Origin of the sequence: Streptomyces sp. NPDC052107 (assembly GCF_040680215.1) — a bacterium.
Classification (GTDB): Bacteria; Actinomycetota; Actinomycetes; order Streptomycetales; family Streptomycetaceae; genus Streptomyces.
This window is the reverse complement of record NZ_JBFAWG010000011.1, coordinates 1-56,717: the sequence shown is the minus strand read 5'-3', so window position 1 is coordinate 56,717 and position 56,717 is coordinate 1. Positions and strand designations below refer to the sequence as shown.

The following is a 56,717-nucleotide window of genomic DNA, read 5'->3' as shown; positions in this document are numbered from 1 at the left end:
CGAGCATCGTCTCCTTGGTGAGCACGCCCGCGGCGGCGGCGAGGCCCGCGCCGAAGTGGTGCCAGAGGTGGCGGCTGGGCGAGGCGGCGAGGCAGAAGGCCAGCAGCAGCCACATCACGGCGATGTTGTCGAGGAAGATCTCCCGGCTCAGGACGACCGCGAGCGGGGAGAGCCCGAACAGGGCCATGCCGAGTCCGGCGGCCCAGCGGGGCAGGGAGAGCCGGCGGCCGAGGACGTAGACGAGGACCGCGCTGACGCCGCTGACCAGCAGCATGGTGGACCGCATGGTGCCGACGGTCATCGAGCCGGGGCTGATCGCCGCGGGGAGCCGGGTGAGCAGGGCTATCTGGATCCAGCCGAGCGGCGGGTGGTCGTACCAGTAGGTGTAGTGGGCGAGGCCCCGGCCCTGCTGGACGGCCCAGGCCTGGGCGAGGTAGGTGCCCTCGTCGTCGCTGAGGGTCGGGTAGTCGGCTATGTTCCAGCCCTGGACGACGAGGATCGCGGTGAGCAGGGCACCGCAGAGCAGCAGGTCGGGGCGGGAGGAGCGGAGTCGTACCGGCGGCCGGGTGCGGCCGGTCGAGGGCGTTTCGGGCGCAGGCGGGCGCTGCGCGGGGACCTTCGCTGCGGTCACCGCGGGAAGTGTGGAGGTCACGCAGGAACGTCCTCTCGGATGGGCTCGGCGGCGGTGAGGTGCGCGCCGACGTGCGTGGTCAACTCCCAGTCGTTACGGCCGCGTTGCTCGCGCCAGACGGCACGGATCGCGGCTCCGGCGAGGAGGACCTGGTAGAAGGGCCCGCCCACGATGAGCTTCACGTAGTGCACGAGGCGGACCTTCAGGCCGTACTGCCGGCCGAAGTCGTGCAGACCGACCACCTCGAAGACGAAGGTGACGGCCGCGGTGACCAGCGGCAGGAAGGTGAGGAAGGCGATCCCGACGGGCACGTCGAGGAAGAGCGCGACGGCCGCGTTGAGCGGGATGATCACGCCGGAGAAGGCCTGCATGAACGGGGTCATCAGGGTGTACCGGGCGAGCAACCGCTGCCCGAGTCCCGGGAGTTGCTTCCAGTCCCTCTTCCGGTACACCTGCAGGAATCCCTGGTTCCAGCGGGTGCGCTGCTTGAGCAGGGACATGAGGGAACCCGGGGTCTCCTCCCTGGTCACCATGTCGGAGTCGTAGGCGACGACGACCTTCTTGCCGACGCTGGACAGCCGGACGCCCAGGTCGCAGTCCTCGGCGAGGCAGTCGGGGTCCCAGCCGTCCGCTTCCCTGAGGACGCCGGTCCGCACGAAGACGGTGTTGCCGCCGAGCGGGATGAACCCCTTCTGCGCGTGCAGGTGCAGCCGGGAGCGGAACCAGAAGAAGTACTCCAGGCAGTTGCGCAGGCTGTACCAGCTGGAGTGGAAGTTGATGAGCTGGACCCCGCCCTGGACGACGTCCGCCCCGGTGGTGCGGAATGCGTGGTCGACGTGGGCGAGCAGCTCCGGGTGGACCTGGTCCTCGGCATCGAAGACCCCGACGACGTCACCGCGGCAGTGCGGCAGCGCCGTGTTCATGGCTTTCGGCTTGTTCTTCTTCTCATGGGTGTCGACGACGACGCGGACGCGCGCGTCCCGTGCGGCGGCCTGCTCGGCCACCTCCGTGGTCTCCGGGTCGTCGTGCCCGACGATCACGACGATCTCGAAGTCGGTGTGCGTGGATTCCAGCAGCCGCTGGATGGTGTGGTCCAGCACCGCCTGCTCGTGCCGGGCGGGCAACAGCAGGGAGAACGACAGGTGTTCGTCGCCGTCCGGCCTGCCGAACCGGGTGGAGGCCAGCACCTCGGGCGTACGCCACGCGTGCATCTGCCACCACAAAGTGAACGCCGCCATCCAGAACAGGGCCAGTGAAACGGCGGCGATGAAGACAGACGTGAGCAAAAGATCCCCCCAGATCCCCAATTACCCCCTGTGGGGGCGACGGTGAGTCACCACCCGTCGACCCGCAGTGGAGAGAGTAAGGGGGATCTGTGAAGTGTGGGAGCTCTTCCGATAAATAGCTTGTTTCGGAACGGTGGTGCGAGTAGTGGGATCTATCCGAACACGTGCTCCGTTTCGGACAGTTCATACTTCCGTCGCCCTTGGCTTCTGGACGCTCAGCGCCTGCTCAGGGACGCGCGGAGCCGTTCCGGATCGGTCGTCGGCGCGTCGCAGGTGAAGTTACGGCAGACGTACGCGGTCGGTTCGCCTTGCCGCAGGGGCCGGTCGGCGAGGAGCGGGAACTCGTCACTCTCCGCGGTGCCGACGGCGACGACGGCACCGGGAGCGGTGCCCAGAAGTGCCGTACGGTGCAGGGCGGCCGTCTTCTCGTCCGCGAGGCCGGGCCCCGGTCCTACGACGGCGACCTCCTTCGGCCCGTCGAGGAGGGCCTCGGCGACTGCGAGCCCCCAGCCGATGAACCGGGGCACGCGCGGCCCGAGGGTCTTCACGATCCCCAGCGCCCGCTCGGCGGCGGTCCGGTGGGGCTCGGAGCCGGTGTGCGCGGCATAGCCCAGCAGGGCACCGGCCGCCGCGGTCCAGCCCGACGGGGTGGCGTTGTCGGTGGGGTCCTGCGGCCGGCGGATCAGCCGCTCGGCGTCCGACGCGGTGTCGAACAGCGCGCCGGTCTCGGGGTCGGTGAAGCGGGCGAGCACATGGTCGAGGAGCAGACCGGCGAAATCCAGCCAGACGCCCTCACCCGTCACGGACGCGAGCGCGAGGAAGCCCTCGGCGACGTCGGCGTAGTCCTCCAGCACGCCCGCGTTGGGTCCGACGCGGCCGTCCTTGCTGGTGCGGGCGAGCCGGGCGTGCTCGTCGAGGTGCACCCGGACGAGCAGGTCGGCGGCGCCGAGGGCGGCCTCGACCAGGTCGGGCCGGTCGAAGTAGGCGCCGGTCTCGGCGAGCGCGGCGACGGTGAGGCCGTTCCAGGCGGCGACGACCTTGTCGTCCCGGCCGGGTGCGGGGCGTCCGGCGCGCTCGGCGAGGAGCCGTTCCCTGATGGAGGTGATCTTCTCGGCATCGAAGGCACTGTTGGTCTGCGGCAGTTGGAGGACGGACTGGCCGTGCTCGAAGGTGCCCTCGTCGGTCACGCCGAAGTACTGGGCGGCGAGGTCGCCGTCCGCGTCCCCGAGGACGGCGCGCAGCCGCTCGGACGTCCACACGTAGTACGCGCCCTCGACGTGCCGCCCGCTCCCGTCGTCGCTGTCGGCGTCGAGCGCCGACGCGAACCCGCCGTCGCTCGTGCGCAGTTCGCGCACGAGGAAGTCGGCGGTCTCCAGGGCGACGCGCCGGGCGAGGTCCGATCCCGTGGCCCGCCACAGATGCGCGTACACACGGCAGAGCAGCGCGTTGTCGTACAGCATCTTCTCGAAGTGCGGCACGACCCAGTCACGGTCGACGGAGTACCGGGCGAACCCGCCGCCGAGCTGGTCGTAGATGCCCCCGCGGGCCATCCGCTCACACGTGTCCTGCGCCATCTGCAGCGCGCCCTCGGCACCGGTCCGGGCGTGATGCCGCAGCAGGAACTCCAGCACCATGGACGGCGGGAACTTGGGCGCCCCGCCGAATCCGCCGCGCTGCGGGTCGTACTCACGGGTCAGCCCGAGCAGCGCCTGCGCGAGTTCCTGTGCCTCGGGCGCGCGGTCGCCCTGCCGGACGATCTCCCGCTGTGCGAGGTCGCGCACGATCTTCCCGGCGACCTCCGCGACCTCGTCCCGGCGGGTGCTCCAGGCCTGCTGCACACCCTCCAGCACCTGCCGGAAGGAGGGCATGCCGTGCCGGGGCGCGGGCGGGAAGTAGGTCCCGAAGTAGAAGGGCTCGGCGTCCGGGGTGAGGAAGACGGTCATGGGCCAGCCGCCCTGCCCGGTGGCGGCCTGTACGGCCTCCATGTAGACGGCGTCCACGTCGGGGCGTTCCTCGCGGTCCACCTTGACGCTGACGAAGTGCTCGTTGAGGTAGTCGGCGGTGGCCCGGTCCTCGAAGGACTCGTGAGCCATGACATGACACCAGTGACAGCTGCTGTATCCGACGCTCAGCAGAACGGGTCTGTTCGTCTTGCGGGCCTCGTCGAAGGCCTCGGCCGACCAGGGCCACCAGTCGACGGGGTTGTCGGAGTGCTGGAGGAGATACGGGGACGTCTCATGGGCCAGTCGGTTCACCGTTCCACTCTCCCACGGGACCGTTCGACTCTCCCACGGGCTCGGGGACGGCGTGGATGTCCGGCTCGTGGCTCTCCGGCTCGGGCACCGCGTAGAAACGCATGAGCATCGGGCGCGCCCCTTCGGGAGCCTCATCGCGGGGGCGGCCGTACCGGTCGAGCAGGGCGTGGTACTCCCGCATGAAGGCGAGCAGTTCCTCCCTGGTCAGCCAGGTGCCGTGGCGCTGGACCTGGGCCCAGCCCCCGGGGCCGCGGTACTGCTCGTGGGCGCGGCGGTACAGGGCGGTGTCGAACTCGATCTTCAGATGGGCGAGCTGGGCGGCGGCCGCGTACTCCTCGGGGGTCATCGTGGCGGGGTCGGGCGTGGTGTGCCGGAAGGGCAGTGCCCGCCACCATCTCTCCCGCCCGCCGGACTTTTCCGGGATCTCCTCGATGAGCCGCTGCTCGGCGAGTTTGCGCAGGTGGTAGCTGGTGGTGCCGGAGCTCTCGCCGAGTTCGCGGGCGAGAACGGTGGAGTTCGCCTCGCCGTGCCGGCCGAGGTACTCGAGGATCCGGCGGCGCAGCGGGTTGCCGAGGGACTTGTAGAGAGCGGTGCGCTCCAGGCTGGTCATCTCGGGCAGGCCGTCGGTCATGCGGTCACGGTAGCCCTGAGAACCCTGAGAAGTCCCCGATGTATGCCGAGATTTCTTTGCAGAATTTTCTCTGCGGTCTACGGTGGTGGAGGCGGTCGAAGGAACGACGAGAGGGGGCGGACGTGGGCGTGAGGGTGAGGGTGACCGAGACCGTGCGGAAGAAGTGGCCCTGGGTCCTGCTGGGGGCGGCGGCGGTCCTGCTGGTGCCGTGGATGGTGGTGCTGGCCTTGACCCTGCCGGACAGCACGGAGGTCGGCAACTGGCCCCTGGCCTGGATCGGCCTCGACGTCCTCATGGCCACGGGCTGCGCCACAACGGCCTTACTCGGCCTGCGCGGAGACCCGAGGGCGCGCCTGACGGCTTCGGCGACGGCGTCGGTGGCGGTGCTGGACGCCTGGTTCGACATAACGACGGCGGGCACGGGTGCCCCGCTGGCCGAGGCACTGCTGTGCGCGGTGGCGGAGGGGGCGCTGGCGGGGGCGTGCGGGTATCTGGCGGTGGGCAAGGAGTGGCGGACCGCCCGGCGCTGAAGGGCGGAGCCCTCCCTCGGAGCGAGCTCAGCCGATGAGCGTGCCCAGAACCCGCAGGGGGCTGATCCGTATCACCACGCGCGTCACCTCCGGTGGCAGCTCCAGGTACTCCTGGCCGGCGCCAGGACCTTCGTACTGCTCCGCCGGCCTGACGGCCGGCTAACGGCCGACGTCCTCGGTGACCGTCGCCGTGCCGCGCACCTCGACGTACCGCAGGGGGTCCGCCGGGTCGTACACGGTCAGGCTCACCCGCCCGTCCCGGCAGACGTTCCGCTCCTTCCGGCGGCCGGCGGCCGTCGCGACGTACGTACGGCATCGTTCGAGGCGACTGTCACGCCCGGACCCCAAGTCGGCCCGCGCCGCCGGTCGACCGAATCGGCCTCGGGTAGGCCGCCACTCCCTCGCACCGAACGGCCCACGCTCACAAGGGCGTTGCCGCACCTCCCCAACTCCCCACCGACAACCACCCCTCCCACTTCCGCGCCTCACGAAGGACACTCGTGGACAAGGAAGTTGTCACCGGAGGGGGACGGGACATGCGGGACGGCCATCGGGCGGAGGCCGAGCGGCTGCTGGTACGGGCCGTCGAGGAGGAGGTACGGCGCTCCGGCGGGCGGATCGACGGGCAACTGCTGCTGTCGCGGGCGCGCGGTGCGCTGGAGGCGATGGCGGGGGCGGCCGGCGAGGAGTACGAGGCCTACGTCCGCGCGCTGGAGGAGACCGAGGCGGGCCAGCTGACCTTCGGGCAGCGGTACGCCCGCCAGGGCGCCGGAACAGCCCTGCTGGTGGCGGCCGTTGCCGCGGTGGCCGCAGCCGCGGCCGACCTCTCCCTCGGCACCGGTACCGGTACGGCGGTCGGCGCGGGCGTCGCCGCGGGCGTGGTCGGTGCCGCCGCCTCCGTGGTGAAGGTGGCCGGCGCCCATCTGCCCGCCGCGCATCACCGGGCGGGCGCGGCCGGCCAGCCCGGCGGGCCCGAGCAGCTGCGGCTGCAGTGGCTGACGGCGCTCGAGGTGCGCGGCATCCGCCCGTTCCTCGACCAGCAGCGGGTGCTGACCGCCTCCACGGCCCCGAAGAAGAAGGGCGGCCCGGCGCTGCGCGGCGCGGACAAGAGCGCGGCGGCCCGCCGGCGTACGGTGCTGGAGCAGTCGTTCGGGCAACTCCCGGACGCCGACGGCCCGTTCGCGGGGCGCCGGGCGGAGCTGGCGCGGATCCGGCAGTGGGCACAGTCCGCCCGGGCGGCCACGGAGACCCGGCCCACGGTGGTCGTGCTGCACGGCGAGCCCGGCTCGGGCCGGACCACGCTCGCGGTGCGCGCGGCGCACGAGCTGCGGGACCACTTCCGGGGCGCGGTGGTCGTGGACCTGCGCGGCGGCCGGCGGGAGGAGGCGCCGCTCGCGACCCGGGACGCCCTGCTGCATCTGCTCAACCGGCTCGGCGCGCCCCGCGAGCAGCTGCTGTTCCGGGAGCGCTCCTCCCCCGACCAGCAGGTCAAGCGGCTCGGCGAGCTGTACCACCAGCATCTGTCCGGGCTGCCGGTGACGATCGTGCTGGACGACGCCTCGGACCCGGAGCAGGTGCGGGCGCTGGTCCCCGAGCGCTCCGACAGCCTGGTCCTGGTCACCGCCCGTACGGCCCTGGACCTGCCGGCGGACCTGCCGGCCTGGGTGCACGATCTGCCGGTCGAGGCACTGGACGCGGCGGGCGCCGAGGAACTGCTCGGCCTCGTCGCCGAGGACGCGTCGGGTCCGTACGACGCGGAGTCCGCCGACCGGATCCGGGACCTCGCCGGCGGGCTGCCGCTGGCGCTCAGGATCGCCGGCTCCGCGCTCGGCCCGCGCTCGCCCCGGCAGCTGGCCACGGACCTGGGCGCGTACGGCCCGGTGGAGCCGGTGGAGCGTGCCCTGTGGCTGCGCTACACCGACCAGCCGGAGCCAGCGCGCCGGCTGCTGCGCCGGCTCGCGCTCGCGGGCCGGAGCTCGCTGGGCGCCGCGGCGGCCGCCGCCCTGCTCGCCACGGACGAGGCCGAGGCCGCGCGGCATCTCGCCGACCTCGCCCGGGCCGGCCTCCTCGACCATGTGCGCGGCAGCCGCTACCGGCTGCACGACCTGGTGCGCGTCTTCGCTCAGGCCCGGCTGCTGGACGAGGAGGACCCGGCCGAGCGCGCCGCGGCGCAGGAACGGCTCATCGTGAACTACGCGGACCTGGCCGACTCGGTGCTGCGCCTGGTCGACGGGAACATGTCGACGCGCTCGCACCAGTTCGGCCCGCACGGCTTCACCTCGCTGGACGAGGCACTGCGCTGGCTGGACGACGAGTCCAGCTTCATCACCGCGGCCCTGCGCCACGCGGAGGGCGTGGACCAGAGAGCGGTGCAGAACCTGCTGGGCGCGCTCTGCGACTACTGCCTGCTGCGCGGCGACCTGTACCGGCTCGGGGAGATCAGCGAACTGGCGCAGGCCGTGGACCAGGGGCTGCTGGTGCGCTCGGTGCAGTGGCGCACCGGTATCGCGGCCCGGCAGCTGGGCGAGCTGGACAAGGCGCGCGCCACGCTGGCCTCGGTGGTGGACCTGTACCGGGAGGCGCACCATGACGCGGGGGCGGCCCGCGCCCTGGGCTCGCTCGGGATCACCCTGCATCACCAGGGCAATCTCACCGAGGCCGCGGCCAAGCTGCAGGAGGCGCTGGATCTGCAGGCGGCGCCGGAGCTGGCCACGGACCGGGCCTGGACGATGCACGCCCTGGCCGCCGTCCAGCGGGACCGGGCCCGGCTCGCGGAGGCGCTGGAGCTGCTGACCCGCTCCCTGGTGCTGCACCGCGAGGGCGGCTCGGTGCACGGCGAGGCCTGGGCGCACTTCCAGCTCGGCCAGCTGGCGCTGCGGATGGGGGACGTGCCGCGCGCGGAGTCGGAGCTGCGGGCGGCCCTGGAGCGGTACGGCCGTACGCAGGACGCACGCGGCGAGGCCTGGGCGCTGACCCAGCTGGCCCGGGCCCGTCTGGTGGCCGGCGACGCCTCACCGGCCGTGGACAGCCTCAGGCAGGCCGCCGCCCGGCACCGGGAGAACGAGGACGCGCGCGGCGAGGCGTGGACGCTGTACTACCTGGGCCAGGCGCTGGAGGAGGCCGGCGACCTTGATGTGGCGGTGCGCGACCTGGAACGGTCCCGCACGATGTTCTCCCGGATGCGGGACGTCTACGGCCTGGCCTGCGCCCGGCACCACTCGGCGCGGGTCACCCGCGACCAGCGGGCCGCGCAGACCGGCTCGCTGCGCAACTCCGGCTTCGCCCGGCAGCTCCTGGTGGACGCCCGCGCCGACTTCCAGCGGATCGGCGTGGCCCACGGCGAGGCGTGGACCTGCCTGGAGCTGGCGGTGGTCGACGCGGGCAACGCCCGTACTCAGGCCGCGCTCGCCCTGGCCGACGAGGCGCTGGATCTGTTCGCGTCCTACGGCGACCGGCGCGGCGAGGACTGGGCCAGGTTCCTGCGCTGCACCCTGCTGCCCTATGCGGCGCCCGGCGGGGTGGAGGTGGGCACGGCGGTCGCACAGGAGGAGCTGGCCCAGCTGGCTCGCGCGGGCCATCCCCTGCGGGACGAGAAGCTGGCCGACTACGTCCCGGCCTACGCCCTGCTGCTGGAACGCGGGGTCAGCCTGGAGGACGGCTGGCAGGCCTGGCGCCTGCGCATGACGCCGGACCGCCACGCCCGGGAGGTGATGGGGGTGGCGGTACCGGCGGGGCGCTGAGGTCCGGGTCAGCCCCGCCGCGCGGCGGAGTCGGCCTTCTGCTCGGCCTCCGGGTCCGGGGACTCCTTGAAGTCGACCTTGTTCATGTGCTTGCTCATCGACTTCATCAGGCCCCAGACCGCCAGGGCCATCACCGCGAAGACGATGAAGCCGAGGACGCCGGGGGTGACCTTGTTCTCGTCGACCTCCTTGGCGAGGGGGACGAGGTGCGTCACTGCCAGGCTCACGCTTGCGCTCATGTCAGGCATTGTCGCGGATGCCCGCGAAGAGGTCGTCCTCGGGGAGGGAGGTGTCCACGAGCGACTTCGCCAGCTCGTACTCCTCCGTCGGCCAGACCTCCTTCTGCAGCTCCATCGGCACCCGGAACCAGCCGCCGTCGGGGTCGATCTGCGTGGCGTGCGCGATCAGCGCCTTGTCGCGGATCTCGAAGAAGTCCGCGCACGGAATGTGTGTGGTCAGCGTGCGCTCGGTGCGCTCGATTTCGCTCCAGCGCTTGAGCCACTCCCCGTACGGCGACTCCAGGCCGCGGTCGAGCATCGCCTGGTGCAGCGCCTCGGTGCGGGGGCGGTTGAAGCCCTGGTTGTAGTACAGCTTCTGCGGCTGGTAGGCGGGGCCGTACTCGGCCTCCGGGTACTTCTCGGTGTCCGCCGCGCCCTCGAACGCCACCATGGAGATCTTGTGGGTCATGATGTGGTCGGGGTGCGGGTAGCCGCCGTTCTCGTCGTAGGTGGTGATCACCTGCGGGCGGAAGGCGCGGATCTTGCGCACCAGCTCGCCGGCCGCCTTGTCGACGTCCTCCAGGGCGAAGCAGCCCTCGGGCAGCGGCGGCAGCGGGTCGCCCTCGGGCAGCCCGGAGTCGACGAAGCCGAGCCACTCCTGCTTGACCCCGAGAATCTCGCGGGCCTCGTCCATCTCCTTCTTGCGTACCTCGTGGATGTGCTCCTCGATGTACGTGTCGCCCTGGAGCTTCGGATTGAGGATGGACCCGCGTTCTCCGCCGGTGCACGTCACCACCAGCACGTCCACCCCCTCGGACACGTACTTCGCCATGGTGGCCGCGCCCTTGCTCGACTCGTCGTCGGGGTGCGCGTGAACGGCCATCAGTCGCAACTGGTCAGTCAAGACTCAATCCTCGGTAAGTCGGCGCCCCCGTGGCTCCGGGCGCAGTCGGCGGCTTCTATAGTGACGGAATCGGGGGGCGAATAATTCCGCGGAGAGGACGATCATGAGTACGGCGAGCGCGCGGCTGCCCGAGGGCCGCTACGGCCGTTCCTCGGACGAGCGTGCGGACCGCAAGCTCAAGGTCGCCGGTGCGGTGCTCGGCGCGGCCCTGCTCGCACTGGTCGGTTACTTCGCCTACCACTATGTCGTGGAGAGCAAGATCAGCGCCCAGGTGATCGCCTTCGACGCGACGGACAACGCGGTCGAGGTGCATCTGGAGGTCCACAAGGACTCCGGCACCTCGGGCTACTGCACCCTGCGCTCCCAGGCGGCGGACGGCTCCGAGGTGGGCCGGGCCGACTTTCGCTTCACCGGGTCGGCCACGCGTATCGACAAGGTCGTCACGCTGCGTACGACGGCGAAGGGCACCACGGCCGAGCTGCTCGGCTGCCATACCAGCTGACCGGGGCCGGCCGGACACTTCCCGACTTCACCCGGAATACGTACACGCTGACCTGCGTTGATGTGATTCTGATGCCTTATGTCCTCCCCCTTCCGGCCTTGAATTGTTAGGCTCGTGGTTTCGCCCATCCAAGAGGGAACATTCTTCTGGGTAGGGCGATGCTTTGTATTCCCAGTACCGACGAGGAGCACCCTGTGACCCAGACCAGCGAGAACGTCACCTGGCTGACCCAGGAGGCGTACAACAAGCTCAAGGACGAGCTTGAGTACCTTACTGGTCCTGCGCGCACGGAGATCGCCGCCAAGATCGCGGCCGCGCGCGAGGAGGGCGACCTGCGTGAGAACGGCGGGTATCACGCGGCCAAAGAGGAGCAGGGCAAGCAGGAGCTGCGCGTGCGGCAGCTGACCCAGCTTCTCGAGAACGCCAAGGTGGGCGAGGCCCCGGCCTCCACCGACGGTGCCGTCGCGCCGGGCATGGTCGTCACGATCGCCTTCGACGGTGACGAGGACGACACGATGACGTTCCTGCTCGCCTCCCGCGAGTACGCGAGCGCCGACATCGAGACGTACTCGCCGCAGTCCCCGCTGGGCGCCGGCGTCATCGGCCACAAGGTCGGTGAGGACGCGGAGTACGAACTGCCGAACGGCAAGAAGGCCTCGGTGCGGATCCTGAAGGCCGAGCCGTACTCGGGCTGATCCACCCACCTCATGTGACCTCTAGCCCCCGGCGCCCGGCGGATCCCGCCCGGCACCGGGGGCTTTCCCATGCCCCAAGGCGCGCCCGAAGTCCTGCCCGGAGCCGTCAGGCGGTGGCCGAGCGGTACTTGCGGACCGCGAGGCTGCGGAAGACGGCGATGATCAGGACCGAGTAGATCAGCGACGCCCAGACCGGGTGCTCCATGGGCCAGGCGTGCGAGGTGGACCGGCCGGGGTTGGCGAAGAGCACGCGGCAGGCCTGCGCGGTGGCACTGAAGGGGTTCCACTCGGCTATGTGCCGCAGCCACGGCGTCATATGGGCCGGCTCCACGAAGGCGTTCGAGATGAACGTCACCGGGAACAGCCAGATCAGTCCGCTGGACGTGGCCGCCTCGGGGGTCCGCACGGACATGCCGATCAGGGCGCCGATCCAGGTGAACGCGTAGCCGAGCAGGAGCAGCAGACCGAAGGCGGCGAGCACCTTGCCGGCGTTCGTGTCGCCGTCGGACCCCACGCGCCAGCCGACCAGCAGGGCGACCACGGCGAGCACGACCAGGGTCACGGCCGTCTGCACCAGGTCGGCGAGAGTGCGCCCGGTCAGCACCGCGCCGCGTGCCATCGGCAGGGAGCGGAACCGGTCGATGAGCCCCTTGTGCATGTCGTCGGCGATTCCGGCGCCGGAACTTGCGGTGGCGAACGTGACGGTCTGCGCGAAGATGCCCGCCATGAGGAAGTTCTTGTAGTCGACGGCGCTGGTGCTGCCGCCGATCTGCATGGAACCGCCGAAGACGTAGGTGAACAGCACCACGAACATGATCGGCTGGATCAGCCCGTAGATGATCATCTCGGGGATCCGCGACATACGGATGAGGTTCCGCTTCGCCACGACCATCGAGTCGCGGAAGGAGCGGCTGATGGGGTTGCCGGGCGGGGCCACCCGCACGGCTTCGCTGACGGCGCTCATTTCACGGCCTCCTTGGCGGTCGCCTCGTCGTCCTGGGCGGGGATCTCGGCCACGTGTCCCGTCAGCGACAGGAAGACGTCGTCGAGGGTGGGGCGGCGCAGCCCGATGTCGTCGATCTCGATCCCGCGGGTGTCCAGCTCGCGGATGATCTCGGCGAGCAGCTTGGCGCCGCCGGTCACCGGGACCGTGAGCTTGCGGGTGTGCACCTCGACCGTGACCTCGCCCTTGCCGAAGCCGCGCAGCACCTCGGTGGCGCTCGTCATGTGGTCGCGCTCGTGCACCACGACCTCGACGCGCTCGCCGCCGGTGCGGGCCTTGAGCTGGTCGGAGGTGCCCTTGGCGATGACCCGGCCGTGGTCGACCACCGCGATGTCGTGGGCGAGGTGGTCGGCCTCCTCCAGGTACTGGGTGGTGAGCAGCAGGGTCGTACCGCCGGAGACGAGCTGTTTGATGACCTCCCACAGCTGCTGGCGGTTGCGCGGGTCCAGGCCGGTCGTCGGCTCGTCCATGAACATCACCGGCGGCGAGACCACGAGGGCCGCGGCGAGGTCGAGCCGGCGGCGCATGCCCCCGGAGTAGGTCTTGGCGGGGCGGTCGGCGGCGTCCGCGAGGTTGAACTGCTCCAGCAGCTCCGCCGCGCGTGCCTTCGCCGCCTTGCCCTTCATCTGGTAGAGCTGCCCGACCATCACCAGGTTCTCCCGGCCGGTCAGATACTCGTCGACCGCCGCGAACTGGCCGGACAGGCCGATGGAGCGGCGTACGGCGTCGGGGTCCTTCAGCACGTCCACGCCCGCGACGACCGCCTTGCCGCTGTCGGGGCGCAGCAAGGTCGTCAGGCAGCGGACGGTCGTCGTCTTGCCGGCGCCGTTCGGCCCCAGGAGGCCGAGGACCGTGCCCTCCGGCACGTCCAGGTCTACGCCGTCTAGGGCCCTTACGTCGCCGAAGGTCTTCACCAGGCCTTCGGCATGAATGGCGCCTGGCATGTCTGTCTCCACGTCGTCGGGGATCGTCGTCCGGGATTCTTCGGAAAGGCTGGGTTTGCGCGCCCCCGGTCCGCCCGCGGTTTCCTGCGGGCTGACGACCGGCGACGTCCACACCATAACGCGATGTATCGCGTCTCTCAATGAGCTGGATCGGAGTTTGACTCGAACGAGTGACCGATGGGGTCCAGACCCCCGGAAGCGGGAGCCGGGAGCCAGCAGCCGGGAGCGGGGACTCTCAGCCGATGACCGTGTAACCCGCGTCCCGCAGGGCCTGGCCGACCTCGGCGCAGTGCGCCGGGCCCTTCGTCTCGAGGTGCAGCTCCACCTCCGCCTCCGTGAGCCCGAGCCGGGGGTCGGTTCGTACGTGGCTCACGTCGAGGACATTAGCGTCGACCACTGACAACACCCCGAGGAGCGTGGCGAGGGCGCCCGGGCGGTCCGTCAGCCGGAGACGAACGGCCAGGTAGCGGCCCTGCGCGGCCATGCCGTGCCGCAGCACCCGCTGCATCAGCACCGGGTCCACGTTCCCGCCGGAGAGCACCGCGACGACCGGCCCCTCGAAGGTGTCCGGCGCGGCCAGCAGCGCGGCGACCGGACTCGCCCCGGCCGGCTCCACGACCAGCTTGGCCCGCTCCAGACACAGCAGCAGCGCGGCCGACAGCTGGTCCTCGCTGACCGTGCGCACCTCGTCGACCAGATCCCTGACGATCTCGAACGGCACCAGGCCCGGCCGCCCCACCTTGATGCCGTCGGCCATCGTCACCGGGTTCTCCACCGACACCGGACGCCCGGCGGCCAGCGACGGCGGGTAGGCCGCCGCGCCCTCCGCCTGCACGCCCACGATCCTGACGTCCTGCCTGATCGCCTTCGCCGCCACCGCGATCCCGGCCGCGAGACCGCCGCCGCCGATGCCGACGACGATCGTGCGCGCCTCCGGGCACTGCTCCAGGATCTCCAGGCCGACCGTGCCCTGACCGGCGATGATGTCCGGGTGGTCGAAGGGGTGGATGAACACCGCCCCCGTCTCGGCCGCGTACTCCTCGGCGGCGGCCAGCGTCTCGTCGACCACCTGGCCGTGCAGGCGCACCTCGGCGCCGTAGTCGCGCGTCGCGCTGATCTTGGGCAGCGGGGCGCCCTTCGGCATGAACACCGTGGAGTGCACCCCGAGCAGCGAGGACGCCAGCGCGACGCCCTGCGCGTGGTTCCCGGCGCTCGCGGCCACCACGCCGGCAGCCCGCTCCTCCGGCAGCAGCCCGGCGATGCGCACATAGGCGCCGCGCAGCTTGAACGAGCCGGTCCGCTGCAGGTTCTCGCACTTCAGATGCACTGGTGCGCCGACCAGTTGGGACAGGTGCCGGCTGCCCTCCATCGCGGTCACCCGCGCCACACCCGAGAGCATCTTCTGGGCGCCGCGCACATCGTCGAGGGTGACGGAACGCAAGGAGTCAGCCGTGCCGTAGCTCATGACTCCAGCATCGCAGTTCACGGTCGTACACGACGGTTGTGACCAAGCTCCGAGACCGGTTTGTGCAGCGCCGGTACGACCCGCCGCCGGGCCGCGTACCCTGTCCCCCAACCAAGCAGCCTTTCATGAAGCGAGCCTCCGGCCATGCCCACAACACCTGAAATGTCGATGGACATGACGACCGGCGGTGACACCGGTCTTCTCGACACCCTCCAGCACGAGGTGGCGGTGTTCGCCCGGCGTGCCGAACAGACGCGGCTCGGCGGGGTCGGGCAGGTGCGCAACTCCATGGACCGCGCGGCGTACCTGCTGCTCAACCGCCTCGACAAGGAAGGCCCGATGGGCGTCAAGTCGCTCGCCGCGAGCATGGGCATCGACTCCTCCACGGTCACCCGGCAGGTGGCTCCGCTGGTCGACACCGGGCTCGTCAAGCGCACCTCGCACCCCGAGGACGGGCGGGCGGTGGTCCTCCAGCTGTCCCCGCGCGGGGTCGCCCGGCTGGAGGAGGTGCGCTCCTCCCGGCGTCAGCTGATGGCCGAGCTGACGCAGGACTGGGCACCGCAGGAGCGCGAGCAGTTCTGCACGCTCCTGACCCGGTTCAACCACGCGCTGTCCGCGCGGATGACCGTGCAGGGCACCGCGCCGGCGGAACAGCCGCCGGCGTCCTGAGGTCGGCCGCCCAGCGCGGACACTCACGGCAGACATGCACCGGTCGGCGCCGGAGTCTTGACCCCGGCCCGCCGCTGGCCTCATATGAGACCGGGTCCTGCGTCGTACGCGGTTCACCTGTCCCGTACCGGACAGGGCCCCTCTAGGGGGAGGCGCGGTGCGTGATCGGCAGGCGTTCCGAGGAGCCCGCCGGGCCCGGGAGTTCGAGGCGTTCGTCGCGGGCGCGGCCGGACGTCTGCTGCATACCGCCACGCTGCTGACCGCGGAGGCGCCGAACGCCAACCCGCGCGCGAGGCGCCTGCTGACGCTCGCCCTCGCGCACACCTACGCCCGCTGGGACCGGCTGCACGGCGAGGACCCATACGACTGCGCCCGCCAGTACCTCGCCACCCGCTTCGCACGCGCGACCTGGCACCGGTACGGCGCCTTCGGCCGCACCCGCCCGGATCCGCGCAGCCCGCTCGCCGCGCTCACCCCGCAGGAGCGGCTGATCCTGGTACTGCGCCTCTACGAAGGCGTCGCCGAGGAACAGGCAGCGGCCCTCCTCGGCCTCCCACGGGACCGCGTCCACACCATCTGCGACCGCGGGACGGCCACACTGCTCCACCCGGCGAGCCGCCCCACACCACGAGCGACGGGCAGGGAGATGGCGCCTTCATGAAGGGGTGGGGAGTGGACGCCCTGGAGGGTGGTCAGGTTGTGGCGCGCGGGCGGCGCGCTGGGAGCGCGCGGGGTGGCGGGGGCACCGTGCGTGGGGAGGGCCCCAGTGGCGCTCGGATACCAGGAAGTCGGACCATCAGGAGGGCGGCGTGAACCGGCCCGAACGGGAGGCTGCCGCACGGCAGATCATGGAGCAGGCCCCGGCGCCGGTGCCGCCGGACCTGTGCGCGGAGGCGGTGCGCCGCGGCGAGCGCCTGCTGCGGCGCGGGCAGCTCGTCCGCCGGGTGCTGTGGCTGCTGGCCTGCGCCGCAGTCGTCGCGTTCAGCGTGTGGGCGGCCCGAGTGCACCCGTGGGCGGTGCCGCCCTCCCAGACGACTCCGTCGATCACCGGCTGGTGAGCCGGGAGCCGATGGCGGCGGTTGCTGGCACGGCCGCGAGTCGACAGGGGTGCTGATACGGCCGTGAACCCGGCGGAGGTACGGCACTCCCGGTCGGCCGAACCGCACAGCGGCGGGCACGCCATCCGCCCCCGGCGGCGCCGCCCACCGGCGACCGCCGCCAGACATCAGCGATCGGACACCGGACCCGCGGGGGGGTGGGGCCGCCTTCGGGTGCGCTTTGCCGCCCTGGGCGGGTGCGGGTCGTCGTAGGTTGTTCGCGCCCCTGCGGCAGGGCCGCATATGGATGCGGCCCCGCGCTCCTCAGGGAGTCACCACGCCCTTGGCTCCACCGCGGCCGTGGCCTCAGTCGCTGCCGCCCGCAACCGCCACCGGCGATCGGCGCCGGCCACCAGTAATCAGTGACCATTCACCGAACAACCGGCCACCGGCACCGTCCACCCACCGGCCAGCCACGGCGGGTCCGCAACCCGGACCCGCCGCAGGCACCCGTTGGCGTCAGCCCAGCGCCTGCTGGAGGTCGGCCAGCAGGTCGTCGACGTTTTCGATGCCCACGGAGAGGCGTACCAGGTCGCCGGGGACCTCCAGCGCGGAGCCGACCACGGAGGCGTGCGTCATGCGGCCGGGGTGCTCGATCAGGGACTCGACACCGCCGAGCGACTCGCCGAGCGTGAACACCTTGGCCCGGTTGCACACCTCGACCGCGGCCTCCTCGCCGCCCTCGACGCGGAAGGACACCATGCCGCCGAAGGTCTTCATCTGCTTCGCGGCGACCTCGTGGCCGGGGTGCTCGGGCAGGCCCGGGTAGAGCACGCTGGTCACGCGCGGGTGCCGGGTCAGCACGTCGGCGATCTTCTCGGCGTTCTCGCTGTGCCGGTCCATCCGCACCGCGAGGGTCTTTGTGCCACGCAGCACCAGCCAGGAGTCGAAGGGGCCGGCGACGGCGCCCATCGCGTTCTGGTGGTAGGCCAGTTCCTCGCCGAGGCCCTGGTCGGAGACGATCAGCGCGCCGCCGACCACGTCCGAGTGGCCGCCCATGTACTTGGTCAGGGAGTGCACGACGACGTCCGCACCCAGCGACAGCGGCTGCTGGAGGTACGGCGTGGCGAAGGTGTTGTCGACGACGAGCTTCGCACCCGCGTCGTGCGCGACCTGAGCGACGGCGGCGATGTCGGTGATGCCGAGCAGCGGGTTGGACGGGGTCTCCACCCAGACGGCCTTGGTCTTCGGGGTGATCGCGGCCCGTACGGCGGCCGGGTCGCTGGTGTCGGCGACGGACCACTCCACGCCCCAGCGGGTGACGACCTTGGCGAAGAGGCGGAAGGTGCCGCCGTAGGCGTCGTTCGGGATCACCACGTGGTCACCGGGGCTGAGCAGCGTGCGCAGCAGGGTGTCCTCGGCCGCCAGGCCGGACGCGAAGGCGAGGCCGCGTCGGCCGCCCTCCAGCGCGGCGAGGTTCTCCTCGAGGGCGGTGCGGGTGGGGTTGGCGCTGCGGCTGTACTCGTAGCCGCCGCGCAGCCCGCCGACGCCGTCCTGCTTGTAGGTCGAGACCTGGTAGATCGGCGGGACGACCGCGCCGGTGAGGGGATCCGCGGTGTTGCCCGCGTGGATCGCGAGGGTCTCGAAGTGCTGACTGATGTGCCTGTCGCTCATGTGCACCGAGCGTAGTGCGCTTGGCCGGATGCTGACGCCCGCCGGGCTCGGGCGGCATCGGACGAAGGGTTTTCCCTGCGTGAACGCCGTGCGGACACCGCCCCCGGAGTGTCCTGTCATGAACGGGACCGGAGTTTTCCACAGCTCCGCGGTGGGGTTGGCCAATTGTCGGCGGCGTCTGGTTCGCTTGAGGCATGTCGATTCTCTGGCTGCTCATGGCGCTGCTCATGCTGAGCTTCGTACTGCTGTCGGTCATGCGGCGCAGGCGCGGCGTGATCGAGCAGGTTCCCCCAGGACACCCGGACGCCGCCGACCCGGCGGCCTACGGCTTCGTGCGCCAGGAGGAGCTGGACCTGCGCATGCCCGGCCCGGACCAGGACCTGCTGGACGTCCTGGATCTGGTGCAGCGCACGCAGGACTATCGCGCGGCCTCCCAGTTGCTGGCCGGCACCGAGACCGAGGGTGAGCTGCGCTGGCAGCGGGTGCAGGCGTTCGCGGGCGCGGCCGCGCTGGAGCTGCAGCAGCGGCCCGGCGGGGTGCACGAGACGCCGGGCGGCCAGTGGCTGCGGGTGTGGCGAGCCGAGCAGCCCAAGGACGCGGGCTGCGCCGCCGTGTACGCGGAGTTCCTGGTGCAGCAGGCCTGGCGGACGTCGACGCCGGGCACGGACGACTTCCGGATCATCATGGAGGAGGCCCGGGACGCGTGCGGTCAGGCGGCCCTGCTCGCTCCCGGAGACCCGGTGCCGTACATCGTCGAGCTGTCCATCGCACGCGGACTCGCCTACCCGCAGGCCGAGTTCGACCGGCTGTGGCTGAAGATCCTCGACCGCGCCCCGCACCACATGGGCGCGCATCTGGCGGCGCTGCACTACTGGTGCGAGAAGTGGCACGGCTCACGCGAGCAGGCCTACTCCTTCGCCGAGGCCGCCGCGGCCCGCGCGCCCCAGGGCTCGCTGCTCGCCGCACTGCCCCTGTTCGCGGTCTTCGAGCACCTCCCCGAGGTGAACCTGGTGGCGGGCTTCTACCAGAGCGCGGTCGTCACCAAGGCCATGCACGGCGCCCTGCACGCGGTGCACTCGGCCCGCCCCGACGACCCGATGCTCGCGCACGTCCGCCATCTGCTGATCTTCTTCCTGGTCCGCGCCGAGCGCTGGCAGGAGGCCATGTACCAGCTGATACAGGTCGACGGGCACGTCGGCGCACTGCCCTGGACGCTGTCCGCCGACCCGGCCGCCGAGTTCGCCCTCTACCGCGCCCTGGCGGTGGCCGGTTACGAGGCCAACGGCGGCAGCCCGGCCACCCTCCCCGGCTGAGCCACGGCCACAGCCCTGCCATCGCCCCCCGGCTGGGCCACGGCCACACCAAGCGGATCGCCAAGGGCAAGAAGGCCAAGAACGTCGACACCACCGGCTCCGGGGTGACGTACCGGATGATGGCGGCGATCTACACCGCGTACGCCAAGTTCTACCTGCGTGCCCCTCGCTCTCCACGGCGCGCGGCCAGGAGTTCGCCGCCGACCTGGCCGCCGCGCGGATCGCCGGACGCGACGCGACGGCGTCGGCGCTGCGCGAGATCCCGGTGCTGTCCGCGTCCCACGGCTTCTGTCTCGACTCCTACGCCACCCTCGGGCTGCAGGCACAACTGCTGCCGCCGCGCGGGCGAGTTCTGCGGCGGCTGCGGCAAGCTGCCGACGGCCCGTGAGCTGGAACTGGTGGACCTCCGGTCGGAGTTGCTGAGAGAGCCGACCTCGCCGTAGCTCATCGCGCACTTCGAGCACGGCGAGTCGGACGACACCGCGGCCGACACCACGCCAGAGATGCGGGCCCGGGTCGACGCGGCGCTGGCGGACGCGGCGGCGGCCGAGCCCACGCGCCCGCGCCCGCGCCCGCCGGAACTGCGCCACCTGCTGGCGTTCTACCTCCATCTGCAGAACCGTGACGAGGCGGCGCTGGATCAGTTCAAGCTGGTCGACGGCCATCGCTCGCTGTGCACCTGTTCACCAGCGGTCCTCCAGTCCGAGGGGCCACCCTTCGGACGTCGCACGCGGTGCCGCTCGCCGCGAAAGGTGGCCACTCGCGGTACCACCGGCCGGGAAGAGGCCCCGGCCGGGCCGAGTTCAGGAGACCGCAGACGTCAGGTACGTCACGTAGACCCCTCCCTCGCAGTCGGGCATCTTCCGCAGCGTCCAGCGGCCCCGGACGGTCGTGGAGGAGAAGTTCGACTCGGCGTCGTCCTTCTCCACCTCACCGTCCTTCGAGGTGTATCCGGCCTTGGGAAGCTGCTTGTGCAGAAAGGCCAAGGTGGCGTCGAAGCCGCTCCGTACGACCGTGGCGACGATCAGCCGGCCGCCGGTGCGGTGCTCCACCGAGGTCACGACCGTGCCCTCGGGCACCGGCAGATCCGCCGGGAAGTCCTTGGGAAGCGGCAGTGAGGCGGCGGTGGGGCAGCCGCCGGGTGCGGAGGCGGCCGTGTACGGCGTCGCACGCAAGGGCCCGGCGTTCCGGGGCGCGGGCGAGCATCCGGTGACGGCTACCAGACCGAGGACGGCGCCGACCAGCACGGCGGCCGGGGCGAACGGCTTCACCCAGCGGCCCCCTTGGACTTCTTGTGCTTGCCGGCGACCACGGCGTCGTACGCGCCGTACAGCGTGTTGCCGGAGGACTGGCGGGCGATGGAGGCCAGTGCGTCGTAGTTCTGCGCGCCGCCGGTGGCGCAGGTGCCGGTGCAGCCGTCGGCGTAGGCAGCGAGCACACGGCCCTGGGCGTCGAGCGTGACGTCGATGAAGTCCAGGAGGTTGCGGTCCTGGCCGCAGGTGGTGCCGCCCGTGCAGATGGAACCCTTCTGTACCGGGTCGGTGGGGGTGGCGTCGACGGTGACCCAGGACTGGCCGCCGTCGTAGGTGGTGGCCACGTACAGGTGCCAGACGCCCTTGAAGTTGGCTGTGTCCTGGTAGTTGCCCCCGGTGGTGGTGCCCAGGAAGGCGAAGGCGGCGCGGTTGTCGTCGCCCGCGGTCACGGCGGGGAAGACGATGTTCTTGATGCCGAGGGACGCGCCGACGTTCTGGTCGTACAGCCACGTCTTGCCCTTGTCGTGGCTGGCGGCGATCCGCGCGGTGCCGTCGCTGTTCTGGTAGCCCATGTACACAGTCCCGCCGGCGCCGATTCCGACGCTCGGGTCGGAGTCAGCGGGGGTGCTGGACGGGTTCTTGCGGACGGTCCACGTGAGCCCGTTGTCCTCGGAGACGGCCACGGCCTGGTTGCCGCCGCAGCCCTTGTTGGGCACGTACACCGTGCCGTCCGGGGCGACCTTCACGTGCCCGTGCAGGCCGCCGCAGTCCAGCAGCGAGTACATCGGAACGGCGGGCCCGTACGTCAGACCGCCGTCCCGGCTGACCGCGCAGGAGGCGTCGGCGATGTCCTGGGAACAGTAGTAGACGGCGTTGGGGTACGCCGTGACGGCGCCCGGCTCGCCCGTGGTGAAGGGGCCGCCCCCGATGGTCTGGTGGTCCACACCGGAGTTGATGCCCGAGCCGCCTGTCGGCGTCCACGTCTCGCCGTCGTCGTCGGTGTAGCAGGTCAGGGCGGTCTTTCCGGCGAGCTGTGACTCGAAGGTGCGGTGGGTGGCCGGGTCGGTGAACAGGATCGGGTCGAGGCTGGTGGTGCTGCCCTGGGGACAGCCGCTGGCGGCGTTGGCGCTCTTGTCCTGCCAGGTGGCGGCGCCGACGCCGTCGTAGCTGACCTTCAGCGTCGAGGTGTACGCCTGGAACATCGCGGCACCGGTTGCGCGGTCGACGCCGATCGAGGGTTCGCCGGCGTTGTGCGCGTCCTTGATGCCGTCGGGCGCCGAGGAGTTCGCGTACATCGGCGGGGTCGCCGTACTCGGCGGCGGATCGACCGGATCGGCGACCAGGCTCGCGGTGCCGGTGAAACTGTCGCCGAGCGGGGCGTACGGCACCACGCGCACGGTGTACGACGCCGTCACCGCCGGAAGCAGCACGGTCTCCGGGTCGCTGGAAGAGGCCGAGGCGGCCACCTCGCGGCCGTCCGCGTCGAGGACGTACAGGTCGAAGTCGGCGGCGGAGTCCGGCCACTTGACATCGACGCGCAGGCTGTGACCGGCGTCGTAGCCCACGGGCACCGACACCTTCAGGGTGTAGTCGTCGCAGAGTTGCGGATTCCCGCAGCTCACCGTCCCGGCAGTGCCGGAGACGTTCGGGACGGCGAAGGGACCGGCGCTCCACGTGGTCGTGGGCGCGGTGTCGCTGACCGATCCGGAGGGCGGGGTGGCGGCGTCGGCCGCCACACTCGGCAGGGTTCCGGCGATGAGTGCCAGCAACCCGACGGCGAGACGCCCCTGCGACCGCGGGTGGCGGTGAAGACGGAGTGTCGAGAGGAAAGCCACAGGTACCTCGTGGGTTCGCGAGTCGGACCAAGGGTGGTGGTGCGTTGCGGTACGGGTGGTGCCTTCGTCTGCTCTACGAGGAGGCAGGCGGGGTCCGTCGCGAGAAACCGAACTCTTTTCGAAGCGGGCCGGACAGTGCCCACGGGGTGCGCCAGAAGGGACTGTGAACACGGCGCACGACGGCTTCGAGCGGGCGCTGCGCAACGCCTGCCTGTCGAGTTACGACCGTGGTCTGCACCCCGACCACAGCACCTGGCAACGCCGCCTAACAGCGGCGATCTGGATTCCGCGACCCGACTACTGTTCTGGTGCCCCACGACTGCACGGACGGATTCGCCGCCGCCTACTGGCGCCGTCCGCACGCCTACCTCGATCCGCAGGTACGCGCGGGCATCTCCCTGCTCGCCCAGACCGGCGAGGACGTCATCGCGCCGGGCCTGACCCGCCTTGCGGACGATCTGGCGACCGGCCGATGGCACAGCCGTCACGCCGAGCTGCTCACGCATGAGACCGTGGACGTCGGTTACCGCCTCCTGGTGACCGACCTGTAGGGCCGCCGCACGGCCTGGTGCAGGGCAGCAGGGACTCGCAGGACCGGGGTGTCCTGGCCGCCCCCGCCCGCACGATGGTGGAGCGGACGACGGATTCCGTGACGGTCCGAGAGCGCGTATTCGGCGGCAACGCGGCCGACCTGCTGGGGCTCCGGGCCCAGGCCGGGTAATTCCGGCGACGAGGGCGGGCCCTTCTGCGTACATTCGCCGTTCGCGAGGCCATGGAAGCCACAGAAGCCATGGCAGCTACGGATGCGGCGGAAGCCGCAGCGCGAGGGGGAGGAAACCGGTGAGCACGTTTCTGATCGGTGGCGGGTGGGACACGGCCGAGGTGTACGAGCCGTTCGTCCGCGCGGTCGGAGGGGACCGGCGGATCGGGTGCCTGATCGTCGACGAGGGGGACGGGGCGGCGCAGTTCCAGCGGTACGCCGAGGTGCTGCGGAAGGCGGGACCGGTCACGCCCGTGCCGTTGCTCGTGCCGCTCGGCGGCCGGTTCGAGCCGGAGGCGGTGCTGGCGGGGGTCGACGGGCTGCTGGTGTGCGGTGGGCTGACGCCCGCGTATCAGGAGGCACTCGGGGACTGTCTGGAGCGGCTGCCGGCGCTGCTCGCCGGGCGCCAGATGCCGTACGCCGGCTTCTCCGCTGGTGCCGCCGTCGCCGCGCGGCGGGCCGTGGTCGGCGGGTGGCTGGTGGACGGGGTGCCGGTGTGCCCGGAGGAGACCGGGGAGGACCTGGCCGAGGTCGAGGTGCGGGCGGGGCTCGGCCTGGTGCCGTTCGCGGTGGACGTCCACGCCGCCCAGTGGGGGACGCTCGCGCGGCTGATCTCGGTGGTCGGGCGGGGTGCGGCACCGTACGGGGTCGCCGTGGACGAGAACACCCTGCTCCACGTGGTGGACGGCGACGTCCGGGTGGCGGGGCCGGGGCGCGCCCACGTCGTACGGCCGGGCGGGGACGGAGGTGTGCTCGTGCGGGCCTACCGTGCGGGGGAAGGGTTCCCGATCGGCTAGGGCCGGGCCGCGCACCGATCAAATGCGGGTAAGACGACACGAGGCCCACCTGCCGCATACGGGGTGCCTCCCCCAGAGGGGGCGCCCCCCACGCCCCGAAGGGGCGCGGGGAACTGCGCGAACGACCACGACGACCCGCACCGGCGATGGAGCCCCCAACCGGGTCGGTCAGATGGTCGCCGTGTCGATCACGAAGCGGTAGCGGACGTCGCTCGACAGCACCCGCTCGTACGCCTCGTTCACCTGCTCGGCGTTGATCAGCTCGATCTCGGCACCGATGCCGTGCTCGGCGCAGAAGTCCAGCATCTCCTGGGTCTCGGCGATGCCGCCGATCATCGACCCCGCGAGGGTCTTGCGGCCGCCGATCACCGAGAAGAGGTTCAGGGCGATGGGCTCCTCGGGCGCACCCACGTTGACCAGCGCGCCGTCCACCTTCAGCAGCGACAGCAGCGCGCCGAAGTCCATCGGTGCCGAGACGGTGGAGACGATCAGGTCGAAGGTGCCGGCCAGCTCCTCGAAGGTCTTCGGGTCGCTGGTGGCGTAGTAGTGGTCGGCGCCCAGCTTCAGGCCGTCGTCCTTCTTGCGCAGGGACTGCGACAGGACGGTCACGTCCGCGCCCATCGCGTGCGCGATCTTGACGGCCATGTGGCCCAGGCCGCCCAGTCCGACCACGGCGACCTTCTTGCCGGGGCCCGCGTTCCAGTGCCTGAGCGGGGAGTAGGTGGTGATGCCGGCGCAGAGCAGCGGGGCCGCCACGTCCAGCGACAGGCCGTCGGGGATGCGCACGACGTAGTTCTCGTCGACGACGATCTTCTCGGAGTAGCCGCCGTAGGTGGGCTCGCCGTCCCTGCCGATGGCGTTGTACGTGCCGACCATGCCCTTGAGGCAGTACTGCTCCAGACCCTTGAGACAGTTCTCGCACTCGCGGCAGGAGTCGACCATGCAGCCGACGCCCACCCGGTCGCCGACGGCGAACTTCGTCACACCGGGGCCGACCTCGCGGACCACACCCGCGATCTCGTGGCCGGGCACCATCGGGAAGATGGCCTCGCCCCAGCCCTCGCGGGCCTGGTGGATGTCGGAGTGGCAGATGCCGGCGAACTTGACGTCGATCAGGACGTCGGACTCGCCGCCCGCGCGCCGCTCGATGGTGGTCCGCTCCAGCGGAGCCTTCGCGGCGGGTGCGGCGTACGCAGCAACAGTGGTCATGCCGGGGTTCTCCTAGCAGGTGTTCCGTGCCCGGCCGCCTTCCGGCCGGGTACGGCTCCCAGCCTGCCGCGGGCTCGGCCGGCCACCCAGACCACGCCTTTGCGTACGACCGCTGTGCCTACCACTGGCGGGGTCAGGCTCGTGCGCGTACGACCAGGAATACTGGACGTATGGAACACAGGGACCCAGCACCGCAAGCCGCAGCAGCCGCCGGGCGGCCGCTGGACCGGCGGGCCGAGCTGAGCGAGTTCCTGCGCAGCCGGCGGGCCCGGCTGAAGCCGGAGGACGTGGGGCTGCCGGACTTCGGACGGCACCGGCGGGTGCCGGGGCTGCGCCGCGAGGAGCTGGCCCAGGTGGCCGGAGTGTCGGTGGCGTACTACACCCGGCTGGAACAGGGCAACGGGCGGAACGTCTCGGCGGAGGTCCTGGACTCGATCGCCCGGGCGCTCAGGCTGTCGGACGCCGAGCACGCGCATCTGACGCATCTGGCCAAGCCGAAGTCGCACAAGAAGAAGCCGGCGGCGCGGCAGCAGCAGATCCGCGTCGCGCTGCGGCAGCTGCTGGACACGATGGACGGCGTACCGGCGTACGTCGTCGGACGCCGCTCGGAGATCCTCGCCTGGAACCGGATGGCTGCGGCGGTCTTCGGCGACTGGGCGGAACTGCCGGCGGGCGAGCGCAACTGGGCCCGTCTGGTGTTCCTGCGCCCGGACTACCGCGAGCTGTTCATCGACTGGGAGCAGAAGGCGATCGACATCGTCTGCGCCCTGCGCATGGACGCGGGCTGCCACCCGGACGACCCGAAGCTGTCGGCACTCGTCGGCGAACTCTCCGTCAAGAGCGAGGAGTTCCGCCGCCTGTGGGCGACGCACGATGTCAAGGAGAAGAGCCATGGCGTCAAGCGTCTGCACCACCCGCTGGTCGGCGACCTCTCCTTGAACTTCGAGTCCTTCCGCCTGCCGGACGACTCGGAGCAGTCGCTGATCACCTATCACGCCGAGCCGGGCTCCCCGACCGCCGACTCCCTGCGCCTCCTGGCCAGCTGGGGCACGGACGCGGCCCGCGCGGTGCCGTCGGCCCAGTCGCCGACCCGGCCCGGGGCGGTTGGCGGTCACTGACCTAGCCTGTGGCCATGAGTGACGACACCTGGGACGCCCTCAGGGCGACCCCTCTCGCCGAGGTACGGCGGCGTGCGGCGATCGTCGGCGAGATCGTCGAGGTCGCGCCGGTGACGGTGGACGGGGCGCGGCGGTTCGGCTGGAACGACGGGGGCGGCCAGTCGGCCGTCTGGTACTTCACCGAGGACGGACGAGGGCTGCTGCTGACCTTCGACCACGAGGCGGAGCTGAACCTGTACGCCGAGGGCGACTACGCCCTTCAGCAGTCGTTCTACGACGGCGTCCCCGAGGATCTCGTCCGGCTGGTGCGCAACCGCCCGGAGGACTACGAGTCCCTGAACCTCACGGACCCGCGGACGAAGGACACGATCCACTACGCCGGTGGCGTCTTCTGGTGCGACGGCACCGAGTGGCGGGTGGCCGACGGAGTGGCCGGGTACTGCCGCCGCAGGAAACTGGAGCTGTTCAACGAGTCCGGGTTCGACTACTGCCTCCAGGACTACCGGTTCGGCCGGGACTTCACCCCCGAAGGTGTCGTCGAGGACCGGGCCGCGGAGGGCTGGTACGCGGACGAGAAGGAGCGAGAGGCAGAACTGGCGGCGATCCGGGAGATCTTCGCCCGGAACGCCTGATCCGCGTATCCCTGATCCGCATCGGTCTGATCCACATACGACGGCCCGCCGGAAGCCGATGCCTCCGGCGGGCCGCCCGCGCTCCGATGACCGGCTGTTACCGGCTCACTTGCCGAAGTACGCGTCGTAGATCGTGATCTCCGACGTGTTGCCCTTCCTGTCGGTGATCTTGGTGCGGAAGGAGATGGACTTGCCCTTCGCCGGGTTCTTCACGGTGATCCTGCCGCCCCGGACGTCGACCTTCGTGAAGGTCTTGCCGTCGTAGGAGACATACACCGCGAGGGACTTCAGGTTGGCGCCCGCGGCCGAGCCCTCGACGGTGACCGGGAAGGTGACCGTCTTCCCGGCCGCGACCCGGCTGTCCAGGTCGGTCGTGGCGCCGTAGTGCAGGACGGAGGCCGGCAGCCGGACGGCGCTGGACACCTTCTTGGAGCGGAAGGTCCAGGTCGCGTCGATCCGCGAGGAGGCCCGGGCGACCTTCGCCGAGCGCTTGACCGAGGTGGTCAGCCGGTACGCGGCGTCACCGGCCGGGACCTTGAAGGTCGAGTCGCCGAACAGCGGGTCCTCGTTGGAGCCGACCTTGGTGCCGTCGCGGTACAGGGTCGTGTTCACCGAGGTGAACTCCGAGTACCCGGCGTGCTTGCCGGAGTCGGCGAACAGCGGCAGCGAACCGTAGATCTCGTTGCCGGTGCGGAACAGGCCGAGGTCCTTGTCGACGTGCGGGCCGAAGACCGCGGTGTTGACGGTCTTGGTGTAGCTGTGGCCGGCCTTGAAGGTGGACTGGCCGAGCGTGTAGCCCGCGTCCTGGATCGGGAAGCCGTCCTGGTCGCTCCCGCCGTACTGGCTGAAGTCCAGGTCCCAGACGACTCCGCCGCCCGCGGAGACGTGCAGGGTGCGGGTGCCGGGCAGCTTCTGCGGGACGTCGATGGAGGAGGCGCTGGAGCTGCCGGGCAGCCAGCCGGTGGCGCTGATCGAACCGGTCTTGCCGCTCGCGGCGGCGCCGAGCCGGGCCTTGACGGTGGCCAGCTCACTCGCCTTCCAGTGCTTGGTGTAGCCGGTGGCGAGCTGCTTGACCGGGCCGCCGGCGGTGACGTCGTACTCCTCGCCGGTGCCCTTGCTCCAGTGGCCGTCCCACTGCTGGAACAGCTGGCCTGCGGGCAGCTGTGGGCCCAGGTGGGCGGTGCGGAAGTACTTGTACGAGTCCAGGAACCAGCTGTAGCCGTACCAGCCGTCAGGAAGCGTCAGGGCGTATCCCGGCGCGGCGAACTGCGACTTCGCGCCCGAGGCCGGGACGGTGATGTCCACCGGCTTGGCCTTGCGCGCGTCGATCGTGAGCGTCTGCTTCTTGGAGACGGTCAGCTTCGGCTGGGCGATCCAATCGGTGCCCTTGGTGCCGTCCTTGTCCACGTAGACGGCGGAGTTCAGGATGTACGTGCCCTTGGGCGCGCGCACCTTCACCGTGCCGGACTTGTCGTACGGGCTCAGCTGCGTGCCGCTCGCCAGGCCGGCCACACCGCTGAGGTCGGTCTGGTAGTACTTGGCCGGCTTGCCGTCGCGGCCGATGACCTTCAGCGTGATGTCGTACGACTCCACCTCGCGCTGTACCGCGGCGGCGGTGCGGACCGTCTGGCCGGCGCCGGTCGCGGTGACGTACGCGGAGTAGGCGCCGTCGAGGGTGCCGCCCAGCTCGGTGTTGACGGTGAGGTCCACGGAGGCACTGCCGTGCGCGGGGACCGTCAGCTTGGTCGCGCCGAGCTCGAAGAAGCCCGACGGGGCCGCGTGGCCCTTGGGGTCGAGGCCGGTGCTGCCCAGGGTGAGCGTGACGTCCTTGTCGCCGAGGTTGCGGTACGTCACCTTCTTGGTGACCGGCTTGTCGTCGGTGTGCGGCCACTGCTGCATCCCGAAGTTCACCGACACCGGGTCGGCGATCACGGACTGCCCGATGGCCTTGTCCACCGCGATACGGCCCGAACCCTGCTGGTACGGCGTGTAGTTGCCGCCCTTGGCGGAGCCGGTCAGCGCGCCCTTCAGCTCGGTGTAGCCCCAGTCGGGGTGCTCCTGCTTCAGGATCGCGGCGGCGCCCGCGACGTGCGGGGTGGCCATCGAGGTGCCGGAGATGGTCAGGTAGCCCTCGGGCTTCTCGCCGACCTCCTTGTCGATGACGCTGCCCTTGGCCGCGGCGGCGGTGATGTCCACGCCGGGCGCGGTGACGTCGGGCTTGATGGCGCCGTCGCCGAGGCGCGGGCCGGTGGAGGAGAAGTCGGCGAGCTTGTCCTTCTTGTCGACGGCGCCGACGGTGAGCGCGGCGTCCGCGCTGCCCGGCGAACCGATCGACTGCGGGCCGTCGTTGCCTGCGGCGATCGCGAACAGGACGCCCTTGGTGGCGGACAGCTTGTTGACCTCGGCCTCGAGCGGGTCGATGCCGGGGCTGTCGTAGCCGCCGAGGCTGAGGTTGACGACGGAGGCGCCCTGCTGGGCCGCCCACTCCATGCCGGCGAGGATGCCGGAGTCGTCGCCGGAGCCGGTGTCGTCCAGGACCTTGCCGTTGAGGATCTCGGCGTCCGGGGCGACTCCCTTGTACTTGCCGCCCGACTTGGCGCCGGTGCCCGCCACGATGGAGGCGACGTGGGTGCCGTGCCCGTAGTGGTCGGTGGCGTCGGCGGCGCCGGAGAAGTTCTTGGACGCGATCACCTGGTCCTTGAGGTCCGGGTGACCGGTGTCCACACCGGTGTCCAGGACGGCGACCTTCACGCCCTTGCCGGTGTAGCCAGCCTTCCAGGCGACCGGGGCGCCGATCTGCGGCACGGACTTGTCGAGGGACGCCTTGCGCACGCCGTCGAGCCAGACGTGCGCGATGCCGGAGGCGGTGGTGTTCCCGTCGGTGACGGCGTGCCACAGCCCGGCGGTGTCCTTGACCGGCGTCTGCACGGCGTCGGCGTTGAGGGCGCTCAGGCTCCGGCGCAGCCGGGCCGCGCCGCGGACGTCCGCCTTGGCGGCCGCGGCGGAGCCGGTGTAGCCGACGATGACCTTCAGGCCGTTCTTCTGGGCCCGGCGGGTGGCGGCCTTGTTCAGCTCGGTGACGTCGAACAGGCGCTGGTCCAACTTGCCGGAGGCGACCAGGTGGGCCGCGTCGACCGGGACGACCAGCGTGTGGCCCTCGGTCCTGCGGACCTGGAAGGGTATGTGCTCGCGGCCCTTGGCCCGCTGGAGGCCGACGATCCGGCCCTTGGCGTCGAGGGCGACGCGGTCACCGGTGATGAGGGTGACATGGGTCTTCGCGGTGAGCGCGGAGGCGGCGGCCGGGACGCGCTCGGTGGGCTTCGCCGACGCCGGGCTGGTCATACCCGCTGCGAGGGCGACGGCTGCGGCCGTGGCCACACTGGCCGCAGCAGCTCTTTTCACTTGTCTGCGCAAGTTCTCCCCCTGGAGATGGAGTACCGGGCGAATTCCCCGTTCACCCGGCCGGGGGTGGTCTCGTACGCAGGAGCGTCACCCCCCGGATCACGCAGTATGCCGGGGGGTGATCAGAGGGCTCAATGGATGAGAGGACGGTAAGAAAGAGCGACGGGAAACTGTTACGCCGCCTCTGGGACACCGTTACAGAACCGCGAAGTGCGCCCGCCGCAACCGGTGTTACGGGCCGTCAGGCGCCCGCGTTCTCCTTCACCGTGATCTTTCCCTTGCGGATGGTGGCAAGCCGCGGGGCCTTCTTCGCTATCGCCGAGTCGTGGGTGACCATGACGAAGGTCAACCCGTGCTCCTTCCACAGGCGTTCGAGTACGTCCATGATCTCGTCCCGCATGCCCTCGTCGAGGTTGCCGGTCGGTTCGTCGGCGAGCAGCACCTTGGGCTTCTTCACCACGGCCCGGGCGATGGCGACGCGCTGCTGCTGTCCTCCGGACATCTCGCCGGGGAGGTGGGAGAGGCGTTCACCGAGGCCGACGGACTTCAGTGCCTCGGCGGCGAGTTCGCGGCGTTCCTTCACCTTGATGCCGAGGGGGACGAGGGCCGTCTCCACGTTCTCCTGGGCGGTGAGGGTGGGGATGAGGTTGAAGGACTGGAAGACGAAGCCGATGTTCTCGCTGCGGACTCTCGTCAGCCGGGCCTCGCTGAGCTTGGCCAGGTCGGTGCCGTCCAGGACGACTTCGCCGGAGGTGGGGCGGTCCAGGCCGCCGAGCATCTGCAGGAGGGTGGACTTGCCGCCGCCGGTGGGGCCCTGGATGACGAGCCGGTCGCCGTCGGGGATGGTCAGGTCGACACCGTCGAGGGCGTGGACGGTGTCTTTGCCGCGGGCGTAGCGCTTGGTGACGTCTCTGAGTTCGTACATGTGGGTGGCTCCTGGGGAGGGTTCGGGGGTGGCGCGCTTGTGGTCGGCTGCGGGTGCCTGCGGACAGTCGTGCCGGTGAAACCGCCCCGGCCGCAGCCGGCCTCGGCTACTCGACTCGGCGCAGGGCATCCGCCGGACGGAGCCGCGACGCGCGCCAGCCGCCGAAGGCGCCCGCGATGAGGCCACCGGCCACCGCCAGGCCCACCGCCAGGGCGATCGTCGTGACGCTCACCGGGGCCGTCAGGGCGACCTCCATGGACTTCGCCGCCTGGCGGCCGGGGCCGCCGAAGCCGCCACCACCGGGCCCGCCGCCCAGGCCGCCGCCACCACTGCCGCCGCCCAGCTGGGCCTGCAGAGTGGGGCTGATGGCCGTGACGGTGTAGGCGCCCGCGAGGCCCAGGGCGATGCCGAGGGCGCCGCCGACCAGGCCGTTGACAACGGCCTCGCCGACCACCTGCCGGGTCACCCGGCCCGACTTCCAGCCCAGCGCCTTCAGCGTGCCGAACTCGCGGACGCGGCGGGAGACCGCGGAGGAGGTCAGCAGGCCCGCGACCAGGAACGCGGCCACCAGCACCGCGATGGACAGCCACTTGCCGACCTTGGTGGCGAGGGAGGAGGCGGTGGACAGGGAGCCGGAGACCGTCTTCGCCAGGTCGGAGGAGGTGGTGACCGTCGTACCGGAGACGTTCTTCTGGATGGCGCTCTTGACGGAGTCGATCTTCTGGGAGTCGGTCGCCTTGACGTAGATCGTGGTGACCTTGTCCTTCTCGTCCGCGAGGGTCTGCGCCTGCTGCAGCGGGACGTACAGGTTGGCCGCCGAGTCGCCGCTGTCGGCGGTGGCGATGCCGATCACCTGGAACTTGGTGCCCTTGACGGTGACGGTCGAACCGACCTTGTACTTCTTCTGCTTGGCGTACGCCGAGTCGACCACCGCCACCTTGGCGTTCGTCTCGGTGGTCTTGAAGCCACGGCCGCTGCTGATCTTCGAGGAGGTCAGCGGGCCGACCCCGGTCCTGGTGACGTCCGTGCCGAAGACGGTGTACTGGTTGATGTCGAAGTTCGCGCCGCCGCCCTTGACCTCACCCTGCGGCTGCCCGGTGCCGCCGCCGCGCCGGAAGCCGCCGGTACCCCCGCCCCCGTTCTGCTGGAACTGGCCGCGGGTGAACTGGCCGCTGACCTTGAACACGTTGAGGCTCAGCCCGCCGACGGCGGTCGAGACACCCTGCTGGCCGGCGACCTTGCTGACGGTCGAGGAGGACAGGGTGGTGAAGCCCTGCACCATGACCCGGTCACTGCTCTGGGTGGACTTGTCGTCGCCCCGCGCGTCGAACTGGAAGCGGGGCCGCTGCGAGCTGCTTCCGCTCGGCGTCTGCGCCTTGGTGACGGTCATGTCCGTACCCAGGCCGTACAACGACTGCAGGACCTTGTCCTGGGCCTTCCCCATGCCGCTGGACACGGAGTTGACCACGATGACCAGCGCGATGCCCAGCGCGAGGCCGGAGGCGACGACGAGGGCCGCCTTTCTGCGGCGGCGCAGTTCGCGCCTCAGGTAGGTGAAGAACATGGCCCGCAAGCTAGGGACGGTCCGTGACGGCACCCTAAGGCCGGCATAAAAGAAGCATGAGAACGCTGTGGCCCAGCCCATAGAGGGCCCAGAAACGCCGGTGCCGCCCTCGAGGGGCGGCACCGGGAAGCTGTGGAGGAACCGTCAGACGGCCGAACCGGCCTTCCATTGGGCCCAGTCCATGTTCCAGCCGTTGAGGCCGTTGTCCGGGGAGACCGTCTTGTCGCCGGTGTTCTGGACGACAACGACGTCACCGACCAGCGAGTGCTCGAAGAACCACGCGGCCGGGGTGCTCGGGTCGTTCGCGCCCTTCTTGTCCTCCAGGCCGACACAGCCGTGGCTGGTGTTGACGTTGCCGAAGACGGACGGCGCGCCCCAGTAGTTGCCGTGGATGAAGGTGCCCGAGGTGGTCAGGCGCATGGCGTGCGGCACGTCCTTGATGTCGTACTCGCCCTTGCCGTCGGAGTCCTTGAAGCCGACGGTCGCGCCGTTCATGCGGGTCTGCTTGAACTTCTCCGAGATCACCATCTGGCCCTCGTAGGTGGTGTGCTCGGGGGCGCCGGCGGAGATCGGGATGGTCTTGACGACCTTGCCGTCCTGCGTGATCTTCATCTGCTTGGTCTTCGCGTCGACGTAGGAGACCTGGTTGCGGCCGATGTGGAAGGTGACCGTCTTCTGCTGGACGCCGGTGACGCCGGGCGCGCCCTGGACGCCGTCGAGGGCGAGCTTCAGGGTGACGGTGGAGCCTTCCTTCCAGTACTGCTCCGGGCGGCAGTCCATGCGGTTGGCGTTGAACCAGTGGCAGGCGACCTCCTGGCCGCTGCTGGAGGTGACGGTGACGCCCTTCTGCACGGCCGCCTTGTTGGTGATCGCCTTGTCGAAGTTGATCGAGACCGGCATGCCGACGCCGACCGTGGAGCCGTCGTCCGGGGTGAAGGTGCCGATGAAGCTGTTGGCCGGGGAGACGGTGGTGAAGGACGCGTTCTCGTTGGCTATGCGGCCCTGGGCGTCCTTGGCCTCCGCGGCGACCTTGTAGGTGGTGGAGCGCTGCAGCTGGACGGTGGGCTTCCAGCTCTTCTTGTCGGCGGAGAGCTGACCGGAGACGGCCTTGCCGTCCTGGGTGGTCATCGAGACGCCGGTGAGCGTGCCCTTGCTGACCGTGACGGCGGCGGAGTTGTTGATCGACGCGTTGTCGGAGCCGTCCTCGGGCGTGATCGTGATCTGCGCCTGGGAGGACTTCTTCGCCGCCGCCGCGTCGGCCTGGGCCTGCGAGGAATCACCCTTGTCGGACGTCTTGGCGTTGCCGCCGCCGGAACAGCCCGTGAGGGCCAGGACACCACCGAGCAGTGCGGACGCGGCCATCAGGCCCTTGCGCCGCTTACTGTCCGTCATCACACGCTTCTCCATCGTTGCCGATTAGCCGGAAAACCCCGAGGTCAGTCCCCGTAAGAACGCTCAACGCTACGGCCGTGTCGTCCCGTTCCACATCAGTTGGATCTGTGGGGCACACCACGTCCGCGGCGGGCGGGTGGTGCCGGTGGTACGGGTGCCGGTCCGTGCGTCCCCTGAGACGACGAAACCCCGGACGGCGGTTGCCGTCCGGGGTTCAGGGTGTCCCGTGACGCTCAGCCGATGCCGTCCTCTTCTTCGTCGTCCTCCGCATCTTCCTCGTCCAGGTCCCAGTCCGGCGAGTCCGGGTCGTAGTCGATTCGCTCACTCGACCAGGACGCCTGCTGGAGCTCCACCCCGGGCACCTCGCTGACCAGGTCGAACGGGTCCACGAGATACGCCAGGGCCTCGGCGGTGTCTTCCGTCACAGCGGCCTCGGCCTGGGCCCGCTCCGCCGCCGACAGTTCCGGATCGGCGGCGAGCCGGCGCAGCGCGGCCTTGTTCACCCCGTCCTCGTCGTGCACCTCGAGGACCAGCTCCACACGAAGCCGTACAAAACGTGATGTCTCTTCAGCGTTCATGGCGGGAGCGTACGACTGAAACCTCCCGTGACTTTCCTGTGACCCGCGACTTTCACTAACATCACTGCCCACGGCCAATTCGCCAGCGTCACAAGGGGATCGATATTCCGTGTCATCCGCTCGCCGTCCGCTGCTGACCGCCACCGCCGCGGCCACTCTGTTGTGTGCGTTGTGGTTCGTCCCGTCCGCCAACGCGTCGCAGGACTCCTCGGACAGAGCGAGTACGGAAACCTCCACGACACACCTGACCCAGCAGGCCAGGGCGGTGTCGCAGGCGACCGCCGAGACCGCGCAGGAGGCGGCGGACGGCACCGAACTCGCCGACACCGGAAGCATCGACACCACGCCGTACGTCGTCGGCGGCACCCTCTTCCTGGGTGTGGGCGCCGGCTTCGTGGTGTATTCGGTGCGCCGGGAACGCATGGGCTTTTAATTTGCCTTGACGAACCTTTGACGTTTCACACATAGTGCGCCCATGAAGAGATCATCGGGCGTGCGGCTGTGCGCCACCGCAGCTGTGGGTGCGCTGTCGTTCGCCCTCGTCACGGGCTGTTCCGGCGGGGACTCGAAGGACTCCGGTACGGCCGCGAAGGCCCTGAGCGCCGCCGAGTTGAAGAAGCTGATCATCGCCGAGGGCGAGGTGCCCGGGTTCACGGTGGGAGCCGTGCCGGCCGCCCGGGCCAAGGCGATCACCACCGACAGCGCGCGGTGCCGGCCGCTGGTCCGCGTGCTGAGCGGGCTCCCGCCGGTCGACGCGGCGGCCAGGACCGACCGTCTGGCCACGGAGAAGCAGAAGAAGGACCCCGCCGCCAAGCCGACCTCCCTGGACGACCTCGACGAGGGGAAGTTCGAGGAAGCGATGCACAAGTCCCTTGACCGGGACCTCACCACGGTCACCCTGGCCTCGTACGACGGGGAAGGCGCCGAGAAGGCCCTCGCGTCCGTGTCCACCGCGGTGAAGGACTGCGCGAGCGGCTTCCCCGCCCAGCAGGCGGGGACCAAGGTGCAGTTCTCCAAGGTTGCCGAGGAGGAGGCGACGGGTGCCGGGGACGGGTCGGTGGCGTTCACCGCGACGATGGACTCGGACGACGGAGACGCGGCTCCCGTCCACGCCGAGGTGCTCCGGCGCGGGAACAACCTGTCGGTCTACTTCACCTCGAACCTGGGCGCGATGATGGCCAAGAAGGCGTACACGGTGTCGCCCGAGGTCGTCAAAGCCCAGCAGGCCAAGCTGAAGTGACATGACGACAGGGGCCCCGCACAGGGCAGGGCCCCTGTTTCTCGCGCGGAGACGTTACTGCAGCGGGCCGGTGACCGACTCCACCGCGGTGACGAGCCGGCCGTCGCGCACGAACGCGTCGGCGGCGGCCAGGTCGGGCGCCAGGAACCGGTCCGGGCCCGGGCCCTGCACACCGGCCGCGCGCACGGCCTCGATCACGGCCTGGGAGGCGGGCGCCGGGGTCAGGCCCTCGCGCAGCTCGATGGCGCGGGTGGCCGCGTACAGCTCGACGGCGATGATCCGGCCGAGGTTGCCGACGGCGGTGCGCAGCTTGCGCGCGGCCGACCAGCCCATGGAGACGTGGTCCTCCTGCATGGCGGAGGACGGGATGGAGTCCGCGGAGGCCGGTACGGCGAGCCGCTTCATCTCGCTGACCAGCGCGGCCTGCGTGTACTGGGCGATCATCAGCCCGGAGTCCACACCCGCGTCGTCGGCGAGGAACGGCGGCAGACCGTGGCTGCGGTTCTTGTCCAGCAGCCGGTCGGTACGGCGCTCGGCGATGGAGCCGAGGTCGGCGGCGGCGACGGCGAGGAAGTCCAGGACGTAGGCCACGGGCGCGCCGTGGAAGTTGCCGTTGGACTCCACGCGGCCGTCGGGCAGCACGACCGGGTTGTCGACGGCGGAGGCCAGCTCCCGCTCGGCGACCAGGCGGGCGTGCGCCATGGTGTCGCGCCCGGCACCGGCGACCTGCGGGGCGCAGCGCACGGAGTAGGCGTCCTGGACGCGGGGGGCGTCGTCCTGGTGGTGCCCGGTGAGCTGCGAACCCTTCAGGACGGCCAGCATGTTGGCGGCGGAGGCGCCCTGGCCCGGGTGCGGGCGGATGGCGTGCAGCTCGGGGGCGAGCACCTTGTCGGTGCCGAGCAGGGCCTCCAGGCTCAACGCGGCGGTCACGTCGGCGGACTTGTACAGGGTCTCCAGGTCGGCGAGGGCCATGATCAGCATGCCGAGCATGCCGTCGGTGCCGTTGAGGAGGGCGAGGCCCTCCTTCTCGCGCAGCTCGACCGGCCTGATCCCGTGCTCGGCGAGCAGCTCGCCGGCGGGGCGGACGGTGCCGTCGGGCCCTTCCGCGTCCCCCTCGCCCATCAGGGCCAGGGCGCAGTGGGACAGGGGGGCCAGGTCGCCGGAGCAGCCGAGGGAGCCGTACTCGTGCACGACCGGGGTGATTCCTGCGTTCAGCACGTCGGCCATGGCCTGCGCGACCTCGGGCCGGACGCCGGTGTGTCCGGAGCAGACGGTCTTCAGCCGCAGGAACATCAGGGCCCGTACGACCTCGCGCTCGACCCGCGGGCCCATGCCGGCGGCGTGCGAGCGGACGATGTTGCGCTGCAGCTGGGCGCGCAGTTCCTGGCTGATGTGCCGGGTCGCCAGGGCGCCGAAGCCGGTCGAGACGCCGTAGACCGGGTCCGGCTTGGCCGCCAGCGCGTCCACGATCTCGCGGGCCGCCGCCAGGGCCGCCACCGCCTCGGCCGACAGCTCGACGCGGGCACCGCCCCGCGCCACGGCGAGCACGTCGGACGCCGTGACACCCGACGTCCCCACCACCACAGTGTGCATATCCATATTCAGGAGCGTACGCATTGAATGCGGAGATGTCACTAGTGGAGTACGGGAGCGACCCTTACCGATCCGTGTGGCCTTCGCCTCAACCGCGGAACTACGGCCGGCGCCCCCGGAACCGGCGCCGCTCGGCAGGCGACACATGCGGCGGCTCGTCGGCCAGCCGTACGACCGGATCCTCCGGCCCGCCCCGGCCCGCCACCACCGGCCGGTCGGCGCCCAGGGCCTTGGCCCGGTACTGGGCGGCGTCGGCGAGCCGGAACAGCCGCCGCGCGTCACCCACCTCCCCGATCGGATCCTCGGTCGAGGCGACCCCGCACGCCACGCCTTCCCCCAGCTCCAACCCCCCCGCCCTGCGGCACAGTTCGTCGGCGGCTTTGACCACGTCGTCGGCGGGCGGACCGACGGCCAGCAGACAGAACTCGTCCCCGCCGAGCCGCGCGACCAGCGCGCCCGGCACCATGGCGCCGCACAGCGACAGCACCGAGCCGAAGCGCTCCAGGAGCCGGTCGCCGACGGCGTGCCCGAGGGTGTCGTTGACCCGCTTCAGCCCGTTGAGATCGCACACGACGAGGCTGACGACCAGGCCCTCCGTACGGTGCCGCTCGACCGCCTCCTCCAGGCGTACGTCCACGGCCCGGCGGTTGGCGAGTCCGGTGAGGGCGTCGGTGTACGCGAGCCGGCGGGCCTCCTCCAGCCGCTCGGTCTGCGCGAGCCCGGCGGCGACGACGGCGGCCAGCACGGTCGCGAAGTCGGCGTCGGCCGGGTCGAACACGGGGGCCTTGACGGGCCGGGCGACGTACAACTCACCCCAGGCCCTGCCGTGCAGCACGACCGGGGCGACCACGCAACAGCCCCGGCCGCGGCGGCGCAGGGCGGCGACCCGATGGTGGAAGTAGCCCGGGGTGCCGGCGGCCGTCCCCTCGGCGGTCTCCACCCACGCGTTGGGGCCACCCCCGCCGGCCCACCGCTCGTGCAGGAACTCGGTGATCTCCGGGAACTGGTGCACCGGGTAGGCCTCGGACTCGGGGAACTCCTCCTCGTCCGGGCGCCTGTCCCCCACGTTCACGAGGACGCGGAGCCGGCCGAGCTCCCGCTCCCACACCGACAGCGCGGCGAAGTTGCCGTCCAGCGCCCGGCAGGCGCCGAGTGCGGCGGCCTGCCACGAGTCCCGCGGGGTGTGCGCCGCCGCCATCCCCTGCGCCAGCGCCACCACGGCGGCGAGCCGCTTGTCCTCAGCCATTACTCCAGGTTAGGGAGGATTTGGGGTAATCGGGACATTGGTGGGGCGATCGGTGGATGGACCTTACGGCTGCCGGCCCGGGGCCGCGCGGGACCAGCGCCAAGTGTGGGCGCGCCGTGGCCGGTCGCACCCACGTGGCGGAGCCACATATCGACAAAGCCCCGCGCCCCTTCGGGGCGCTTCACTCACCGGGCCACTCCGGCTTGCGCTTCTCGTTGAAGGCCGCCACTCCCTCCGCCCGGTCCCCGGAGAACGCCACGGTCCGCCACGCCGCGTCCTCGACCTCCAGGCCCGCCCGGAGGTCCAGGCCGTGACCGAGGCGCAGTGCGCGCTTGGCGGCCCGGAGGCCGACCGGTGAGTTGCCGGCGATGCGGGCGGCCAGGTCCAGCGCCTCCTCCCGGTCCCGGCCTTCGTCCACCAGCCGGTCCACGAGCCCGAGTTCAGCCGCCTCCGCAGCCTCCACCCGCCGGGCCGAGAAGATCAGCTCGGCCGCCCGCGCCGCGCCGATCCGCCGCGGCAGTAGCTGCGTACCGCCGCCCCCGGGAATCACGCCCACGGACACCTCCGGCAGCCCCACCACCGCCGTACGGTCGGCCACGATCAGGTCGCAGGACAGGGCCAGCTCGAAACCGCCGCCCAGCGCGAAGCCGTGCACCGCCGCGATGGTCGGCATCGGCAGCTCAAGCACCCCGGTGTACGCCCCGCGCGTCACCGGCCGCTGCCGCAGCAGATCCGCGTCGCTGAAGGAGTTCCGCTCCTTCAGGTCCGCGCCGACGCAGAACGCCCGCTCGTGGGACGAGGTCAGGACCACCACGCGCGCGTCCCGGTCACCGGCCAGCGCCGTGCACGCGGCGGAGAGGGAGCGGGCCATCTCCGTCGAGACCGCGTTCATGGCCTTGGGCCGGTCCATGACCAGCTCCGCGACATGCCCGTGCCGCCGCACCAGCACGAACTCCCCGAACCGCTCCTCGCTCATGGCACCCTCCGGCTCACGTGTTAACGCGGGTTAACGCACTCTCGGCCCGATCATCGCAGCCGTACCCGATCCCGGGAAAGTCCAGGGGGCTACGCCCGTTCGAGTGACATCCCGGCCGTCTCACCCCACATCGCCCACAGGACCGCATAGCGTGCGTCCGCCACGGCATGCCCGGGGCGCGGCCGGAAGGGGAACCGGGGAGGGGAACCATGGCACCGATACGTGCACAGGCCCGTACGGCACGGACGGCAGAGGGCCCGGAGCGGGAGCCGGACGACCGCGGCGAGCCGGCGGGTGCGCCCGGCGTACGCCGCGGGCGGCACCGCAAACCGCGCCCGCGCAAGGTCCTGCTCGCCGCCGGCGGTCTCGCCCTCGCGGCGGGCGTGCTCAGCCTGGTCCGGGTCTCGCCGGAGTCGGGGGTCGGCGCCCCGGACACGGCGGAGGCCGAGCCCCGCGCAGGCGCGGGCGCGGGCGGCACCACGGACCACGCGTCGAACACCGCCGCCACGATCTCCGCCGACCCCACCGCACTGCCCTCGGCGACTTCCGTCATGGGCGGCAGAAGCCCCGCGCCGACCCCCACGGACACACCCACCGGTCCGGCCGCGCCCAAGGCATCCTCGGGGGGCACCGGCACCGCCGCACCGACCGCGACCGCCTTCCCGACCGCTCCGGGCGCCACCGCCGGCACCACACCGCGGCCCTCGGCGACGACGTCCGCCCCGCGCCCGGCCCCCACGACCGCCCAACCCACACCGACCACGCCGGCGCCCAGCCACAGCACGGCGGAACCGGGCCCGGGCGGGCTGTGCGTACCGGTGCTGGGCCTGTGCGTGGACGTCCACTGAGGAGGTGCGCGCGCCTACGGCTGGCCGTCGCGGCGGGCCAGCAGCCAGGGCTCGACCACGCCGAGCCCACGCACCGGGCGCTGCCACATCGGCTGGAGCGCGAAGCGGTACTTAGGCGGCTCCTCGCCCTCCTTCTCGGCGGCCGCCGCGGCCTCGGCCGCCTCCGCCTCGGATGCGGGCGCCTCGCCGGTACGGATCAGCTCCTCGGCGAAGTCGCTGTCCACCAGCACGGCGTCCCGGGGCGCTATGGAGGTCAGCCGGGAGGCCAGGTTCACCGTCGTACCGAACACATCACCCATACGGGTGGTGACCGTGCCGAACGCCATGCCGACCCGCAGCTCAGGCATCGTCTCGTCGTTCGCCAGCGTCTCCACCAGCCGCAGCGCGATGTCCGCGGCGATACCGGCGTCGTCCGCCGCGTAGAGCACCTCGTCGCCGAGGGTCTTGATGAGCCGGCCGCCCCGCGCGGCCACCAGGTCGGCGGCGGTGGTCTCGAAGGCCTCGACCAGCTCCCCGAGCTCCTCCTCCTCCATCCGGCGGGTCAGCCGGGTGAACCCCACCAGGTCGGCGAAGCCGACGGCGAGCCGCCGGTCGACCATCTCCTCGTCGTCCGCCGACTGCACGACCCGCCCGGCCGATGCGGCGAGCTGGCGCCGCCACACATAGACCAGGAACTCCTCCAGCTCGGGCAGGAGCAGCTCGACGATCGGGTACGTCACCTCGGTGCGGGTCATCCCCGGCTCGGGCGGCTCGGTCAGGCCCTCCAGGAAGGAATCCATCTGCCACTCGGCCAACCGGGCGGTGGTCTGCCCGGTGGACCGCGCGACCTGCACCGCCATGGCCTCGCTGAGCAGCCCCGCCTCGACCAGACCGGCGAGCCGGCGCAGGGCGAGCACATCGGCCTCGGTCAGCGCCTTGGCCTGCCCTATGTCCGCGAACCCCATCGCCCGCCAGAACCGGGACGCCAGCTCCATGGAGACACCGGCGCTACGGGCCGCCTGGAACGGCGTGTAGCGGCGCTCGGCGCCCAGGATGAGCTGTTCGAGGCGCAGGGCCAGCGGGTCCTCGCCCGGGTCGGCGGCGTGGGCGTTCCCCCGCTCTTGGAGAGGGTCCACCCGGCCGTCCGCGTCCGCGCCGGAGCCCGTGTCGTCGACGGTCACGCCTGCTGCCCTTCCGATCTGCCGCGGTCACGTTTCGACCGGCCTCAACTCTACGGCAGGTGTGCGCCAGCTCACTCCGTTGGGTTGGGCCGACGGTCCACTTCCCGGTGCCGGACGCGCTGACCGGTGTTGCCGCCGGCCACCCCGGGGGGTTACGCCCCCAGACCTCCGCATCGGGGCAGGTCCGGGGATGCCCTCTCCGTCGCCTGCCGCGGGTCCATCGTGGCCGCTCGCGCAGTTCCCCGCGCCCCTGCGGGGCGCTGCCGTGCTGTCGGCCTCACAGCCACGGCGCCGCAGCCGCCCACGGCGGGAAGGGGACGTGTCGGGGGGTGTCCGCCCGCAGCGGTTGGCGCGTCAACACCGGGCCCTCCACGGCTGGCCGATTCCGCGCCGTTCCGAGGACGGACACCCTCCGGCGCGGCCCCGACCCCAAAACCACACTAGGCGCTTCGCGCACCCGCACCCGCACCCGGCCGCAGATGCGCCGCAGATGCGCCGCAGGCATCCACGCGCACCCCCATACAGACGCAGAGACACCTCAGGCATCGCCACCCAGCCCGCAGAGACACCACAGGCATCGCCACCCAGCCCGCGCAGACACCACAGGCACTCGCTCACGCAGGCCGCAGATGCACGATGTCCCCCGCCCCCACGGGCTCCTGCACCCCCGCCTCCGTCGCGATGACGAGCCGCCCGTCCCCGTCGACCGCCACCGCCTCGCCCACGATCGACCGCTCCCCCGGCAGCTCGGCCCGCACGGTGCGCCCCAGTGTCGCGCACCCCGCCGCATAGGTCTCCTGAAGGCCGCTGACCGCAGGGTCACCGCCGGCGCCCCGCCACCGCCCGTACCAGTCCTCCAGCGCCCGCAGCACCGCCCGCAGCAGCGGATCCCGGTCCGTCGAGACCGCCCCGGCCAGCGCCAGCGACCCCGCCTGCGGTACCGGCAGCTCCTCCGCCCGCAGCGTGACGTTGATGCCGACGCCGATGACCACACCGTCCTCACCGGCCCGCTCGGCGAGGATGCCCCCCGCCTTGCGCTCCTCGCCCGCCACGGTCACCAGCAGGTCGTTCGGCCACTTCAGGGCCGTGTCCACGCCCGCCGCCCGGGACAGCCCGGTCGCCACGGCGACACCCGTGAGCAGCGGCAGCCAGCCCCACCGGGCCACCGGCACCTCGGCGGGCCGCAGGAACACGGAGAAGAACAGGCCCGAGCGCGCCGGCGCCGTCCACCGGCGGTCCAGGCGCCCCTTGCCCGAGGTCTGCTCCTCGGCCACCAGCACCGCCCCCTCGTCCGCCTTCCCGGCGGCGGCCCGGGCGACCAGGTCGGAGTTGGTGGAGCCGGTGCGCTGCACCACGTCCACCGCGCTGTACAGGCTCGCCCCCCGAACCAGCGCGCGCCGCAGTGCCGCGGCGTTCAGGGGCGGACGGTCCAGGTCGGACCAGCGGCTGTCATCTGATGCATTGTGCGGCGTCATGCAAGTCACCCTAGGTGTGGGAAACGCCGCACTGCCGACCCACAGGCCCAGCACTACTCTACGGATGAGTAACCGTCCCCCCCTTTTGAGCAGGCAGGGAGCCGCATCCCGATGTCCGAGCCGGAAGAGCGTCAAGAGATCCACGAGACCCAAGGGATCGATATCCACACGACCGCGGGCAAGCTCGCGGATCTCCAGCGCCGCATCCACGAGGCGACGCACGCCGGCTCGGAACGCGCCGTCGAGAAGCAGCACGCCAAGGGCAAGCTGACGGCACGTGAGCGCGTCGAACTCCTCCTCGACGAGGGTTCCTTCGTCGAACTCGACGAGTTCGCCCGGCACCGCTCCACCAACTTCGGCCTGGAGAAGAACCGGCCGTACGGGGACGGCGTGGTCACCGGCTACGGCACCGTGGACGGCCGCCCGGTCGCCGTCTTCTCGCAGGACTTCACCGTCTTCGGCGGCGCCCTCGGCGAGGTCTACGGCCAGAAGATCGTCAAGGTCATGGACTTCGCGCTGAAGACCGGCTGCCCGGTCATCGGCATCAACGACTCCGGCGGCGCCCGCATCCAGGAAGGCGTGGCCTCCCTCGGTGCCTACGGCGAGATCTTCCGCCGCAACACGCACGCCTCCGGTGTGATCCCGCAGATCAGCCTGGTCGTCGGCCCCTGCGCGGGCGGCGCGGTCTACTCCCCGGCCATCACCGACTTCACGGTCATGGTCGACCAGACCTCGCACATGTTCATCACCGGCCCGGACGTCATCAAGACCGTCACCGGCGAGGACGTCGGCTTCGAGGAGCTGGGCGGCGCCCGCACCCACAACACCGCCTCCGGCGTGGCTCACCACATGGCGGGCGACGAGAAGGACGCCATCGAGTACGTCAAGCAGCTGCTGTCGTACCTGCCGTCCAACAACCTCTCCGAGCCCCCGGTCTTCCCGGAGGAGGCGGACCTCGCGGTCAACGACGAGGACCGCGAGCTGGACACCGTCGTGCCGGACAGCGCGAACCAGCCGTACGACATGCACACGGTGATCGAACACGTGCTGGACGACGGCGAGTTCTTCGAGACGCAGGCCCTGTTCGCGCCGAACATCCTCACCGGCTTCGGCCGGGTCGAGGGCCACCCGGTCGGCGTGGTCGCCAACCAGCCGATGCAGTTCGCCGGCTGCCTCGACATCGACGCGTCCGAGAAGGCCTCCCGGTTCGTGCGCACCTGCGACGCCTTCAACGTCCCGGTGCTGACCTTCGTGGACGTGCCGGGCTTCCTGCCGGGCGTCGACCAGGAGCACACCGGCATCATCCGGCGCGGCGCCAAGCTGATCTACGCCTACGCCGAGGCCACCGTCCCCCTGATCACCGTCATCACCCGCAAGGCCTTCGGCGGCGCCTACGACGTCATGGGCTCCAAGCACCTGGGCGCCGACCTCAACCTGGCCTGGCCGACCGCCCAGATCGCCGTGATGGGCGCCCAGGGCGCGGTCAACATCCTGCACCGCCGCACCATCGCCGAGGCGGAGTCCGCCGGAAAGGGTGAGGGCACCCGGGCCCGGCTGATCCAGGAGTACGAGGACACCCTCCTCAACCCCTACATCGCGGCCGAGCGCGGCTACATCGACGCGGTGATCATGCCGTCCGACACCCGCGCCCACATCGTCCGCGGCCTGCGTCAGCTGCGCACGAAGCGGGAATCCCTCCCTCCGAAGAAGCACGGCAACATCCCCCTCTAAGGAGCCGCTGTGACGATCAGAGTCGTACGGGGCAACCCGACCCCGGAGGAGCTGGCCGCCGCCCTGGCGGTGGTCCGCGCCCGCGCCGCGGCGGCCGCAGCGGCACCGCCCGGCGCGAAGGGCCCGAAGGACGCGTGGTCCGACCCGAGCAGGATCGCCGCCGCCCACCTGCCCAAGCCCGGGCCGGCGTCCTGGACCCGCACCTACTGGCCGAGCTAGGGGCAACACCCCAGGGGCGCGGGGCTGTGTCGACACGCGGCTCCGCCGCGCGGGCGCACAGGGGTACGGCACCGGGCGCCAACCTGAGTAGCAGTACTCAGGCGCCCACCCCCCACAAACCCGCACGCTGGACGAGTGCTGTGGTCAGACCCCGAAAACGAGCCGCCGAAGGAAATGCGCGACGCGCATGACATGCTCCGGCGGCTCGGCTTTCTCATGGCCCTGGCCATGGTCCTGATCATGCTGGTCATCGGCCTGAGGTGAGCCGGACAGGCGCCCGCTGGCTAGTCTGACGGCATGACTTCCAAGCCACGCCGCCGCTTGATCCTCGCCTCCCAGTCCCCCGCCCGCCTGGGCCTCCTGAGGCAGGCCGGCCTCTCACCGGAGGTGATCGTCAGCGGGGTCGACGAGGACGCCATCACCGCCCCCACCCCGGCGGAGCTGGCGCTCGCCCTGGCCGAGGCGAAGGCCTCGGTCGTGGCCGCGAAGCCGGGCGTGCAGGGCGCCCTGGTGATCGGCTGCGACTCGGTGCTGGAGCTGGACGGGCAGGCCCTCGGCAAGCCCGCCGACGCCGAGGAGGCGACCGCCCGCTGGAAGGCGATGCGCGGGCGCGCCGGGACCCTCCAGACGGGGCACTGCATCTGGGACACGGCGGCAAAGCGGTACGTGTCCGGGACCGCCTCCACCGTGGTGCTGTTCGGTGAGCCCAGCGACGAGGAGATCGCGGCGTACGTGGCCTCCGGCGAGCCCCTCGACGTCGCCGGGGCCTTCACCCTGGACGGCCGTTCGGCGCCGTTCATCGAGGGCATCGAGGGCGATCACGGCAACGTGATCGGCATCAGCCTGCCCCTGGTGCGCAAGCTGCTCGCCGAACTGGGCGTCGCCATCACGGAGTTGTGGTCGCCGGAAGAGTGACCTGGCCGGGCACGGAGTCCCGCGGCTCGTCGTCCCCGTCCTGCGGCTCGTCCGTGCGCGGGGCCGGCGAGGCCGCACCCGGAGCCGTGACCGGCCCGGGCTCGGCCTCGGCCTTCGGGTCGCCGCCGTCGCCCGCACCGCCCGCGGCCGCGGCCGGCTGCGGGCCGCCGTCACGGTCGTACGTCATCAGGAGCAGGACGACGAGGCCGAGCACCGCCACCATGAACAGGAACGCCGTCCAGCCGACCAGGCCCCAGGCGAAGGCGCCCAGCAGGCCGTGTACGACCGCCACGCTGATCAGCAGGACGCGGCCGAAGCCCGCGGGGGCCCGGTTGCGTATCGCGACCAGGACGGCCACCAGCGCGCACAGCGCGAAGTAGAGGCCGAAGACGAGGCCGCCGATCTTCGAGGACGTCGCCATCACGTTCGGATCGAGTCCGGCCAGGGACATGTCCTGGCGGTCGACGACCACGCCGAGGAACCAGTTCAGCGCCGCGATGAAGAACGCCTCCGCCAAAAGGACTATCGCCACGACCCATGCCACCGGTCTGCGCACCACCGGTCCCCACCCACTCTCAAGCCACGCCGCTGTTACCCCAGGTACGTTCGGGTCGTCATGAACGCTACTAACGGGTAAACCGTGGGACAAGGGTTCGCGCGGCAGCAAAGAATCATTGGGCCATTCGTAGGGACTCCACAAAGAAACAGAGTGGGGCGCAGCACGCTCTCACAGAGACCTTGACCACATGGCGAGGCTAGGGTTTCCCGGAGGAGCCCTGCGTACCGAGGTGCGACAAGGCTTTTCGCGGGTCGAGCGAGCCTCGCATCACGCTCCGTGTGGGCAAGCTCACCATTGGGGACGGGTCGAAGTGCCGTGTCGGCAGTCCCTAAACTCGGCTTGTTTCAAGGAGGGAGCCTCAATCGTGCGCAAGGTGCTCATCGCCAACCGTGGCGAAATCGCTGTCCGCGTGGCCCGGGCCTGCCGGGACGCCGGGATCGCGAGCGTGGCCGTCTACGCCGACCCGGACCGGGACGCTCTGCATGTCCGCGCCGCGGATGAGGCGTTCGCCCTGGGCGGTGACACCCCGGCCACCAGCTACCTGGACATCGAGAAAGTCCTGAACGCGGCGCGCGAGTCCGGCGCGGACGCGATCCACCCGGGATACGGCTTTCTCTCGGAGAACGCCGACTTCGCCCAGGCGGTCCTGGACGCGGGCCTGATCTGGATCGGGCCGCCGCCGCAGGCCATCCGCGACCTGGGTGACAAGGTCGCCGCCCGGCACATCGCCCAGCGCGCCGGCGCCCCGCTGGTGGCCGGCACCCCGGACCCCGTCTCCGGTGCCGAGGAGGTCGTGGCCTTCGCCGAGCAGCACGGCCTGCCGATCGCGATCAAGGCCGCCTTCGGTGGTGGCGGCCGCGGCCTGAAGGTCGCCCGCACCCTCGAAGAGGTCCCCGAGCTGTACGAGTCGGCGGTCCGTGAGGCCGTCGCCGCGTTCGGCCGCGGCGAGTGCTTCGTCGAGCGCTACCTGGACCGCCCCCGCCACGTGGAGACGCAGTGCCTGGCGGACCGGCACGGCAACGTGGTCGTCGTCTCCACCCGTGACTGCTCCCTGCAGCGCCGCCACCAGAAGCTGGTCGAGGAGGCCCCGGCGCCGTTCCTGTCCGACGAGCAGGTCGCCGAGCTGTACCACGCCTCGAAGGCCATCCTGAAGGAGGCCGGCTACGTCGGCGCCGGCACCTGTGAGTTCCTGGTCGGCCAGGACGGCACGATCTCCTTCCTGGAGGTCAACACCCGCCTCCAGGTCGAGCACCCGGTGACCGAGGAGGTCGCCGGCATCGACCTCGTGCGCGAGATGTTCCGCATCGCCGACGGCGAGGAGCTGGGCTACGACGACCCGGAGCTGCGCGGCCACTCCTTCGAGTTCCGCATCAACGGTGAGGACCCGGGCCGCAACTTCCTCCCGGCTCCCGGCACGGTCACCCGGTTCGACGCCCCCTCCGGCCCCGGCGTCCGCCTGGACGCCGGCGTCGAGGCCGGCAGCGTGATCGGCCCGGCCTGGGACTCCCTGCTCGCCAAGCTCATCGTCACGGGCCGCACCCGCAAGGAGGCCCTGGAGCGGGCCGCGCGCGCCCTGGACGAGTTCCAGGTCGAGGGCATGGCCACCGCGATCCCCTTCCACCGCACGGTGGTCAGGGACGCGGCCTTCGCCCCCGAACTGACCGGCTCCACCGACCCGTTCACGGTCCACACCCGCTGGATCGAGACGGAGTTCGTCAACGAGATCAAGCCGTTCGCCACCCCCGCCGAGGCCGAGGCGGAGGAGGACGCGGGCCGCGAGACCGTCGTCGTCGAGGTCGGCGGCAAGCGCCTGGAGGTCTCCCTGCCGGCCTCCCTCGGCATGTCCCTGGCCCGCACCGGCCTCGCGGCCGGCGCCAAGCCCAAGCGCCGCGCGGCCAAGAAGTCCGGCCCCGTCGCCTCCGGTGACACCCTCGCCTCCCCGATGCAGGGCACGATCGTCAAGGTCGCGGTCGAGGAGGGCCAGGAGGTCAAGGAGGGCGACCTGGTCGTCGTCCTGGAGGCCATGAAGATGGAACAGCCCCTCAACGCCCACAAGGCGGGCACCATCAAGGGCCTGAGCGCGGAGGTCGGCGCGTCCGTCACCTCCGGCGCGGCGATCTGCGAGATCAAGGACTGAAGTCCCGCCGAACAAAGCTGAGTTGGCCCCCGGTACGCACCGGGGGCCAACCGCCTTTCCGGGCCCTAAGCTGGCCGCGTGGACTTCGTCTTCACCGTCACCAGCACCGGCCACGCTCAGGCCGAAGAGCTGCTCCAGTGGTTACGACAGGATGCGACCGTACCGCCGTGGTCCAGCCAGACGGTCGAAGGCCGGGACAGCGTGGACCTCCGGATCAGAGGCGACATCGACACGGCGGCCCGGTTCGCACAGTCTCTGATCGACTGGCGGAACGAGCTCGCCCGGACCACCACCATGTTCGTCACCGTGGACGCGTCCCCCACGACGAAGTTCAGCGCCTTCCTGCCCTCCGACGCGACCGATCTCGAGCTCAGGGCCCGGATCTCCCAGTTGGTCGATGACGCCACCCATGACGGGGCGCCCGAGACCGTCAACCTCATCGAAGGGCCGGGCAGCTTCGGCACCCCGGTCCAGCCGGTGGGCCACACCTCCCCCGGCCCCGTCCTGGACCCCGACGACGACTGGGCGCGGGACGCGGGGGAGTCGTAGCCCGTGGGAGACATCGCCAAGGGCGCACTGGGTGGGGGCTGGACGCTGCTCGTCGGCTGGATCCTGCCGACCGCGCTGAATCTGGCCGTGTTCCTGTTCGCGGTCGAGCCCAGCCTGCGCCGCCCCGCGCTCCTGGCCGGGCACTGGCCGGCGACGGGAGGCCATGCCGCCCTGCTGCTCCTGGTCGCGGCCGTCCTGCTCGGGCTGGTCCTCAACGCACTCCAGACCCCCCTCTACCGCTTCCTGGAGGGGTACGCGCTGTGGCCGGCCGTGGCGTACGAGCGTGGCTGCCGGGTGCAGCGGGCCCGGCGTCAGCGCATCGCCGACCGGCTGGCGGCCACCTCCGGCACCGCACCGATCCGGCGGGCCCTGCTCGCCGAGAAGCTGAGCCGCTATCCGGTCGGCGACGAGCAGATCGCCCCGACCCGGCTCGGCAACGCCATCCGCCGCTTCGAGGAGTACGGCCACGACCGCTACCGGCTCGACACCCAGGTCCTGTGGAACGAGCTGACCAGCGCCGCCCCCGAGTGGACCCGCAGACAGAACGACACGGCCCGCACCAACGTCGACTTCTTCGTGGCCCTGCTGTACGGCCATGCGGCGGTGGCCGGTTCGGCGCTGGCCGCGCTGGCGTCCGGCCGGGCCGACCGCCCGGTGCTGGCCGTCACGGCCGTCGTACTGACCGCCCTGATCCCTGTCTGGTACCACGCGGCGGTGGCCGCCACCGACGAGTGGGCGGCGGCGGTACGCGCCCTGGTCAACCTCGGCCGCAAACCCCTGGCCGAGGCGCTCGGCCTGATCCTGCCGGCCGACCTGGAGGACGAGCGCACCATGTGGCAGCTGGTGACCCGCATGTCCCGCCGCCGGTACGCCCCGGCGGCCCGCTCAGCCTTGGCCCCGTACCGATCAAACCCACCTGAGGACCGACCGGCCTAGAGGGGCGCGGGACCGTATTCGACAGGCGGCCCCGCCGCGTGGGCGCGAGCGACCACGAAGCGCCCGCACCCGCCCCACGACCGAGCCCCTACGGCGATCAGGCCCCTCACCGCCGCCGCATATCAGCGACGCGCCCCCGCTCCACCCCACTATGCTCGCCCAACCCCGCAGCCGACCTCGGCGGGGAGGAACCCGGCACATGTCCCCTGCGTGGCCCCGGCAGGGGAGCGCGCCGCGCCGGGGCCTGCTCACCCCCCGGAGGGGCTCCGTTCGCCCCGGCGACGGCGATCTGCACCCCCTGGTCGGCAAGGGCCTGCAACTCGGTGGCGGCGCGGTCGTCGTGGGTCGGGGGTTCGTCGGTGACCAGGCGGGTGATGAGGTCGGTCGGCACGGTCTGGAACATCGTGTCCGTGCCGAGCTTGGTGTGGTCGGCGAGGACGACGACCTCCGCGGCGGCCTGGACGAGGGCCCGGTCGACGGACGCCGAGAGCATGTTGGACGTGGACAGCCCACGCTCGGCGGTGAGTCCACTCCCCGACAGGAAGGCCTTGGACACCCGCAGCCCCTGCAGGGACTGCTCCGCGCCGGAGCCGACGAGTGCGTAGTTGGAGCCGCGCAGGGTGCCACCGGTCATCACGACCTCCACGCGGTTGGCATGGGCCAACGCCTGAGCCACCAGCAACGAGTTGGTGACGACGGTCAGCCCGGGCACCCGCGCGAGTCGGCGGGCCAGCTCCTGCGTGGTCGTACCGGCCCCGACCACGATGGCCTCGCCCTCTTCGACGAGGCCCGCCGCGAGGTCGGCGATGGCCGTCTTCTCGGCGGTCGCGAGATGCGACTTCTGCGGAAAGCCGGATTCTCGCGTGAACCCGCCCGGCAGTACCGCACCGCCGTGCCGGCGGTCGAGGAGTCCTTCTGCCTCCAGTGCCCGCACGTCCCGCCGTACGGTCACTTCGGAGGTCTGGACGACACGGGCGAGCTCACGGAGCGACACGGCACCGTTCGCTCGCACCATTTCGAGGATCAATTGGCGACGTTCAGCAGCGAACACGAAACTGACAGTAACCCCAGCGACCGTCTGGTTTCAGCAGTTTGCGCCGAATAAACGAAGTTGTTCGCATGACAGGGCGGGAAGTGATATAGGACCTATCCGCCCTGACTATGCCGTACGCAAACGCGGCAACTCCCCGTGACCAGCGGGAAGTCGGAACCGGCCGTCAGGCCTCCACGCCGGTCTTACGGGTGTGGAGCTGGCGGGCCACCTCCGCGATCGACCCCGAAAGGGAGGGGTACACGGTGAACGCGTTCGCGATCTGTTCGACTGTCAGATTGTTGTCGACGGCGATCGAGATGGGGTGGATGAGTTCCGAGGCGCGCGGCGCCACGACCACACCGCCGACGACGATCCCCGTACCCGGCCGGCAGAAGATCTTCACGAAGCCGTCCCGGATGCCCTGCATCTTGGCGCGCGGGTTGCGCAGCAGCGGGAGCTTCACGACCCGGGCGTCGATCTTGCCCGCGTCCACGTCGGCCTGCGTGTAGCCGACGGTCGCGATCTCGGGGTCGGTGAAGACGTTGGAGGAGACGGTCTTCAGGTTCAGCGGGGCCACCGCGTCGCCGAGGAAGTGGTACATGGCGATACGGCCCTGCATGGCGGCGACGGAGGCGAGCGCGAAGACGCCGGTCACGTCGCCGGCCGCGTAGACGCCCGGAGCGGTGGTCCTGGACACCTTGTCGGTCCAGATGTGGCCCGAGTCGCGCAGCTTGACGCCGGCCTCCTCCAGGCCGAGGCCCGCGCTGTTCGGGATGGCACCGACGGCCATCAGGCAGTGGGTGCCGCCGATGACGCGCCCGTCGGCCAGCGTCACCTCCACCCGGTCCCCGACCCGCTTGGCGGAGGCGGCACGGGAGCGGGCCATGACGTTCATGCCACGGCGCCGGAAGACGTCCTCCAGCACGGCGGCGGCGTCCGGGTCCTCACCGGGAAGGACCCGGTCCCGGGACGACACGAGCGTGACCTTCGACCCGAGGGCCTGGTAGGCACCGGCGAACTCGGCACCGGTCACACCGGAGCCGACCACGATCAGCTCTTCCGGCAGCTCGGTGAGGTCGTAGACCTGGGTCCAGTTCAGGATGCGCTCGCCGTCGGGCTGGGCGTCGGGCAGCTCGCGCGGGTGACCGCCGGTGGCGATGAGGACGGCGTCGGCGGTGAGGGTCTCCTCGGTGCCGTCGGCGGCGGTGACGACGACCTTCCGGGACCCGTCGAGGGCCTGCATGCCGTCCAGCCGGCCGCGGCCGCGCATGACCCGGGCGCCGGCGCGGGTGACGGAGGCGGTGATGTCGTGCGACTGCGCGAGCGCGAGCCGTTTGACACGCCGGTTGACCTTCCCGAGGTCCACCCCGACCACCCGGGCCGCCTGCTCCAGCGGCGGGGTGTCGTCGGCGACGATGATCCCGAGCTCTTCGTACGACGAATCGAAGGTGGTCATCACCTCGGCCGTAGCGATGAGCGTCTTCGACGGCACGCAGTCGGTCAGCACCGACGCTCCGCCCAGACCGTCGCAGTCGACGACGGTCACCTCCGCACCGAGCTGGGCGGCTACCAGGGCCGCTTCGTATCCGCCGGGTCCGCCACCGATGATCACGATCCGAGTCACGTACTCCATTGTCCCGCACGCTTCAAGGTGCTATTGCCCGGGGGCACGCGGAAGCTTCCCCTGGGACGCAAGTGACTCGCGTTCCCCCTGCCGTACCCTCTCCCCATGTCGCTCTATGCCGCGTACGCAGGCAACCTCGACGCGCGCCTGATGTCCCACCGCGCCCCGCACTCCCCGCTGCGCGCCACGGGCTGGCTGAACGGCTGGCGGCTGACGTTCGGCGGCGAGCAGCTGGGCTGGGAGGGCGCGCTCGCGACGATCGTCGAGGACCCGCTCGCGCAGGTCTTCGTCGGCCTGTACGACATCGCACCCCTGGACGAGGAGTCCCTCGACCGGTGGGAGGGCGTGGGACTGGATGTCTACCGCCGGGTACGCGTGCGCGTGCACACCCTCGACGGCGAGGAGTCCGCGTGGACGTACGTCCTGAACGGTTACGAGGGCGGCCTGCCCTCCGCCCGCTACCTGGGCGAGATCGCCGACGCGGCGGAGTCGGCCGGGGCGCCCCACGACTATGTGATGGAGCTCCGCAAGCGCCCTTGCTGAGCGCAGAGGGCTCACAGGGGACACAAAGCCCCCGCGTCACGGGCTTCGTCGGATACAACAAGACAACGAAAGCAGTCCCGTGACGTCCGTCATCTACGCGCGTAGGCGCAGACCGGCTACTCTCAAGCACGTGAACGCATCTCTTCTTCCGGACGACATCCAGGGCGACCCGTACGCCGCCGCCGACGCCGCCGCCGCGCGCCTGCGCGAACTCACCGGCGCCGAGACCCACGACGTCGCCCTCGTGATGGGCTCCGGCTGGGCTCCGGCCGTCGACGCCCTGGGCGCACCCGACGCCGAGTTCCAGGTCACCGAGCTGCCCGGCTTCCCGCCGCCGGCCGTCGCGGGGCACGGTGGCAAGGTCCGCTCGTACTCCTTCGGTGACAAGCGGGCGCTCGTCTTCCTGGGCCGCACGCACTACTACGAGGGCCGCGGCGTCGCCGCCGTCGCCCACGGCGTCCGCACGGCCGTGGCCGCCGGCTGCAAGACGGTCGTCCTGACCAACGGCTGCGGCGGCCTGCGCGAGGGCATGCGCCCTGGCCAGCCGGTCCTGATCAGCGACCACATCAACCTCACGGCCACCTCCCCGATCGTCGGCGCCAACTTCGTCGACCTGACGGACCTCTACTCCCCCCGCCTGCGCGCGCTGTGCAAGGAGATCGACCCCTCCCTGGAGGAGGGCGTCTACGCGCAGTTCCCCGGCCCGCACTACGAGACCCCGGCCGAGATCCGCATGGCCCGCGTCATCGGCGCGGACCTGGTCGGCATGTCCACGGTCCTGGAGGCCATCGCCGCCCGCGAGGCGGGCGCCGAGGTGCTGGGCATCTCCCTGGTCACGAACCTCGCGGCCGGCATGACCGGCGAGCCCCTCAACCACGAGGAGGTCCTCCAGGCGGGCCGCGACTCGGCGGCACGGATGGGGGAGCTGCTGGGCCAGGTGCTGGGGAAGCTGTAAGCGGACGCAGGCGCTGCGGCGCCGGTGGCGTGGCTCCCGTGCGTTCACCTCTCGGCCGACGGTTTCAGGTGGGCGGGTGGGCATACGGGGGTCCGGGGGCGGTGCCCCCAGTGGACCAGGCAAACACGGAGAGGTTGATCCCAAGGTGCACGACGATCTCATCGCCCGGGCCGAGGCATGGCTCGCCGAGGACCCCGACCAGGAGACCCGCGACGAACTCGCCAAACTGATCGAGGCCGGTGACGTCGACGAACTGTCGGCCCGCTTCAGCGGCACCCTCCAGTTCGGCACCGCAGGTCTCCGCGGCGAACTCGGCGCCGGCCCCATGCGCATGAACCGCAGCGTCGTCATCAGGGCAGCGGCCGGCCTCGCCGCGTACCTGAAGAACAACGGCCGCACCGGTGGACTCGTCGTCGTCGGCTACGACGCCCGCCACAAGTCCGCCGACTTCGCCCGCGACACCGCCGCCGTGATGACCGGCGCCGGCCTGCGCGCCGCCGTACTCCCCCGCCCGCTGCCCACCCCGGTCCTGGCGTACGCCGTACGGCATCTCGGCGCGGTCGCGGGCGTGGAGGTCACCGCCAGCCACAACCCGCCCCGGGACAACGGCTACAAGGTCTACCTCGGCGACGGCTCCCAGATCGTGCCGCCCGCCGACGCGGGGATCGCCGCAGAGATCGACGCGATCGCCTCCCTGAACGACGTACCCCGCCCGGAGTCCGGCTGGGAGACCCTGGACGAGTCGGTCCTGGACGCGTATCTGGCCCGTACGGACGCCGTCCTCGCCGAAGGCTCCCCCCGCACGGCCCGCACCGTCTACACGGCGATGCACGGCGTCGGCAAGGACGTCCTGCTGGCCGCCTTCGCCCGGGCCGGCTTCCCGGAGCCGGTGCTGGTCGCCGAGCAGGCCGACCCCGACCCGGACTTCCCGACGGTCGCCTTCCCCAACCCGGAGGAGCCGGGCGCGATGGACCTGGCGTTCGCCCGGGCCCGTACGACCGACCCGGACCTGATCATCGCCAACGACCCGGACGCCGACCGCTGCGCCGTGGCCGTCAGGGACGGCGCGGACTGGCGGATGCTGCGCGGCGACGAGGTCGGCGCCCTGCTCGGCGCCCACCTGGTCCGCCGGGGCGCGACCGGAGTGTTCGCCGAGTCGGTCGTCTCCTCCTCCCTCCTCGGCCGGATCGCCGAGAAGGCCGGGCTGCCCTACGAGGAGACGCTGACCGGCTTCAAGTGGATCGCCCGCGTGGACGGCCTGCGCTACGGCTACGAGGAGGCCCTCGGCTACTGCGTGGACCCCGAGGGCGTGCGCGACAAGGACGGCATCACCGCCGCGCTGCTGATCACGGAGCTGGCCTCCGGCCTCAAGGAGGAGGGCCGTACCCTCCTCGACCTCCTGGACGACCTCGCCGTGGAGCACGGTCTGCACGCCACCGACCAGTTGTCGGTCCGTGTGCAGAACCTCTCGCTGATCGCGGACGCGATGCGGCGCCTGCGCGAGCAGCCGCCGATCGAGCTGGCGGGGCTGGCCATCACCGACGCCGAGGACCTCACGCGGGGCACCGACAAGCTCCCGCCCACGGACGGCCTGCGCTACGCCCTCGACGGCGCCCGCGTGATCGTCCGCCCGAGCGGCACCGAGCCGAAGCTGAAGTGCTACCTGGAGGTCGTCGTACCGGTCACGGACCACGCCGCCCTCCCGGCCGCCCGCGACCGCGCGACGGACCTCCTCACCGCGATCAAGCGCGACCTGTCGGCGGCCGCCGGCATCTGATCCGTACGACACCGATGGGGTGCCCCCGGCCCGGGGGCACCCCATTTCGTCATTCCTGAACTCCCGGGAACAGGACGGCCGTTCACCGCTCGCCCCGTGGTCGCGCGCTCCGCGGCCGACGACACCGAGGCAGCACCCCTCTAATACTGCAACCGCATCTGGGGGTTGTGGCCTCGACGTTTGTAGTGGGAACGGCGGGCTCGGGCCTGGCTGTGTCTACGGAAGTGTGACCAGTGCAG

50 protein-coding genes and 5 pseudogenes (1 of these 55 running past the window's edge) are annotated in these 56,717 nt (G+C 71.3%); 28 read left to right on the top strand and 27 right to left on the bottom strand.

All coding sequences use genetic code 11. The features are described 5' to 3' along the window. The 4 genes from AB0M27_RS14905 to AB0M27_RS14890 form a co-directional block, all read right to left on the bottom strand. On the bottom strand, positions 1-652 hold the 5' end (the start) of the coding sequence (locus AB0M27_RS14905) for a glycosyltransferase family 39 protein (RefSeq protein ID WP_365721613.1). 995 nt of this gene lie to the left of the window's left edge; only the first 652 of its 1,647 coding nucleotides appear in the window; the start codon lies at positions 650-652; the stop codon falls past the left edge of the window. Beyond that, positions 649-1,917, bottom strand: coding sequence for a glycosyltransferase (locus tag AB0M27_RS14900; protein WP_365721611.1), 1,269 nt, complete (start codon positions 1,915-1,917; stop codon positions 649-651). The genes AB0M27_RS14905 and AB0M27_RS14900 overlap by 4 nt, the downstream gene beginning before the upstream one ends. Positions 1,918-2,132: 215 nt before the next feature. Further along, positions 2,133-4,172 (bottom strand): thioredoxin domain-containing protein, encoded by a 2,040-nt coding sequence (locus tag AB0M27_RS14895; protein WP_365721609.1) that lies wholly within the window; start codon positions 4,170-4,172, stop codon positions 2,133-2,135. Next, complete coding sequence (locus AB0M27_RS14890) at positions 4,153-4,803, bottom strand: helix-turn-helix domain-containing protein (RefSeq protein WP_365721607.1); 651 nt, start codon at positions 4,801-4,803, stop codon at positions 4,153-4,155. Before AB0M27_RS14890 ends, AB0M27_RS14895 begins: the two co-directional genes overlap by 20 nt. Positions 4,804-4,943: 140 nt before the next feature. On the opposite strand from AB0M27_RS14890, the gene AB0M27_RS14885 reads away from it, so the two are divergent. After that, positions 4,944-5,333: a hypothetical protein gene (locus AB0M27_RS14885; protein WP_365721605.1), complete on the top strand. Its 390-nt coding sequence runs from the start codon at positions 4,944-4,946 to the stop codon at positions 5,331-5,333. 159 nt (positions 5,334-5,492) lie between these two features. Here the strand turns inward: AB0M27_RS14885 and AB0M27_RS14880 are convergent, their stop codons facing one another. Beyond that, a complete protein-coding gene (locus AB0M27_RS14880; RefSeq protein WP_365721603.1) occupies positions 5,493-5,774 on the bottom strand; it encodes a pyridoxamine 5'-phosphate oxidase family protein in 282 nt (93 codons plus the stop codon). A gap of 95 nt (positions 5,775-5,869) precedes the next feature. On the opposite strand from AB0M27_RS14880, the gene AB0M27_RS14875 reads away from it, so the two are divergent. Beyond that, a complete protein-coding gene (locus tag AB0M27_RS14875) occupies positions 5,870-9,073 on the top strand; it encodes a tetratricopeptide repeat protein (RefSeq protein ID WP_365721938.1) in 3,204 nt (1,067 codons plus the stop codon). A gap of 8 nt (positions 9,074-9,081) precedes the next feature. Here the strand turns inward: AB0M27_RS14875 and AB0M27_RS14870 are convergent, their stop codons facing one another. Together AB0M27_RS14870 and mca are read right to left on the bottom strand one after the other, a co-directional pair. Continuing rightward, entirely contained in the window at positions 9,082-9,321 is a 240-nt protein-coding gene (locus AB0M27_RS14870; RefSeq protein WP_365721601.1) for a hypothetical protein, read from the bottom strand. After that, complete coding sequence (gene mca / locus AB0M27_RS14865; RefSeq protein ID WP_365721936.1) at positions 9,314-10,174, bottom strand: mycothiol conjugate amidase Mca; 861 nt, start codon at positions 10,172-10,174, stop codon at positions 9,314-9,316. Before mca ends, AB0M27_RS14870 begins: the two co-directional genes overlap by 8 nt. Before the next feature lie 124 nt (positions 10,175-10,298). On the opposite strand from mca, the gene AB0M27_RS14860 reads away from it, so the two are divergent. Both AB0M27_RS14860 and greA read left to right on the top strand, forming a co-directional pair. After that, positions 10,299-10,697 carry a DUF4307 domain-containing protein gene (locus tag AB0M27_RS14860; protein ID WP_365721599.1) on the top strand — a complete coding sequence of 133 codons (399 nt, stop codon included), beginning with the start codon at positions 10,299-10,301 and terminating at the stop codon, positions 10,695-10,697. 194 nt (positions 10,698-10,891) lie between these two features. After that, a complete protein-coding gene (greA, locus tag AB0M27_RS14855; protein WP_365721597.1) occupies positions 10,892-11,392 on the top strand; it encodes a transcription elongation factor GreA in 501 nt (166 codons plus the stop codon). A gap of 106 nt (positions 11,393-11,498) precedes the next feature. Here greA and AB0M27_RS14850 read toward each other — a convergent pair whose 3' ends face one another. The 3 genes from AB0M27_RS14850 to ilvA all read right to left on the bottom strand — a co-directional run bounded on the left by AB0M27_RS14850 (position 11,499) and on the right by ilvA (position 14,804). Then, positions 11,499-12,356 carry an ABC transporter permease gene (locus AB0M27_RS14850; protein ID WP_365721595.1) on the bottom strand — a complete coding sequence of 286 codons (858 nt, stop codon included), beginning with the start codon at positions 12,354-12,356 and terminating at the stop codon, positions 11,499-11,501. Beyond that, positions 12,353-13,339, bottom strand: coding sequence for an ATP-binding cassette domain-containing protein (locus AB0M27_RS14845; protein ID WP_365721593.1), 987 nt, complete (start codon positions 13,337-13,339; stop codon positions 12,353-12,355). Before AB0M27_RS14845 ends, AB0M27_RS14850 begins: the two co-directional genes overlap by 4 nt. 235 nt (positions 13,340-13,574) lie before the next feature. After that, the gene (ilvA, locus tag AB0M27_RS14840) at positions 13,575-14,804 is read right to left on the bottom strand and encodes a threonine ammonia-lyase (RefSeq protein ID WP_365721591.1); all 1,230 of its coding nucleotides are present in this window, start codon (positions 14,802-14,804) and stop codon (positions 13,575-13,577) included. A gap of 168 nt (positions 14,805-14,972) precedes the next feature. Between ilvA and AB0M27_RS14835 the strand changes: the two genes are divergently transcribed. From AB0M27_RS14835 to AB0M27_RS14825, 3 genes are all read left to right on the top strand, one after another. After that, positions 14,973-15,473, top strand: coding sequence for a MarR family transcriptional regulator (locus AB0M27_RS14835; RefSeq protein WP_365721934.1), 501 nt, complete (start codon positions 14,973-14,975; stop codon positions 15,471-15,473). Positions 15,474-15,630: 157 nt separating this feature from the next. Next, on the top strand, positions 15,631-16,134 hold the full coding sequence (locus tag AB0M27_RS14830) for a sigma factor-like helix-turn-helix DNA-binding protein (RefSeq protein WP_365721589.1): 504 nt from the start codon (positions 15,631-15,633) through the stop codon (positions 16,132-16,134). 148 nt (positions 16,135-16,282) lie between these two features. Next, positions 16,283-16,531 carry a hypothetical protein gene (locus tag AB0M27_RS14825; RefSeq protein ID WP_365721587.1) on the top strand — a complete coding sequence of 83 codons (249 nt, stop codon included), beginning with the start codon at positions 16,283-16,285 and terminating at the stop codon, positions 16,529-16,531. Between the two features lie 498 nt (positions 16,532-17,029). Here AB0M27_RS14825 and AB0M27_RS14820 read toward each other — a convergent pair whose 3' ends face one another. After that, positions 17,030-18,184, bottom strand: a complete 1,155-nt coding sequence (locus tag AB0M27_RS14820; protein WP_365721585.1) for a cystathionine gamma-synthase — start codon at positions 18,182-18,184, stop codon at positions 17,030-17,032. 194 nt (positions 18,185-18,378) lie between these two features. On the opposite strand from AB0M27_RS14820, the gene AB0M27_RS14815 reads away from it, so the two are divergent. From AB0M27_RS14815 to AB0M27_RS14805, 3 genes and pseudogenes are all read left to right on the top strand, one after another. Beyond that, the gene (locus AB0M27_RS14815) at positions 18,379-19,497 is read left to right on the top strand and encodes a hypothetical protein (RefSeq protein WP_365721583.1); all 1,119 of its coding nucleotides are present in this window, start codon (positions 18,379-18,381) and stop codon (positions 19,495-19,497) included. Between the two features lie 50 nt (positions 19,498-19,547). Next, a pseudogene (locus AB0M27_RS14810) lies at positions 19,548-19,928 on the top strand (peptidase); the annotation flags it as partial. A 12-nt stretch (positions 19,929-19,940) separates the two neighbouring features. Further along, positions 19,941-20,162, top strand: a pseudogene (locus tag AB0M27_RS14805) (hypothetical protein); the annotation flags it as partial. Positions 20,163-20,300: 138 nt separating this feature from the next. Here the strand turns inward: AB0M27_RS14805 and AB0M27_RS14800 are convergent. Together AB0M27_RS14800 and AB0M27_RS14795 are read right to left on the bottom strand one after the other, a co-directional pair. Continuing rightward, positions 20,301-20,768, bottom strand: a complete 468-nt coding sequence (locus AB0M27_RS14800) for a hypothetical protein (protein WP_365721581.1) — start codon at positions 20,766-20,768, stop codon at positions 20,301-20,303. Beyond that, a complete protein-coding gene (locus tag AB0M27_RS14795) occupies positions 20,765-22,486 on the bottom strand; it encodes a sialidase family protein (protein ID WP_365721579.1) in 1,722 nt (573 codons plus the stop codon). Before AB0M27_RS14795 ends, AB0M27_RS14800 begins: the two co-directional genes overlap by 4 nt. A 274-nt stretch (positions 22,487-22,760) precedes the next feature. Between AB0M27_RS14795 and AB0M27_RS14790 the strand changes: the two are divergent. From AB0M27_RS14790 to AB0M27_RS14775, 4 genes and pseudogenes are all read left to right on the top strand, one after another. After that, positions 22,761-22,853: pseudogene (locus AB0M27_RS14790) on the top strand (DUF4291 domain-containing protein); the annotation flags it as partial. A 31-nt stretch (positions 22,854-22,884) separates the two neighbouring features. Continuing rightward, positions 22,885-23,136, top strand: a pseudogene (locus AB0M27_RS14785) (SAM-dependent methyltransferase); the annotation flags it as partial. A gap of 17 nt (positions 23,137-23,153) precedes the next feature. Then, complete coding sequence (locus AB0M27_RS14780) at positions 23,154-23,306, top strand: hypothetical protein (protein ID WP_365721577.1); 153 nt, start codon at positions 23,154-23,156, stop codon at positions 23,304-23,306. 119 nt (positions 23,307-23,425) lie between these two features. Continuing rightward, positions 23,426-24,142: a hypothetical protein gene (locus tag AB0M27_RS14775; protein WP_365721575.1), complete on the top strand. Its 717-nt coding sequence runs from the start codon at positions 23,426-23,428 to the stop codon at positions 24,140-24,142. Between the two features lie 168 nt (positions 24,143-24,310). Here AB0M27_RS14775 and AB0M27_RS14770 read toward each other — a convergent pair whose 3' ends face one another. Continuing rightward, on the bottom strand, positions 24,311-25,351 hold the full coding sequence (locus tag AB0M27_RS14770; RefSeq protein ID WP_365721573.1) for an NAD(P)-dependent alcohol dehydrogenase: 1,041 nt from the start codon (positions 25,349-25,351) through the stop codon (positions 24,311-24,313). 170 nt (positions 25,352-25,521) lie between these two features. Between AB0M27_RS14770 and AB0M27_RS14765 the strand changes: the two genes are divergently transcribed. Both AB0M27_RS14765 and AB0M27_RS14760 read left to right on the top strand, forming a co-directional pair. Continuing rightward, positions 25,522-26,469, top strand: a complete 948-nt coding sequence (locus AB0M27_RS14765; RefSeq protein ID WP_365721571.1) for a helix-turn-helix transcriptional regulator — start codon at positions 25,522-25,524, stop codon at positions 26,467-26,469. 14 nt (positions 26,470-26,483) lie between these two features. Next, positions 26,484-27,101: a hypothetical protein gene (locus AB0M27_RS14760; protein ID WP_365721569.1), complete on the top strand. Its 618-nt coding sequence runs from the start codon at positions 26,484-26,486 to the stop codon at positions 27,099-27,101. A gap of 105 nt (positions 27,102-27,206) precedes the next feature. Here the strand turns inward: AB0M27_RS14760 and AB0M27_RS14755 are convergent, their stop codons facing one another. The 5 genes from AB0M27_RS14755 to AB0M27_RS14735 form a co-directional block, all read right to left on the bottom strand. Further along, positions 27,207-30,503, bottom strand: coding sequence for a S8 family peptidase (locus tag AB0M27_RS14755; RefSeq protein ID WP_365721932.1), 3,297 nt, complete (start codon positions 30,501-30,503; stop codon positions 27,207-27,209). 241 nt (positions 30,504-30,744) lie between these two features. Beyond that, the gene (locus AB0M27_RS14750) at positions 30,745-31,428 is read right to left on the bottom strand and encodes an ABC transporter ATP-binding protein (RefSeq protein ID WP_365721567.1); all 684 of its coding nucleotides are present in this window, start codon (positions 31,426-31,428) and stop codon (positions 30,745-30,747) included. A 106-nt stretch (positions 31,429-31,534) separates the two neighbouring features. Beyond that, on the bottom strand, positions 31,535-32,992 hold the full coding sequence (locus tag AB0M27_RS14745; RefSeq protein ID WP_365721565.1) for an ABC transporter permease: 1,458 nt from the start codon (positions 32,990-32,992) through the stop codon (positions 31,535-31,537). Positions 32,993-33,136: 144 nt separating this feature from the next. Next, positions 33,137-34,384 (bottom strand): Ig-like domain-containing protein, encoded by a 1,248-nt coding sequence (locus tag AB0M27_RS14740; protein ID WP_365721563.1) that lies wholly within the window; start codon positions 34,382-34,384, stop codon positions 33,137-33,139. Between the two features lie 233 nt (positions 34,385-34,617). Next, positions 34,618-34,962: a hypothetical protein gene (locus tag AB0M27_RS14735; RefSeq protein ID WP_365721561.1), complete on the bottom strand. Its 345-nt coding sequence runs from the start codon at positions 34,960-34,962 to the stop codon at positions 34,618-34,620. Positions 34,963-35,071: 109 nt separating this feature from the next. Between AB0M27_RS14735 and AB0M27_RS14730 the strand changes: the two genes are divergently transcribed. Then, complete coding sequence (locus AB0M27_RS14730; RefSeq protein WP_365721559.1) at positions 35,072-35,395, top strand: LPXTG cell wall anchor domain-containing protein; 324 nt, start codon at positions 35,072-35,074, stop codon at positions 35,393-35,395. A 42-nt stretch (positions 35,396-35,437) separates the two neighbouring features. Beyond that, positions 35,438-36,202: a hypothetical protein gene (locus tag AB0M27_RS14725; RefSeq protein WP_365721557.1), complete on the top strand. Its 765-nt coding sequence runs from the start codon at positions 35,438-35,440 to the stop codon at positions 36,200-36,202. A gap of 54 nt (positions 36,203-36,256) precedes the next feature. On the opposite strand, the gene hutH is transcribed toward AB0M27_RS14725, so the two are convergent. The 3 genes from hutH to AB0M27_RS14710 all read right to left on the bottom strand — a co-directional run bounded on the left by hutH (position 36,257) and on the right by AB0M27_RS14710 (position 40,017). Then, positions 36,257-37,795: a histidine ammonia-lyase gene (gene hutH, locus AB0M27_RS14720; protein WP_365721930.1), complete on the bottom strand. Its 1,539-nt coding sequence runs from the start codon at positions 37,793-37,795 to the stop codon at positions 36,257-36,259. A gap of 100 nt (positions 37,796-37,895) precedes the next feature. Further along, positions 37,896-39,041, bottom strand: coding sequence for a GGDEF domain-containing protein (locus AB0M27_RS14715; RefSeq protein WP_365721555.1), 1,146 nt, complete (start codon positions 39,039-39,041; stop codon positions 37,896-37,898). 181 nt (positions 39,042-39,222) lie between these two features. Continuing rightward, positions 39,223-40,017 (bottom strand): enoyl-CoA hydratase-related protein, encoded by a 795-nt coding sequence (locus AB0M27_RS14710; RefSeq protein ID WP_365721553.1) that lies wholly within the window; start codon positions 40,015-40,017, stop codon positions 39,223-39,225. A 209-nt stretch (positions 40,018-40,226) separates the two neighbouring features. Between AB0M27_RS14710 and AB0M27_RS14705 the strand changes: the two genes are divergently transcribed. Further along, positions 40,227-40,865, top strand: coding sequence for a hypothetical protein (locus AB0M27_RS14705; RefSeq protein ID WP_365721551.1), 639 nt, complete (start codon positions 40,227-40,229; stop codon positions 40,863-40,865). Positions 40,866-40,879: 14 nt separating this feature from the next. Here AB0M27_RS14705 and AB0M27_RS14700 read toward each other — a convergent pair whose 3' ends face one another. Further along, the gene (locus AB0M27_RS14700) at positions 40,880-42,025 is read right to left on the bottom strand and encodes an adenylate/guanylate cyclase domain-containing protein (RefSeq protein ID WP_365721549.1); all 1,146 of its coding nucleotides are present in this window, start codon (positions 42,023-42,025) and stop codon (positions 40,880-40,882) included. Positions 42,026-42,639: 614 nt separating this feature from the next. Then, positions 42,640-43,500 (bottom strand): biotin--[acetyl-CoA-carboxylase] ligase, encoded by an 861-nt coding sequence (locus AB0M27_RS14695; RefSeq protein WP_365721547.1) that lies wholly within the window; start codon positions 43,498-43,500, stop codon positions 42,640-42,642. Positions 43,501-43,611: 111 nt separating this feature from the next. Between AB0M27_RS14695 and AB0M27_RS14690 the strand changes: the two genes are divergently transcribed. The 3 genes from AB0M27_RS14690 (at position 43,612) to AB0M27_RS14680 (ending at position 46,365) form a co-directional block, all read left to right on the top strand. Beyond that, entirely contained in the window at positions 43,612-45,231 is a 1,620-nt protein-coding gene (locus AB0M27_RS14690) for an acyl-CoA carboxylase subunit beta (RefSeq protein WP_365721545.1), read from the top strand. A 9-nt stretch (positions 45,232-45,240) separates the two neighbouring features. Continuing rightward, the gene (locus tag AB0M27_RS14685; protein WP_365721543.1) at positions 45,241-45,450 is read left to right on the top strand and encodes an acyl-CoA carboxylase epsilon subunit; all 210 of its coding nucleotides are present in this window, start codon (positions 45,241-45,243) and stop codon (positions 45,448-45,450) included. Between the two features lie 297 nt (positions 45,451-45,747). After that, positions 45,748-46,365: a nucleoside triphosphate pyrophosphatase gene (locus AB0M27_RS14680; protein WP_365721541.1), complete on the top strand. Its 618-nt coding sequence runs from the start codon at positions 45,748-45,750 to the stop codon at positions 46,363-46,365. A 172-nt stretch (positions 46,366-46,537) separates the two neighbouring features. On the opposite strand, the pseudogene AB0M27_RS14675 reads toward AB0M27_RS14680, so the two are convergent. After that, positions 46,538-46,924, bottom strand: a pseudogene (locus AB0M27_RS14675) (hypothetical protein); the annotation flags it as partial. 364 nt (positions 46,925-47,288) lie between these two features. Between AB0M27_RS14675 and AB0M27_RS14670 the strand changes: the two are divergent. The 3 genes from AB0M27_RS14670 to AB0M27_RS14660 all read left to right on the top strand — a co-directional run bounded on the left by AB0M27_RS14670 (position 47,289) and on the right by AB0M27_RS14660 (position 50,546). Continuing rightward, the gene (locus AB0M27_RS14670; RefSeq protein ID WP_365721539.1) at positions 47,289-49,061 is read left to right on the top strand and encodes a biotin carboxylase N-terminal domain-containing protein; all 1,773 of its coding nucleotides are present in this window, start codon (positions 47,289-47,291) and stop codon (positions 49,059-49,061) included. Positions 49,062-49,139: 78 nt separating this feature from the next. Next, a complete protein-coding gene (locus AB0M27_RS14665; RefSeq protein ID WP_365721537.1) occupies positions 49,140-49,610 on the top strand; it encodes a hypothetical protein in 471 nt (156 codons plus the stop codon). Positions 49,611-49,613: 3 nt separating this feature from the next. Beyond that, entirely contained in the window at positions 49,614-50,546 is a 933-nt protein-coding gene (locus tag AB0M27_RS14660; protein ID WP_365721535.1) for a hypothetical protein, read from the top strand. A gap of 106 nt (positions 50,547-50,652) precedes the next feature. Here AB0M27_RS14660 and AB0M27_RS14655 read toward each other — a convergent pair whose 3' ends face one another. Next, positions 50,653-51,597, bottom strand: a complete 945-nt coding sequence (locus AB0M27_RS14655; protein ID WP_365721533.1) for a DeoR/GlpR family DNA-binding transcription regulator — start codon at positions 51,595-51,597, stop codon at positions 50,653-50,655. Positions 51,598-51,763: 166 nt separating this feature from the next. Beyond that, on the bottom strand, positions 51,764-53,212 hold the full coding sequence (locus AB0M27_RS14650; RefSeq protein ID WP_365721531.1) for an NAD(P)H-quinone dehydrogenase: 1,449 nt from the start codon (positions 53,210-53,212) through the stop codon (positions 51,764-51,766). A gap of 96 nt (positions 53,213-53,308) precedes the next feature. On the opposite strand from AB0M27_RS14650, the gene AB0M27_RS14645 reads away from it, so the two are divergent. From AB0M27_RS14645 to AB0M27_RS14635, 3 genes are all read left to right on the top strand, one after another. Next, positions 53,309-53,746 (top strand): gamma-glutamylcyclotransferase, encoded by a 438-nt coding sequence (locus tag AB0M27_RS14645; protein ID WP_365721529.1) that lies wholly within the window; start codon positions 53,309-53,311, stop codon positions 53,744-53,746. 130 nt (positions 53,747-53,876) lie between these two features. Then, positions 53,877-54,701: a purine-nucleoside phosphorylase gene (locus tag AB0M27_RS14640; protein WP_069779055.1), complete on the top strand. Its 825-nt coding sequence runs from the start codon at positions 53,877-53,879 to the stop codon at positions 54,699-54,701. Between the two features lie 145 nt (positions 54,702-54,846). Continuing rightward, positions 54,847-56,478: a phospho-sugar mutase gene (locus AB0M27_RS14635; RefSeq protein ID WP_365721527.1), complete on the top strand. Its 1,632-nt coding sequence runs from the start codon at positions 54,847-54,849 to the stop codon at positions 56,476-56,478. Positions 56,479-56,717: the final 239 nt, after the last annotated feature.

Excerpts from the sequence above, each read along its gene's own strand:
- AB0M27_RS14815 (WP_365721583.1), top strand. The coding sequence starts at position 18,379 with ATGTCGATTCTCTGGCTGCTCATGGCGCTGCTCATGCTGAGCTTCGTA.
- ilvA (WP_365721591.1), bottom strand. The coding sequence starts at position 14,804 with ATGAGCTACGGCACGGCTGACTCCTTGCGTTCCGTCACCCTCGACGAT.
- AB0M27_RS14715 (WP_365721555.1), bottom strand. The coding sequence starts at position 39,041 with ATGGCTGAGGACAAGCGGCTCGCCGCCGTGGTGGCGCTGGCGCAGGGG.
- AB0M27_RS14680 (WP_365721541.1), top strand. The coding sequence starts at position 45,748 with ATGACTTCCAAGCCACGCCGCCGCTTGATCCTCGCCTCCCAGTCCCCC.
- AB0M27_RS14770 (WP_365721573.1), bottom strand. The coding sequence starts at position 25,351 with ATGACCACTGTTGCTGCGTACGCCGCACCCGCCGCGAAGGCTCCGCTG.
- AB0M27_RS14860 (WP_365721599.1), top strand. The coding sequence starts at position 10,299 with ATGAGTACGGCGAGCGCGCGGCTGCCCGAGGGCCGCTACGGCCGTTCC.
- AB0M27_RS14765 (WP_365721571.1), top strand. The coding sequence starts at position 25,522 with ATGGAACACAGGGACCCAGCACCGCAAGCCGCAGCAGCCGCCGGGCGG.
- AB0M27_RS14725 (WP_365721557.1), top strand. The coding sequence starts at position 35,438 with ATGAAGAGATCATCGGGCGTGCGGCTGTGCGCCACCGCAGCTGTGGGT.
- AB0M27_RS14705 (WP_365721551.1), top strand. The coding sequence starts at position 40,227 with ATGGCACCGATACGTGCACAGGCCCGTACGGCACGGACGGCAGAGGGC.
- AB0M27_RS14870 (WP_365721601.1), bottom strand. The coding sequence starts at position 9,321 with ATGCCTGACATGAGCGCAAGCGTGAGCCTGGCAGTGACGCACCTCGTC.
- mca (WP_365721936.1), bottom strand. The coding sequence starts at position 10,174 with ATGGCCGTTCACGCGCACCCCGACGACGAGTCGAGCAAGGGCGCGGCC.
- AB0M27_RS14740 (WP_365721563.1), bottom strand. The coding sequence starts at position 34,384 with ATGACGGACAGTAAGCGGCGCAAGGGCCTGATGGCCGCGTCCGCACTG.
- AB0M27_RS14760 (WP_365721569.1), top strand. The coding sequence starts at position 26,484 with ATGAGTGACGACACCTGGGACGCCCTCAGGGCGACCCCTCTCGCCGAG.
- AB0M27_RS14875 (WP_365721938.1), top strand. The coding sequence starts at position 5,870 with ATGCGGGACGGCCATCGGGCGGAGGCCGAGCGGCTGCTGGTACGGGCC.
- AB0M27_RS14650 (WP_365721531.1), bottom strand. The coding sequence starts at position 53,212 with ATGGAGTACGTGACTCGGATCGTGATCATCGGTGGCGGACCCGGCGGA.
- AB0M27_RS14835 (WP_365721934.1), top strand. The coding sequence starts at position 14,973 with ATGGACATGACGACCGGCGGTGACACCGGTCTTCTCGACACCCTCCAG.
- AB0M27_RS14750 (WP_365721567.1), bottom strand. The coding sequence starts at position 31,428 with ATGTACGAACTCAGAGACGTCACCAAGCGCTACGCCCGCGGCAAAGAC.
- AB0M27_RS14745 (WP_365721565.1), bottom strand. The coding sequence starts at position 32,992 with ATGTTCTTCACCTACCTGAGGCGCGAACTGCGCCGCCGCAGAAAGGCG.
- hutH (WP_365721930.1), bottom strand. The coding sequence starts at position 37,795 with ATGCACACTGTGGTGGTGGGGACGTCGGGTGTCACGGCGTCCGACGTG.
- AB0M27_RS14850 (WP_365721595.1), bottom strand. The coding sequence starts at position 12,356 with ATGAGCGCCGTCAGCGAAGCCGTGCGGGTGGCCCCGCCCGGCAACCCC.
- AB0M27_RS14695 (WP_365721547.1), bottom strand. The coding sequence starts at position 43,500 with ATGACGCCGCACAATGCATCAGATGACAGCCGCTGGTCCGACCTGGAC.
- AB0M27_RS14690 (WP_365721545.1), top strand. The coding sequence starts at position 43,612 with ATGTCCGAGCCGGAAGAGCGTCAAGAGATCCACGAGACCCAAGGGATC.
- AB0M27_RS14735 (WP_365721561.1), bottom strand. The coding sequence starts at position 34,962 with ATGAACGCTGAAGAGACATCACGTTTTGTACGGCTTCGTGTGGAGCTG.
- AB0M27_RS14890 (WP_365721607.1), bottom strand. The coding sequence starts at position 4,803 with ATGACCGACGGCCTGCCCGAGATGACCAGCCTGGAGCGCACCGCTCTC.
- AB0M27_RS14845 (WP_365721593.1), bottom strand. The coding sequence starts at position 13,339 with ATGCCAGGCGCCATTCATGCCGAAGGCCTGGTGAAGACCTTCGGCGAC.
- AB0M27_RS14710 (WP_365721553.1), bottom strand. The coding sequence starts at position 40,017 with ATGAGCGAGGAGCGGTTCGGGGAGTTCGTGCTGGTGCGGCGGCACGGG.
- AB0M27_RS14820 (WP_365721585.1), bottom strand. The coding sequence starts at position 18,184 with ATGAGCGACAGGCACATCAGTCAGCACTTCGAGACCCTCGCGATCCAC.
- AB0M27_RS14645 (WP_365721529.1), top strand. The coding sequence starts at position 53,309 with ATGTCGCTCTATGCCGCGTACGCAGGCAACCTCGACGCGCGCCTGATG.